General features: G+C 72.2%; 48 protein-coding genes (1 of these 48 running past the window's edge). 20 read left to right on the top strand and 28 right to left on the bottom strand.

The window, feature by feature from the left end; all coding sequences use genetic code 11:
* On the bottom strand, positions 1 to 57 hold the beginning of the coding sequence (prfB, locus tag Cba03nite_RS30195; protein ID WP_275411628.1) for a peptide chain release factor 2. The gene continues 1,059 nt to the left of window position 1, outside the view; only the first 57 of its 1,116 coding nucleotides appear in the window; it begins with the start codon at positions 55 to 57; its stop codon lies off the left edge, out of view.
* A 114-nt stretch (positions 58 to 171) separates the two neighbouring features.
* On the opposite strand from prfB, the gene Cba03nite_RS30190 reads away from it, so the two are divergent.
* The 3 genes from Cba03nite_RS30190 (at position 172) to Cba03nite_RS30180 (ending at position 3,754) form a co-directional block, all read left to right on the top strand.
* Complete coding sequence (locus Cba03nite_RS30190; RefSeq protein ID WP_203753447.1) at positions 172 to 1,365, top strand: ROK family transcriptional regulator; 1,194 nt, start codon at positions 172 to 174, stop codon at positions 1,363 to 1,365.
* Between the two features lie 87 nt (positions 1,366 to 1,452).
* Positions 1,453 to 2,712, top strand: a complete 1,260-nt coding sequence (locus tag Cba03nite_RS30185) for a family 4 glycosyl hydrolase (protein WP_203753445.1) — start codon at positions 1,453 to 1,455, stop codon at positions 2,710 to 2,712.
* A 43-nt stretch (positions 2,713 to 2,755) separates the two neighbouring features.
* A complete protein-coding gene (locus tag Cba03nite_RS30180; RefSeq protein ID WP_203753443.1) occupies positions 2,756 to 3,754 on the top strand; it encodes an N-acetylglucosamine kinase in 999 nt (332 codons plus the stop codon).
* Positions 3,755 to 3,764: 10 nt separating this feature from the next.
* On the opposite strand, the gene Cba03nite_RS30175 is transcribed toward Cba03nite_RS30180, so the two are convergent.
* From Cba03nite_RS30175 to pruA, 3 genes are all read right to left on the bottom strand, one after another.
* Entirely contained in the window at positions 3,765 to 4,280 is a 516-nt protein-coding gene (locus Cba03nite_RS30175; protein ID WP_203753441.1) for a PadR family transcriptional regulator, read from the bottom strand.
* Between the two features lie 335 nt (positions 4,281 to 4,615).
* Positions 4,616 to 5,398 (bottom strand): tryptophan 2,3-dioxygenase, encoded by a 783-nt coding sequence (locus Cba03nite_RS30170; RefSeq protein WP_239126113.1) that lies wholly within the window; start codon positions 5,396 to 5,398, stop codon positions 4,616 to 4,618.
* Between the two features lie 76 nt (positions 5,399 to 5,474).
* Positions 5,475 to 7,121 (bottom strand): L-glutamate gamma-semialdehyde dehydrogenase, encoded by a 1,647-nt coding sequence (pruA, locus tag Cba03nite_RS30165; protein ID WP_203753439.1) that lies wholly within the window; start codon positions 7,119 to 7,121, stop codon positions 5,475 to 5,477.
* A gap of 290 nt (positions 7,122 to 7,411) precedes the next feature.
* Here pruA and Cba03nite_RS30160 point away from each other — a divergent pair, with 290 nt between their 5' ends.
* Positions 7,412 to 8,356: a hypothetical protein gene (locus Cba03nite_RS30160; RefSeq protein WP_203753437.1), complete on the top strand. Its 945-nt coding sequence runs from the start codon at positions 7,412 to 7,414 to the stop codon at positions 8,354 to 8,356.
* 60 nt (positions 8,357 to 8,416) lie between these two features.
* Here Cba03nite_RS30160 and Cba03nite_RS30155 read toward each other — a convergent pair whose 3' ends face one another.
* Positions 8,417 to 8,923, bottom strand: a complete 507-nt coding sequence (locus Cba03nite_RS30155) for a DUF6912 family protein (RefSeq protein ID WP_203753435.1) — start codon at positions 8,921 to 8,923, stop codon at positions 8,417 to 8,419.
* A gap of 144 nt (positions 8,924 to 9,067) precedes the next feature.
* On the opposite strand from Cba03nite_RS30155, the gene Cba03nite_RS30150 reads away from it, so the two are divergent.
* Together Cba03nite_RS30150 and Cba03nite_RS30145 are read left to right on the top strand one after the other, a co-directional pair.
* Complete coding sequence (locus tag Cba03nite_RS30150) at positions 9,068 to 9,301, top strand: helix-turn-helix transcriptional regulator (RefSeq protein ID WP_203753432.1); 234 nt, start codon at positions 9,068 to 9,070, stop codon at positions 9,299 to 9,301.
* 99 nt (positions 9,302 to 9,400) lie between these two features.
* Positions 9,401 to 9,901 carry an Rv3235 family protein gene (locus Cba03nite_RS30145; protein WP_203753429.1) on the top strand — a complete coding sequence of 167 codons (501 nt, stop codon included), beginning with the start codon at positions 9,401 to 9,403 and terminating at the stop codon, positions 9,899 to 9,901.
* A gap of 263 nt (positions 9,902 to 10,164) precedes the next feature.
* On the opposite strand, the gene secA is transcribed toward Cba03nite_RS30145, so the two are convergent.
* Positions 10,165 to 13,005: a preprotein translocase subunit SecA gene (secA, locus tag Cba03nite_RS30140; protein WP_203753426.1), complete on the bottom strand. Its 2,841-nt coding sequence runs from the start codon at positions 13,003 to 13,005 to the stop codon at positions 10,165 to 10,167.
* A 362-nt stretch (positions 13,006 to 13,367) separates the two neighbouring features.
* Between secA and Cba03nite_RS30135 the strand changes: the two genes are divergently transcribed.
* The 3 genes from Cba03nite_RS30135 to Cba03nite_RS30125 are packed head-to-tail and all read left to right on the top strand — an operon-like array spanning position 13,368 to position 16,738.
* Positions 13,368 to 15,002: a BTAD domain-containing putative transcriptional regulator gene (locus Cba03nite_RS30135; RefSeq protein ID WP_203753424.1), complete on the top strand. Its 1,635-nt coding sequence runs from the start codon at positions 13,368 to 13,370 to the stop codon at positions 15,000 to 15,002.
* A 48-nt stretch (positions 15,003 to 15,050) separates the two neighbouring features.
* Positions 15,051 to 15,617: a GNAT family N-acetyltransferase gene (locus Cba03nite_RS30130; protein ID WP_203753421.1), complete on the top strand. Its 567-nt coding sequence runs from the start codon at positions 15,051 to 15,053 to the stop codon at positions 15,615 to 15,617.
* Positions 15,614 to 16,738, top strand: a complete 1,125-nt coding sequence (locus tag Cba03nite_RS30125; RefSeq protein ID WP_239126112.1) for a GNAT family N-acetyltransferase — start codon at positions 15,614 to 15,616, stop codon at positions 16,736 to 16,738. The genes Cba03nite_RS30130 and Cba03nite_RS30125 overlap by 4 nt, the downstream gene beginning before the upstream one ends.
* Positions 16,739 to 16,786: 48 nt before the next feature.
* On the opposite strand, the gene hpf is transcribed toward Cba03nite_RS30125, so the two are convergent.
* The 5 genes from hpf to mtrA form a co-directional block, all read right to left on the bottom strand.
* A complete protein-coding gene (gene hpf / locus Cba03nite_RS30120) occupies positions 16,787 to 17,419 on the bottom strand; it encodes a ribosome hibernation-promoting factor, HPF/YfiA family (RefSeq protein WP_203753419.1) in 633 nt (210 codons plus the stop codon).
* Between the two features lie 253 nt (positions 17,420 to 17,672).
* Positions 17,673 to 18,401, bottom strand: a complete 729-nt coding sequence (locus Cba03nite_RS30115) for a ComF family protein (protein WP_203753417.1) — start codon at positions 18,399 to 18,401, stop codon at positions 17,673 to 17,675.
* Positions 18,402 to 18,404: 3 nt separating this feature from the next.
* Complete coding sequence (locus tag Cba03nite_RS30110; RefSeq protein WP_203753415.1) at positions 18,405 to 20,219, bottom strand: LpqB family beta-propeller domain-containing protein; 1,815 nt, start codon at positions 20,217 to 20,219, stop codon at positions 18,405 to 18,407.
* Positions 20,216 to 21,757 (bottom strand): MtrAB system histidine kinase MtrB, encoded by a 1,542-nt coding sequence (mtrB, locus tag Cba03nite_RS30105; RefSeq protein ID WP_203753628.1) that lies wholly within the window; start codon positions 21,755 to 21,757, stop codon positions 20,216 to 20,218. Before mtrB ends, Cba03nite_RS30110 begins: the two co-directional genes overlap by 4 nt.
* Positions 21,758 to 21,994: 237 nt before the next feature.
* Positions 21,995 to 22,684 carry an MtrAB system response regulator MtrA gene (gene mtrA, locus Cba03nite_RS30100; RefSeq protein WP_120316862.1) on the bottom strand — a complete coding sequence of 230 codons (690 nt, stop codon included), beginning with the start codon at positions 22,682 to 22,684 and terminating at the stop codon, positions 21,995 to 21,997.
* A gap of 229 nt (positions 22,685 to 22,913) precedes the next feature.
* Between mtrA and Cba03nite_RS30095 the strand changes: the two genes are divergently transcribed.
* From Cba03nite_RS30095 to Cba03nite_RS30075, 5 genes are read left to right on the top strand one after another with little or no spacing between them, the layout of a single operon-like run.
* Complete coding sequence (locus tag Cba03nite_RS30095; RefSeq protein WP_203753413.1) at positions 22,914 to 23,762, top strand: hypothetical protein; 849 nt, start codon at positions 22,914 to 22,916, stop codon at positions 23,760 to 23,762.
* Positions 23,762 to 24,322, top strand: coding sequence for a DUF4129 domain-containing protein (locus Cba03nite_RS30090; protein WP_239126111.1), 561 nt, complete (start codon positions 23,762 to 23,764; stop codon positions 24,320 to 24,322). The genes Cba03nite_RS30095 and Cba03nite_RS30090 overlap by 1 nt, the downstream gene beginning before the upstream one ends.
* Positions 24,319 to 25,539, top strand: coding sequence for a DUF4350 domain-containing protein (locus tag Cba03nite_RS30085; protein ID WP_203753412.1), 1,221 nt, complete (start codon positions 24,319 to 24,321; stop codon positions 25,537 to 25,539). Before Cba03nite_RS30090 ends, Cba03nite_RS30085 begins: the two co-directional genes overlap by 4 nt.
* Positions 25,536 to 26,531 (top strand): AAA family ATPase, encoded by a 996-nt coding sequence (locus tag Cba03nite_RS30080; protein ID WP_203753410.1) that lies wholly within the window; start codon positions 25,536 to 25,538, stop codon positions 26,529 to 26,531. Before Cba03nite_RS30085 ends, Cba03nite_RS30080 begins: the two co-directional genes overlap by 4 nt.
* A gap of 5 nt (positions 26,532 to 26,536) precedes the next feature.
* Positions 26,537 to 27,850, top strand: coding sequence for a DUF58 domain-containing protein (locus Cba03nite_RS30075; RefSeq protein ID WP_203753408.1), 1,314 nt, complete (start codon positions 26,537 to 26,539; stop codon positions 27,848 to 27,850).
* Positions 27,851 to 28,153: 303 nt separating this feature from the next.
* On the opposite strand, the gene Cba03nite_RS30070 is transcribed toward Cba03nite_RS30075, so the two are convergent.
* Positions 28,154 to 29,134, bottom strand: coding sequence for a stage II sporulation protein M (locus Cba03nite_RS30070; RefSeq protein WP_203753406.1), 981 nt, complete (start codon positions 29,132 to 29,134; stop codon positions 28,154 to 28,156).
* A gap of 79 nt (positions 29,135 to 29,213) precedes the next feature.
* Here Cba03nite_RS30070 and Cba03nite_RS30065 point away from each other — a divergent pair, with 79 nt between their 5' ends.
* A complete protein-coding gene (locus Cba03nite_RS30065; RefSeq protein WP_203753402.1) occupies positions 29,214 to 30,197 on the top strand; it encodes an RDD family protein in 984 nt (327 codons plus the stop codon).
* 177 nt (positions 30,198 to 30,374) lie between these two features.
* On the opposite strand, the gene ahcY is transcribed toward Cba03nite_RS30065, so the two are convergent.
* The 7 genes from ahcY to Cba03nite_RS30030 all read right to left on the bottom strand — a co-directional run bounded on the left by ahcY (position 30,375) and on the right by Cba03nite_RS30030 (position 38,756).
* Positions 30,375 to 31,826: an adenosylhomocysteinase gene (gene ahcY / locus Cba03nite_RS30060; protein ID WP_203753399.1), complete on the bottom strand. Its 1,452-nt coding sequence runs from the start codon at positions 31,824 to 31,826 to the stop codon at positions 30,375 to 30,377.
* 378 nt (positions 31,827 to 32,204) lie between these two features.
* Positions 32,205 to 33,374, bottom strand: a complete 1,170-nt coding sequence (manA, locus tag Cba03nite_RS30055) for a mannose-6-phosphate isomerase, class I (RefSeq protein ID WP_203753396.1) — start codon at positions 33,372 to 33,374, stop codon at positions 32,205 to 32,207.
* 2 nt (positions 33,375 to 33,376) lie between these two features.
* Complete coding sequence (locus tag Cba03nite_RS30050; RefSeq protein WP_203753393.1) at positions 33,377 to 34,315, bottom strand: cation diffusion facilitator family transporter; 939 nt, start codon at positions 34,313 to 34,315, stop codon at positions 33,377 to 33,379.
* A gap of 43 nt (positions 34,316 to 34,358) precedes the next feature.
* Complete coding sequence (locus Cba03nite_RS30045) at positions 34,359 to 35,561, bottom strand: SIS domain-containing protein (RefSeq protein ID WP_203753390.1); 1,203 nt, start codon at positions 35,559 to 35,561, stop codon at positions 34,359 to 34,361.
* Positions 35,561 to 35,746, bottom strand: coding sequence for a Trm112 family protein (locus Cba03nite_RS30040; RefSeq protein ID WP_203753388.1), 186 nt, complete (start codon positions 35,744 to 35,746; stop codon positions 35,561 to 35,563). The genes Cba03nite_RS30045 and Cba03nite_RS30040 overlap by 1 nt, the downstream gene beginning before the upstream one ends.
* 39 nt (positions 35,747 to 35,785) lie before the next feature.
* Complete coding sequence (locus tag Cba03nite_RS30035; RefSeq protein ID WP_203753386.1) at positions 35,786 to 37,165, bottom strand: phosphomannomutase/phosphoglucomutase; 1,380 nt, start codon at positions 37,163 to 37,165, stop codon at positions 35,786 to 35,788.
* A 157-nt stretch (positions 37,166 to 37,322) separates the two neighbouring features.
* A complete protein-coding gene (locus Cba03nite_RS30030; protein WP_203753383.1) occupies positions 37,323 to 38,756 on the bottom strand; it encodes an aldehyde dehydrogenase family protein in 1,434 nt (477 codons plus the stop codon).
* Positions 38,757 to 38,839: 83 nt separating this feature from the next.
* Here Cba03nite_RS30030 and Cba03nite_RS30025 point away from each other — a divergent pair, with 83 nt between their 5' ends.
* Positions 38,840 to 40,270, top strand: coding sequence for a gamma-aminobutyraldehyde dehydrogenase (locus Cba03nite_RS30025; protein WP_203753622.1), 1,431 nt, complete (start codon positions 38,840 to 38,842; stop codon positions 40,268 to 40,270).
* Positions 40,271 to 40,272: 2 nt separating this feature from the next.
* Positions 40,273 to 41,550: a 4-aminobutyrate--2-oxoglutarate transaminase gene (gabT, locus tag Cba03nite_RS30020; RefSeq protein ID WP_203753380.1), complete on the top strand. Its 1,278-nt coding sequence runs from the start codon at positions 40,273 to 40,275 to the stop codon at positions 41,548 to 41,550.
* 184 nt (positions 41,551 to 41,734) lie between these two features.
* On the opposite strand, the gene Cba03nite_RS30015 is transcribed toward gabT, so the two are convergent.
* From Cba03nite_RS30015 to Cba03nite_RS29980, 8 genes are all read right to left on the bottom strand, one after another.
* Complete coding sequence (locus tag Cba03nite_RS30015; protein ID WP_203753377.1) at positions 41,735 to 43,264, bottom strand: vWA domain-containing protein; 1,530 nt, start codon at positions 43,262 to 43,264, stop codon at positions 41,735 to 41,737.
* A gap of 606 nt (positions 43,265 to 43,870) precedes the next feature.
* The gene (locus Cba03nite_RS30010; protein ID WP_203753374.1) at positions 43,871 to 45,133 is read right to left on the bottom strand and encodes a saccharopine dehydrogenase family protein; all 1,263 of its coding nucleotides are present in this window, start codon (positions 45,131 to 45,133) and stop codon (positions 43,871 to 43,873) included.
* A gap of 98 nt (positions 45,134 to 45,231) precedes the next feature.
* The gene (locus Cba03nite_RS30005) at positions 45,232 to 46,644 is read right to left on the bottom strand and encodes an NAD(P)/FAD-dependent oxidoreductase (protein ID WP_203753371.1); all 1,413 of its coding nucleotides are present in this window, start codon (positions 46,642 to 46,644) and stop codon (positions 45,232 to 45,234) included.
* 156 nt (positions 46,645 to 46,800) lie between these two features.
* Positions 46,801 to 47,634, bottom strand: a complete 834-nt coding sequence (locus Cba03nite_RS30000) for an ABC transporter permease (protein ID WP_203753369.1) — start codon at positions 47,632 to 47,634, stop codon at positions 46,801 to 46,803.
* Positions 47,634 to 48,557, bottom strand: coding sequence for an ABC transporter permease (locus Cba03nite_RS29995; RefSeq protein ID WP_308442771.1), 924 nt, complete (start codon positions 48,555 to 48,557; stop codon positions 47,634 to 47,636). Before Cba03nite_RS29995 ends, Cba03nite_RS30000 begins: the two co-directional genes overlap by 1 nt.
* A 1-nt stretch (position 48,558) precedes the next feature.
* Complete coding sequence (locus Cba03nite_RS29990) at positions 48,559 to 49,644, bottom strand: ABC transporter ATP-binding protein (RefSeq protein WP_203753366.1); 1,086 nt, start codon at positions 49,642 to 49,644, stop codon at positions 48,559 to 48,561.
* 3 nt (positions 49,645 to 49,647) lie between these two features.
* A complete protein-coding gene (locus Cba03nite_RS29985; RefSeq protein WP_203753364.1) occupies positions 49,648 to 50,886 on the bottom strand; it encodes a polyamine ABC transporter substrate-binding protein in 1,239 nt (412 codons plus the stop codon).
* 48 nt (positions 50,887 to 50,934) lie between these two features.
* On the bottom strand, positions 50,935 to 52,419 hold the full coding sequence (locus tag Cba03nite_RS29980) for a gamma-aminobutyraldehyde dehydrogenase (RefSeq protein ID WP_203753360.1): 1,485 nt from the start codon (positions 52,417 to 52,419) through the stop codon (positions 50,935 to 50,937).
* Positions 52,420 to 52,699: 280 nt separating this feature from the next.
* Here Cba03nite_RS29980 and Cba03nite_RS29975 point away from each other — a divergent pair, with 280 nt between their 5' ends.
* Entirely contained in the window at positions 52,700 to 53,194 is a 495-nt protein-coding gene (locus Cba03nite_RS29975) for an Lrp/AsnC family transcriptional regulator (RefSeq protein ID WP_239126118.1), read from the top strand.
* Positions 53,195 to 53,261: 67 nt separating this feature from the next.
* Here Cba03nite_RS29975 and Cba03nite_RS29970 read toward each other — a convergent pair whose 3' ends face one another.
* A complete protein-coding gene (locus tag Cba03nite_RS29970; protein ID WP_239126110.1) occupies positions 53,262 to 54,497 on the bottom strand; it encodes an ABC transporter substrate-binding protein in 1,236 nt (411 codons plus the stop codon).
* A gap of 264 nt (positions 54,498 to 54,761) precedes the next feature.
* On the opposite strand from Cba03nite_RS29970, the gene Cba03nite_RS29965 reads away from it, so the two are divergent.
* Together Cba03nite_RS29965 and Cba03nite_RS29960 are read left to right on the top strand one after the other, a co-directional pair.
* Positions 54,762 to 56,108 carry an aspartate aminotransferase family protein gene (locus Cba03nite_RS29965; RefSeq protein WP_203753354.1) on the top strand — a complete coding sequence of 449 codons (1,347 nt, stop codon included), beginning with the start codon at positions 54,762 to 54,764 and terminating at the stop codon, positions 56,106 to 56,108.
* Positions 56,105 to 57,418: an NAD(P)/FAD-dependent oxidoreductase gene (locus Cba03nite_RS29960; RefSeq protein WP_203753351.1), complete on the top strand. Its 1,314-nt coding sequence runs from the start codon at positions 56,105 to 56,107 to the stop codon at positions 57,416 to 57,418. The genes Cba03nite_RS29965 and Cba03nite_RS29960 overlap by 4 nt, the downstream gene beginning before the upstream one ends.
* The last annotated feature ends 253 nt before the right edge of the window (positions 57,419 to 57,671 follow it).

The following is a 57,671-nucleotide window of genomic DNA, read 5'->3' as shown; positions in this document are numbered from 1 at the left end:
GATGTTGCGCATGGTCGCGTCGAGGGACTTGAGCTGATCGGCGTAGTCGGCAGTCACAGCAACAAGACTAGTGGTTACGGCGACCGACTTACCGCGGGCGGCACCCTGACTTGACAGCCGGGCCGGTCCGCCACAATAGTTAATCTACTTTCCTATTGTGGAGGAGAACGCGTGGCACGGCTCGCCGGATCGTCCAAGCTGCTCCGGGCCATGAACGAGAGCGCGACCATGGCGCTGCTCATCGACCGGGGCACGCTCACCCGCGGGGAACTGCGGGAGCTGACCGGGCTGTCCAAGCCCACGACGTCCGACGTGCTGCGCACGCTGACGGAGGCGGGGCTGGCCACGGTCGTCGGCCACACCAGCGGCGGGCCCGGTCCCAACGCGGAGGTGTACGCGGTCAACCCGGCGGCGGCACTCGTGGTGGCCGTGTCGGTACGGGACGTGTCCGAGACATTACACGCCCCCTTCGACGCCGCCCTGTGCGATCTGACCGGCGCCGTGCTGGCCCGCGCCGAGTATCCGGCCGACCCCGCCGCGGGCGACCCGGTGGCCACCGTGCGCGCGATCATCGCCGACCTGCGCGAGCGCGCCGGCATCCAGGCCGAGCGGCTCACCCACCTGCAGCTCGGCGTGCCCGGCTCGTACGACCCCGGCACCGGCACCATCCGGCACATCGACGTCGCGGGCTGGAGCCGGCCGGGCCTGGTCCCCGAGCTGGCCGCGGCGCTGGACGTCACGGTCGACGCGGACAACGACGTGAACCTGGCCGCCATCGCCGAGCGCCACCGCGGGGTCGCCGCGGGCTCCGGCAGCTTCGCCCTGCTCTGGCTCGGCGCGGGCCTGGGCTGCGCCATCGACCTCGGCAGCTCGCTGCTGCGCGGCGCCACCGGCGGGGCCGGTGAGATCGGCTACGTGCCGGTCGGGCTGGCCGCCCCCGGCCAGCCCCGGGACCTGCAGGGCCTGGCGGGCGGCCCGGCCGTGGCCGCGCTCGCGGCGACGTACGGCTTCCGCGGGGCCACCGCCGAGGAGATGATCACCGAGGCGGTGGCCCGAGCGGGCGATCGGGAGGCGGACGCCTTCCTGAGCGCGCTGGCCGACCGCATCGCCGTGGTGCTGGCCGTGGTGGCCGCGCTGGTCGACCCGCCGCTGGTGGTGCTCGCCGGAGAGCTGGCCCAGGCCGGCGGGCAGGTGCTGCGGGACCTGGTCACCGAGGCCTTCCACCGCAACACGCCGCTGCGCACCCCGGTCGAGGTGACCTCACTCACCGACGACGCGGTGCTGCTCGGAGCCATGGACGCGGGCCTGCGCTCGGTGCGCGAGTCCCTGATCGACTCGCTGCGCTACGCGCTGACCCCCGCCTGACCACCGCGTGATCCCGAGGAGCCCGCCGGAGCAGCCGCGCCGCCGGGCGGGTTCCGCGTACAGAGAGCACCGACAGAAAGAGCACCGATGAAGATCGCAGTCGTGGGTGGCGGTTCCACCTACACCCCCGAGCTGGTGGACGGGTTCGCCCGGCTCGCCGGCAGCCTCGACGTCACCGAGCTGTGCCTGATCGACCCGGCCGGGCCGCGGCTGGACGTGATCGGGCCGTACGCCCGGCGGCTGATGGCGCATCACGGCCACCCCGGCACGCTGACCTGGACCACCGACCTCGACGCGGGGCTGGCCGGCGCGTCCGTGGTGGTGGTGCAGCTGCGCGTCGGCGGCCAGGCGGCCCGGATCAGCGACGAGACGTTCCCGCTGGAGTGCGGCTGCGTGGGGCAGGAGACCACCGGCGCGGGCGGCCTGGCCAAGGCGCTGCGCACGGTGCCGGTGGTGCTGGACGTGGCCGAGCGGGCGGCCCGGCTGGCCGCGCCCGGCGCCTGGATCGTCGACTTCACCAACCCGGTCGGCATCGTCACCCGGGCGCTGCTCGACGCGGGCCACCGCGCGGTCGGCCTGTGCAATGTGGCCATCGGCTTCCAGCGCCGGTTCGCCGCGCTGCTCGGCGTGGACCCCGGCGCGGTCACCCTCGACCACGTCGGGCTGAACCACCTCACCTGGGAGCGCGCCGCGTACGTCGACGGCGTCGACCGGCTGCCCGAGCTGCTCGCCGGGCACCTGGACGCGCTGGCCGGCCAGGTGCAGCTGCCCCGCGAGGTGCTGACCCTGCTCGGCGCGGTCCCGTCCTACTACCTGCGCTACTTCTACTCCCACGACCTGGTGGTGCGCGAGGAGCGCGACGCGCCCACCCGCGGCCAGAAGGTGGCCGAGATCGAGGAGAAGCTGCTGGCGATGTACGCCGACCCGGCCCTGACCACCAAGCCGGAGCTGCTCGGCCAGCGCGGCGGCGCGTTCTACTCCGAGGCGGCGGTCGGGCTGATCACCTCCCTGGTCGCCGGGGACGGCGCGGTGCACGCGGTGAACCTGCGCAACGACGGCCACCTGCCGTTCCTGCCCGACGAGGCGGTGATCGAGGTCAGCGCCCGGGTGGACCGCGACGGCGCGGCGCCGGTCGCGGCCGCGCCGGTCGGCCCGGAGCTGTCCGGCCTGATCGCCGGCGTCGCCGCGTACGAGGAGCTGGCGGTGCGGGCCGCGGTGCACGGCGGGCGCGACCGCGTCTACGCCGCGCTGCTGGCGCACCCGCTGGTCGGCCAGCACGAACACGCTGCCTCGCTCACGGACGGCCTGCTGGCCGCGAACGCCGCGCACCTGCCCTGGGCCCGGTGAGCGGCGTGCGTGACGTGACGGGATCCCGCGGCGAGGAGAAGGCATGAGCCCGGCTGAACTGTTCCTGGCGATCGACGGCGGCAACTCCAAAACCGACGTGGTGCTCGCCGACTCGGCGGGCCGGGTGCACGGGTACGTGCGCGGGCCCGGCTCCTGCCCGCAGGTGATCGGCCTGGACACCGCCGTCGCGCTGCTGGACCGGCTGGTCGGCGCGGCGCTGCGGGCGGCCGAGATGCCCCGGTCCGTGCCGATCGCGCGCGCCGAGGTCTACCTGTCCGGTCTCGACCTGCCCGAGGAGGTCGACGCGGCGGCCGAGGCCGTCGCCGGGACCGGCTGGGCCGAGTCGTACCGGCTCGACAACGACACCTTCGCGCTGCTGCGGGCGGGCACGGACAGCCCCGACGCGGTAGCCGTGGTGTGCGGAGCGGGTATCAACTGCGTGGGCCGCGCCGCCGACGGGCGCACCGCCCGCTTCCCGGCGCTGGGTCCCATCTCCGGGGACTGGGGCGGCGGGCTGCACCTGGCCTCGATGGCGATGTGGCACGCCGCGCGGGCCGAGGACGGCCGCGGCCCGGCCACGGCGCTCGCCCCGGCGGTCGCCGCGCACTTCGGGCAGGCCCGGGTCGCCGACGTGATCACCGGGCTGCACCTGGGCAGCCTGAGCCAGGACCGGATGATCGAGCTGAGCGAGGTGCTGTTCGCCGTCGCCGGGCAGCAGGACGAGGTCGCCCGGCGCGTGGTGGCGCGACAGGCGACCGAGATCACGGCCTTGGTGACGGTCGCCGCGGACCGGCTAGGGCTGAGCGGAACGCCCTATGCCGTGGTCCTCGGCGGTGGTGTGCTGCGCGCCCGGCATCCGCTGCTGGAAGATGCCGTGTACGCGGGGGTGAAGGCCCACTCGTCGAGGGCCCGGCTGACCGTGCTCGCACAGCCGCCGGTGGTGGGAGCGGGCCTGTTCGCACTGGACGCGCTGGGCGCGACGGCTGCCGCCGCGGCCGCGCTGCGTTCCGCGCTGGAGGAGGTGCGACCGCACCTCGCCTAGCGCCGAGCGCTCACTTGGCGATGGCCGTCTTCAGCCAGTTCAGCGCGGCCTTGTGGTAGGCGACGGCGAACTCCAGCCCGGCGGCGGTGAAGTCGTCGCCCTCCTTCTTGGCCTCCTTGGCCTGCTCACGGGCCTCCGCGAGCGCCTCCGAGTGGTGCGAGTTGGCGCTGTTGAGCAAGGTGTCGAACTGGTTGGTCGCGTGCGTGGATCCGAACGCGACGCGCAGCGCGTACGGGTTGCGCACCAGCTCGCGGCCGGGTTCCTCGTTCAGCCAGCGGGCGAAGGCGCGCTTGCCCGACGCGGTGATCGCGTAGGGCTGGCTCGCCCGCGGGCCGGGCTTGCCGAGCTTGACGTAGCCGAGCTCGGCGAGGACCGGCAGTTCGCGGTAGACCTGGGACCGGGTCATCGACCAGTACGGGCTGAGCCGGCGCTCGGCCGCGGCCATCAGCTGACCGCCCGTCATGGGCCCATCGTGCAGCAGACCGAGCACGGCTGCCGCGGTAGCGTTGATTCCTACCTCTGCCATGACTCAACGCTGCCACTTCAACAGCCTTCTGTCCAGGATATCGGCCCATCCACAGTGCACATTCCGCGCCGGACAGTCCGGTCCCGACTGTCTGATCAGACAGGAATATGTCCGTTTCATGCCTGGTAAGGCCCGGGTGACGGGATAACACAAACCGCCCGATATCCCCCTCCCCGGCGTGTCGCCCCATTTCTCCCTTCCCGCGCGACACGATCTTGCGCCGCTCAACACCCCTGGCGGCCGCAAACCGGACAAACGTCGCTGACGCGCGTACGTCATCGGTGTTCCTGTCCGACCGTCGCGTCCAACCACGCCTATCGACATTGAGATCGCGATCACAGCACCGCCCGGAGATGCCACAGCGCCGGGTAGAACCGCGCCTCCAGCCGCGACCGCAGGTACGGGCTGCCCGCGGAGCCGCCGGTGCCGGTCTTGGTGCCGATCTGGCGCTCGGCCATCAGCACGTGCCGGGCCCGCCACAGTGCGCACGCCTGGTCGTGGGCGAGTAGCGCCTCGGCCAGGTCCCACAGCGCGCCGTGCCGCTCCCGGTCGTGCGCGACGGTGACCAGGGAGGCGGTCAGCGCGTCTTCCGGCTCCGTCGCGAAGCCGTGCGCCCGGAGCAGCGCCAGATATCCGTCCCACAGCGTCGGCTCGGCCAGCCGGCGCCGCAGCCGCTGCTCCTCGCCCCGCTCCAGCCCGCGTAGCCGGTCCAGGAAGGCCGGATCCTTGAGCCCCGAGATGAACTCGATCTCCCGGAACTGGGCCGACTGGAAACCCGAGGCCGGCGCCAGCACGGTGCGGAAGGCGAGGAAGTCCTGCGGCGTCATCGTGTCGATCACGTCCACCTGCTGCACCAGCAGCTGCTCCACCACGTGGCACCGCTCCAGCCGGACCCGGGGCAGGTAGCCCTCCCCCGCCAGCATCCGGTCCCGGGCGTCCTCCAGCTCGTGCAGCAGCAGCTTGAACCACAGCTCGTACGCCTGATGGATGGTGATGAACAGCAGCTCGTCGTGCGCCTCCGGCCCGGCCATCCGGACCTGCTGCGCGAGCAGCTGCGGCACCCGCAGGTAGCTGCCGTACGTCAGCCGCCCGCCTTCCTCACCGAAACTGCGCCCCACCCGTACCCCCCGCAAAATGATCTAGGAGTGGCGGCCCGGAAACGGGGCCGTCACTCCTAGACCGAGGCAGGAGGGGCTACGGACGCGGGTGGTCGGTGTCCATGTGCGGGTAGCGGTGGTCCGTCGGCGGGACGAACGTCTCCTTGATGGTGCGCGGCGACATCCAGCGGACGAGGTTGTGCCACGACCCGGCCTTGTCGTTGGTGCCGGAGGCCCGGCCGCCGCCGAAGGGCTGCTGGCCGACGACGGCGCCGGTCGGCTTGTCGTTGAGGTAGAAGTTGCCCGCCGCGAAGCGCAGCCGGTGGCTCATCCACTCCAGCGCCCGCCGGTCCTGCGCGAAGACCGCACCGGTCAGCGCGTACGGCGCGACGCCCTCGGCCTGCTCGACCACGGCCTCGAAGTCGGCGTCGTCGAACACGTGCACGGCCAGCACCGGCCCGAAGTACTCGGTGGTGAAGACCTCGTTGGCCGGGTCCGAGCAGACGATCACGGTCGGCGAGACGAAGAAGCCCTCGCTGTCGTCGACGGTGCCGCCCGCGACGATCTCGCAGGACTCGGACGCCTTCGCCTTCTCGATCGCGGCCGACAGCCGGGCGAACGAGCGGCCGTCGATCACCGCGCCGCCGAAGTTGCGGAAGTCGGTGACGTCGCCGTAGGTCAGCGACTCGGTGTCGGCGACGAGCTGGTCGCGCACGCCCGACTCCCACAGCGAGCGCGGCACGTACGCCCGCGACGCGGCGGAGCACTTCTGCCCCTGGTACTCGAAGGCGCCCCGGACCATCGCGGTGACCAGCGCGGCCGGGTCGGCCGACATGTGCGCCACGATGAAGTCCTTGCCGCCGGTCTCGCCCACGATGCGCGGGTAGGACCGGTAACCGGCGATGTTGTCGCCGACCTGCTTCCACAGGTGCTGGAAGACCTTGGTCGAGCCGGTGAAGTGGATGCCGGCCAGATCCGGGTCGGCCAGGGCGACCTCCGAGACGGCCAGGCCGTCGCCGGTGACCATGTTGATCACACCCGGCGGCAGGCCCGCCTCCTCGAACAGCCGCATCACGAAGTGCGCCGAGAACTGCTGCGTGTGGGCCGGCTTCCAGACCACGGTGTTGCCCATGAGCGCCGGGGTGGCCGGCAGGTTGCCCGCGATCGCGGTGAAGTTGAACGGCGTGATCGCGTAGACGAAGCCCTCCAGCGGGCGGTGGTCGAAGCGGTTCCACACGCCGGGCGACGAGACCGGCTGCTCGGCCAGCAGCCTGCGGCCGAACTGCACGTTGAAGCGCAGGAAGTCGATCAGCTCGCAGGCCGAGTCGATCTCCGCCTGCTGCACCGTCTTGGACTGGCCCAGCATGGTGGCGCCGTTGAGGGTGTCCCGCCACGGCCCGGCGAGCAGATCGGCGGCCTTCAGGAAGATCGCGGCCCGGTCGTCGAACGACATATCACGCCAAAGTGGGGCCGCTTTCTTCGCGGCCGTCACCGCCGCCACCGCATCGGCGTTGGTGGCATTGTGGGTGACTCCCAGCACATGCGAGTGCTTGTGCGGCTGGACGACGTCGATCGCGTCGCCGCCCCCCATACGTTGCTGCCCGTCGATGGTCATCGTCAGGTCGAGGCGGTCGGACGCCAGCTCGCCGAGCCGCTTCTGCAGCCTGGCGCGTTCGGGTGTGCCCGGCGCGTAGGTGTGCACCGGCTCGTTGCGGGGTTCGGGCACCTGGGATACGGCGTCCATCGACGGCTCCTCCGATCGGAAGGTACGGCAACGTTCTTTGTATACAAGTACGCAAAGTACCGCCAGGAGTTCCCCCGGGTCCGGACATGTGATCCGTTCAACCCTCGGCGCGGCACCGGCGGGCCAGTCCCACCGGTCCAGACTACCCACCCTTCCGGCATGGCTAGGCTAGGTCGACCGAGCACCCCGACCGCACCTCGCGAGCCGCTCAGGCCCTCACGACACGGGGCCGTCCCCGCGGTGCGCACCGCACCGCAGGCAGGCCCACTGTCGCCCCACAGGAGACCACGATGACCGAGCCAGCGACCGCCACCTCCGCCCAGCAGCGCGCCGCCGAGCACGGTGCGCCCGACGGAGCGCACCACCCCTCCCCGACCGGCTGGCTCGCCTTCTCGGCGCTCGCCTGGCTGCTGGTCGCCCTGCTCTTCTACCGGACCGCGTTCACCGGCGCCGAGGGCGACTACAACCTGGTGCTGGCGTCGCTGCTGCTGCCCCTGGTGGTGCAGGCCAGCCTGGTCGCCGGGGCGGCCGTCGGGCTGTGGTCGACGCTGGCGCTGGGCCGCCGCAAGGCCTGGGCCGACCATGGCGCCGGGCGCTGGGCGGTCGGCATCGGCGCGGGTCTGCTCACCGGCACCCTGGCCAGCGGCGCGGTGCTGCTGGCATACGGCATGTCGGCGCGGGCGGTGGGCGTCGTCGCCATCGCCATGGGCGCCTCCGGCGCGCTCGGCGGGGCGCTCGGCGCGGTCCGCCCCGCCCGCATCCTCGCCGCCGGGCTGACCGCGGCGCTGGCCGTGCTGGTCTTCCTCAACGTGATGGCGCTGTTCTCCACGCCGCTGCTGGACGCCTTCGGCGGCGGCGACACCGCGGCCGACCGGTACGAGGCCAACGGCCTGCTCGCCGGGTCGCTCGCCGTCATCGCCGGGCTGATCGCCGGGTTCCTCGCGTACACCCGGCTCCGCCGCGCCGCCAAGCGTGCCGGGGACAGCCCGTCCTGGCCGGTCTACCTGGCCGCCGGCGCCGCCGCCGGGATCATGCTGAGCGTGGCGGAGCTCGCCGTGCGTCTCGGCGTCGCCCAGCTGCTCGCCCTGGCCAGCGCCGACATCACCGCCGACGCGGAGATCCTCGACTTCATCGCCGCCTCGCGCCGCAACACCGGCCTGGTGGTGCTGTTCGTCGGTGCGATCACCGCGATCGTCGCGTACGGCCGCACCCTGCCCAAGCCCACGCGCGACTGACCCAAAAAGGAAGGGCACCTTCTTATCGCTTTGCGATGTAGAAGGTGCCCTTCTTAACCGTCACTGTCGCAGGAGGTCGTCCAGCTCTTCGGGCGCGTACCAGAGCAGGTCCAGGTCCTCGGCCGAGTCGACGGTGAACTGCGCGTCCGGGTCGCCGGCGGAGGCCTGCTCGACCACCTCGGCGGCGGCCGCCACCACGGGCTCGCCGTCGGCCTCGTCGACATGGAACGCGGCGATCGCCCGCCGTGGCACCGCGCCGGCCAGCCGCACCGTGCTCGTGCCGAGGTCCCGGTCCTGCACGCTCACCTGCGACGCGGGCACGTCCGCCGAGACGACGACGCGCCGCCGCGGCGCCGCCGGGTCGTCCCGCAGCAGGCGCAGCGCGTCCTGCGCGGCCCGCATGAAGGCGACGTACTCCAGCTCCTCCTCGTCGCCCTCGGCGTACCACTCCCGCAGCGCCGGGGTCACCGCGTGGGCCGTGGCGCCCGCCAGCTCGCCGCCGTCGCGCAACGCCGCCACCAGCGGCACCGTCGCGGGCAGGTACACCCTCACGAGATCGCTCGCCACGTCCCCGTCCTCTCCCGGCGCCGGCTCCGGCCGCCTTGTCGTCAGCTCAGTCTCGCATGTGCCCACCGGGCTCCCGTGACGCACCATCCGGTGGCAAACTGAACCAACCGCAAGCATTCCTCTTGTCACAGGAGAACCGCCGACATGACCCAGGCCCAGCCCCGCTTCCTGACCCTGGACCAGGTTGCCGAAGAACTGAGCACCACCACGGCGCAGATCTACGCCCTGGTGCGCCGGGGCGAGCTGCCCGCCATCAAGCTCGGCGGCCGCGGCCAGTGGCGCATCGAGCGGACCCGGCTGGAGGAGTACATCCAGCAGCTGTACGGCGAGACCGAGCAGTACATCAAGGACAACCCGCTGACCGGCGGGGACGACTGAGATCTTGGGATTGGCATTGACCGATCGATGTCCACGCGCTACAAAGAATCAAACGGAGGCAAACTCAAGCAAACTCAAGATCAAAGGGTGGTGATCCCGATGACGGTCGCACCGGCCGGGTCCGTCCGCATCCATCGCGCGCCGCGGCTCGACCCGCCGTTCGACGACGAGCTGCACCCCACCACCTATCGGCCCGCCCGAGCCGAACCCGCCGAGGCCGTGCCGCCGCAGGCCGTGGCCGGAGCCTCGCCCGAGTGCCACACCGCCGCGCACCGCTTCCTCAACCTCTGCCTGGAGCTGTTCAACGGCTTCCGCGCGCCCAGCCAGCTGCGGCCGCTGCTGCGCGTCACCGAGGCACACGACCTGCTCGAAGAGCTGTCCCGCGCGCTGCGCCGGCTGGCCGTGCTGCACCGGACCGCCCCCGCCGGCACCCAGCGCCGCCCCGTCCGCCGCCGCCAGCTGCGCACCTGCGAGCCGAGACCCGGCGTCGCCGAGGTCGCCGCGGTGCTCAGCGACGGCCGCACGACGTGGTCCGTGGCGTATCGCCTGGAGCGCGACGGCACCGGCTGGCGCTGCACCGCCCTCACCGTCCTCCTCTGACCGGCCCCATCCCACTCCCGGGGCGGGCGCCCGCGAGCCACACCACCGCAACGCCCGTCCCGGGCCCCATCACCCATCCGGACCCGTCCCGTCCCCGGAAAGCCGGCGGCAGTGAAGATCGCGGTCTCGTGTCGGAACCTATGGCTGGGCCCGACTTTTGGACACGAGACGGCGATCATGGCCGCCGGACCGGGGTGGGGCGGAGACGGAGAAGGGGCCGGCCCGTGGACGGGCCGGCCCCTTCTGGTGCTGGTGGGCGCGGGTCAGGCGGCGCCGTGGCAGCGCTTGTACTTCTTGCCCGAGCCGCAGGGGCAGGGCGAGTTGCGGGACGCCGGAGCGGCCACCGCGCCGCGGGCACCGCCGCGCGGGGACGGCTTGCGGTCGCCACCGCCACCGCCGCCGATGCCCAGCGCGGGGGCCTGCTGCACCTGCGGCGACCCGGCGCCTGCGGCGCCGTCGATGGTCGGCGAGGTGTACTGCACCCGCTGCGGCTGCTGGCGCTGGCCGAGGCCCTTGGCACGGACCTCGACGTGCGACTCACCGTCGGGCAGCGGCACGCCGGGGGTGGGCTCGGCCGGCGCGGCCTGCTCGACCTGGACCTCCAGGTTGAACAGGAAGCCGACGGCCTCCTCCTTGATGCCCTCCATCATCTGGGCGAACATGTCGAAGCCCTCGCGCTGGTACTCGACCAGCGGGTCGCGCTGGGCGTACGCGCGCAGGCCGACGCCCTCCTGGAGGTAGTCCATCTCGTAGAGGTGCTCGCGCCACTTGCGGTCGATGACCGCGAGCAGCACCTGGCGCTCCAGCTCACGCATGGCCTCGGACCCGAGCTGCTGCTCGCGGCGGTCGTACGCGTCGTGCGCGTCCTGCTTCATCCGCTCGACGAGGAAGTCGTGGTCGAAGGTGGTGCGCTCGGCGCCGGTCTCCTTCTCCAGCTCCTCGATCGAGATGCCGACCGGGTAGAGCTGCTTGAGGTTGGTCCACAGCTGGTCGAGGTCCCAGTCCTCGGCGTACTCCTTGCCGGTGCCGGTGGTGCCGCCGGTGACGTACGCCGCGACGACGTCGTCGATCATGCCCTCGATCTGCTCGTTCAGGTCCTCGCCGTCGAGCACGCGCTTGCGCTCCGCGTACACGACCTGGCGCTGCTTGTTCATGACCTCGTCGTACTTGAGCACGTTCTTGCGGATCTCGGCGTTCTGGGCCTCGATCTGCGTCTGCGCGCCGCGGATCTGCCGGGTCACCATCTTCGACTCGATCGGCACGTCCTCGGGGATGTTGAAGCGGTCCATGACCGCCTCGACGGCGCCCGAGCGGAAGCGGCGCATCAGGTCGTCCTGCAGCGACAGGTAGAACCGGGACTCGCCCGGGTCGCCCTGACGGCCGGAGCGGCCGCGCAGCTGGTTGTCGATGCGGCGGGACTCGTGGCGCTCGGTGCCCAGCACGTACAGGCCGCCCGCGGCCTGCACCTCCTCGGCCTCGGCCTTGCAGGCCTCCTCCCAGCCGGGGAGGATCTCGTCGAGCGCCTTGTAGTAGTCGTCGCCGTGCTCCTCCTCGGTGAGCCCGCGCTGGCGCAGCTCGGCCGCGGCGAGGAACTCGGGGTTGCCGCCGAGCAGGATGTCGGTGCCTCGACCCGCCATGTTGGTGGCGACGGTGACGCCGCCCTTGCGGCCGGCCTGGGCCACGATCTCGGCCTCGCGCGCGTGGTACTTCGCGTTGAGGACCGAGTGCGGGATGCCCTTGCGGCGCAGCAGCTGGGACAGGATCTCGGAGTTCTCCACGGAGACCGTGCCGACGAGCACCGGCTGGCCGGTGGCGTGCCGCTCGGCGATGTCCTCGACGACCGCCTGGAACTTGGCCTTCTCGGTCTTGTAGATCACGTCCGACTTGTCCTGGCGGACCATCGGCCGGTGCGTCGGGATGCTCACCACGCCGACGTTGTAGACCTTGTTGAACTCGCCCGCCTCGGTCTGCGCCGTGCCGGTCATGCCGGACAGCTTCTCGTACATGCGGAAGTAGTTCTGCAGGGTGACCGTGGCGAGGGTCTGGTTCTCCTGCTTGATCTCGACGCCTTCCTTGGCCTCGATCGCCTGGTGCATACCCTCGTTGTACCGGCGGCCGTGCAGGATGCGGCCGGTGAACTCGTCGACGATCAGGACCTCGCCGTCGGAGACGATGTAGTCCTTGTCGCGCTTGAACAGCTCCTTGGCCTTGATGGCGTTGTTCAGGTAGCCGACCAGCGGGGTGTTGACCGACTCGTACAGGTTGTCGATGCCCAGCCGGTCCTCGACCCGGGAGACGCCGCGCTCGGTGACGGCGATGGTCCGCTTCGACTCGTCGACCTCGTAGTCGCCGGAGCCGTCCTTGCCGCGCTCCAGGCGGGCCACGACCGCCGCGAACTCGCCGTACCAGCGCTGCGACTGCTCGGCCGGGCCGGAGATGATCAGCGGGGTCCGCGCCTCGTCGATGAGGATCGAGTCCACCTCGTCGACGATCGCGAAGTTGTGCCCGCGCTGCACCATGTCGCCGGCGGACCAGGCCATGTTGTCGCGCAGATAGTCGAAGCCGAACTCGTTGTTCGTGCCGTACGTGATGTCGCAGGCGTAGGCCGCGCGGTGCTCGTCGGAGGGCCGGTTGGGCAGCACCACGCCGACGGTCAGGCCGAGGAAGCGGTGCACCCGCCCCATCCACTCGGCGTCACGCTGGGCCAGGTAGTCGTTCACGGTGATCACGTGCACGCCGTTGCCCGACAGCGCGTTGAGGTAGGCCGGCAGGGTAGACACGAGGGTCTTGCCCTCACCGGTCTTCATCTCGGCGATGTTGCCGAAGTGCAGCGCCGCGCCGCCCATGATCTGCACGTCGTAGTGCCGCTTGTGCAGCACCCGCTTGGCGGCCTCGCGCACCGTGGCGAACGCCTCCGGAAGCAGGTCGTCCAGGGTCTCCCCGTCGGCGAGACGCTCACGGTACTGGTCAGTCAGCGCCCGCAGCTCGGCATCGCTGAGATCGACGTAGTTCTCCTCGATGGAGTTGACGGCGTCGGCGATGGCCTTGAGCCGACGGAGCATCCGCCCCTCACCGGCACGGAGGATCTTCTCGAAAATCGACACGGGTGTTCATCGCTCCCTAGACAGTCTGCCGACCCATCGTAGGCGCATCGGACGGCGAATCGTCACCCCCGGGGAAGTGACCCAGCAGAATCGGTCAACAAGTCACATACCTCCAACCATTCCCGGGTCGTCGAGCGTCGATGACACGGCCGCCCGCCGCAGGGGAGACGGCCGCCGCGCCGCAGCGCGCCGGCCGCCCCCGTACCCCCTGACAACGGGCCGGGCCGCTCACCCGGTGACCATGGTCAGCACCCCTGCTGCCGCCCCGCTGCCGATATGCTGCCGACTGCTGCGCTCCGGCTGACCCTGCGCGTCCACGCCGCTCAGCCGCGCGAGCAGCCACCCCGACCAGGAGGACCCCCGTGACCGACAGGCCGCTGCGCTTCGAGCTGCTGGGCCCGCTGCGGGCGTGGCACGGCGGCCGGGAGCTCGACCTCGGCCCCGGCAAACAGCGGGCGGTGCTGGCGATGCTGGTGCTCAACGCCAACCGGCCGGTGTCCCCCGCCGCCATCATCGACGCGGTATGGCAGCAGGAGCCGCCTGAGAACGGCCCGAACGTGGTGCAGAAGTACGTGGCCGGGCTGCGCCGCGCGCTCGACCCGGAGCACTCGCCGCGTACGCCGGGGCAGCTGATCACGCTGACCCCGGCCGGCTACGTGCTCACCGTGCCGGAGGGCAGCCTCGACACCGAGCGCTTCGCCCGCGAGGTCGCCCGCGCCCACGGCCTGCGCACCGAGCGGCGGCTGCTGGAGGCGGCCTCGGTGCTGCGCGAGGCGGCGGGCGGCTGGCGGGCCGAGCCGCTGGCCGGGCTTACCGGCCCGGTGTTCGAGGCGGCCCGGGAGCGCCTGGTGGAGGGCCGGGCCGCCGCCCTGGAGGCGATGGTCGAGCTGGAGCTGGAGCTGGGGCGGCACGTGGACGCCGCGCCCCGCCTGGTGGAGCTGGTGGCCGAGTTCCCGCTCCGGGAGGGCCTGCGCTACCTGCTGATCCTGGCGCTGTACCGGTGCGGCCGGCAGGCCGAGGCGCTGGCGGCGTACCGGGACGCGCGGGCCCTGCTGGCGGAGGAGTTCGGCGTGGAGCCGGGCGAGCGGCTGCAGCAGCTGCACCGCGCCATCCTGCAGGGCGACCCGGCGCTGCAGGCTCCCCCGCCGCCGGTGCCGAGCCAGTCCTCGCCCGCGCCGATGCACCAGCCGGTGGCCACGGCCGTGGCGACGGTGCTCGCCGGCCCGTACCCGGTGCCCGCGCCGCACGCCCCGCTGCCGGGCGGGGCGGGGGTGCCGCCCGGCTGGGCGCCGTACCCGGTGGTGCCCGGGTGGCCGGGGTATCCCGCGCCGCCGCCCCCGCCGCCGGTCTCGCCCGAGGACACCGCACGCACCCAGCGCATCATCCTGGCCGCCGTGGGCGGGGCGGTGCCGCTGCTGTCGTGCGGCTTCGCCAGCTTCGCCACCATGGGCTTCTTCGCCGCGTACCGCCGCAGCTGGTGGGTTGCCGTGTCGGCGGTCGGCTACCTGGCCCTGAACGTCTTCGCCTGGACGATCATGACCAACGGCGAGACCGAGGAGGTGACCCTGCGCGACAACCTGGCGATGATGTCGATCCTGGTCACCTGGGTCGGCGGCATCGCACAGGGCCTGTTCCTGGGCCTGGACAAGCCCTCCCGCACCCCGTCGGCCGCCGTGGTGCGGGCCATCGAGCTGCGGGTACGCCGGGAGCAGGCGCGCCACCTGCTGGCCCGGCACCCGGACATCGCCAAGCGGCTGCACATCGGCCGGCCCGACCTGGCCCCGGCCTTCGACGACGGCGGCCTGGTCGACGTCAACAGCGCCCCGGCGGAGGTGCTGGCCGCGGTGCCCGGCATCAGCGCGGAGCAGGCGCGGCACATCGTCGCGCACCGCGCCGAGCACGGCCCGCTGCTGACCGTCGACCACCTGGCCCATCACCGGCTGCTGCCCGCGCAGGTCGTCGACGACCACCGCGACGTGCTGGTGGCGCTGGCCTGAGCCGATAACGGGTACGCCCCCGGCGGCGCGATGTGCCAGGGTGGGGCCATGAGCAACCCGTACGACCACCCCCAGCCCGTGCTGCGCACCGTCACCGCGCGCGGGGAGGCGCTGACCCTGCGCCTGCCGGAGCCCGGCGACGCCCCGGGCATCCTGGCCGCCTGCACCGACCCGGAAACCCTGCGCTGGACCACGGTGCCGCTGGACTACGACCACGAGCGGGCGCTGGGCTTCGTGCACGACTACGCGCCGGGCTGGTGGCAGCGGCGCGAGGGCGCGGCGTTCGTGCTCGCCGACGCCGAGGGCTACGCCGGCCAGATCGACCTGCGGGTCGGCAAGGACCCCGAGGTCGCCGACGTGGGCTTCCTGACCGCGCCCCGGGCGCGCGGCCGCGGCTACATGAGCGCCGCGCTGCGCACGGTGGCCGAGTGGGGCATCCGAGAGCTGGGCCTGGCCAGGGTGGAGTGGAAGGCCCACGTGGGCAACGACGGCTCCCGCAGGGTGGCCGAGCAGGCCGGTTTCACGTACGAGGGCGTGCAGCGCAACGGCTGCGCGCACCGCGGCGAGCGTCGGGACGCCTGGACCGCCGCGCTGGTCCGCGAGGACCTGCCGTGACCGAGCCGGTGATCCTGGAGGGTGCCGGGGTGCGGCTGCGGCCGTTCGCGGCCCAGGACGCGCCGCGCGTGCGCGAGGCGTGCAACGATCCGCTGATCACGCACTTCATGGCGCAGATGCCGAGCCCGTACACCGAGGCCGACGCCGACTGGTGGATCGGCGAGGGCGCCCCGGCGGCCTGGCGCAAGGGCGGTGCCGCCTGGGCGGTGGTCGATCCGGACACCGGCGACCTGCTCGGCGGCGCGGGCATGGGCCAGGTCCTGCCCGAGCGGGCGCAGGCCGAGGTCGGCTACTGGGTGGCCCCGTGGGCACGCCGGCGGGGGGTGGCCACCGCGGCCACCCGGGCGATCACGGACTGGGCGTTCGCCGAGCGCGGCGTCGCGCGGATGGAGCTGGTCACCGCGCCGGGCAACGCGGCCAGCCAGCGGGTGGCCCTGGCCGCGGGCTTCACCCGCGAGGGGGTACGCCGCGGCGGCGCCACCCTGCGTGACGGATCCCGTGCGGACTACATCGTGTTCACCAGGCTGGCGACGGACCCGCCCGGCCCGGTCGCCCCCGGCCTGCCCGACTTCCCCGGCGGCAAGCTGACCGACGGCGCGGTTCGGCTGCGCCGGCTCGGCCCCGGTGACGCGGAGGCGCTGTTCGCGCTGTCGCAGCTGCCCGAGGTGCGGCGCAGCAACATCGGCGGGCCGAGCACGCTGGACGGCGTACGCGAGCGCTGCGCGCTGGCCGAATCGGAGTGGCTCGCCGGGACCCGCGCCGTCTGCGCCATCGTGGACGCGGCCACCGGCGAGTTCGCGGGTGACATCGGCCTGTTCTACCAGGAGCCGTTCCTGCGGCAGGCGATCCTGGGCTACAGCCTGCGCCCGGAGTTCCGCGGCCGGGGCCTGGCCTCCCGGGCGGCCCGGCTGTTCAGCGACTGGGCCATGGCGGACGCGGGCGTGATCCGGGTGGTGGCCGGCACCTTCCCGTACAACGACGCGTCGCGCCGGGTGCTGGAGCGGGCCGGCTTCGAGCGGGAGGGCTACCTCGCCGCCCGGCTGCCCGGACCGGACGGCACCCGCGTCGACGACATCCAGTACGTGCGCATCGCCCCGCACCGCAAATCCCCGGACCAATGAGAATCGGCCTGTCCCGCCGTCGTGACGGGACAGGCCGAAATGGTCAGCTCACCAGGCGAGCGTCAGCAGGCCGTAGTCGTACGCCTTGCGGCGGTAGACCACGCACGGCCGTCCGCTGTCCTTGTCGTGGAACAGGTAGAAGTCGTGCCCGACCAGCTCCATCTGGTACAGCGCGTCGTCCACCGTCATCGGCTCGCCGGAGAACTCCTTCTCGCGCACGATGTGCCACGGCTGGTCCGCGTCCTCCAGCGCGTCCACCGCGCCGCCGGCGCCGTTGGCCGAGCGGATCATGGTGGCGGTCGATCCCGCGGCCGGGGGTTGGAACGCGGCCAGGCCCGCGGTCGCTTCGGCGACGGAGACCGGAGCGCGGCGTCCGCGGTGGACGCGGCGGCGGTCGGCGGCCTTGCGCAGGCGGCGGTCGAGGCGGTCCACGGCCTCGTCGAGGGCGGTGTAGAAGTCGCCGGCGGCACCGGTGGCGCGGATGACGGGGCCGCGGGTGACGCAGGTGATCTCGATGTGCTGGCAGGAATCAGCCTGACGCGGGTTGCGCTCGTGGATTAGCTCGACGTCGATTTCAATGATCTTCTGGTCGTAACGCTCAACCTTCGCCAGCTTGTCTGCCACGTGTACCCGGAAGTGATCCGGGACCTCGACATTACGACCCTTGACCTCGATGTCCACGCCTGACCTCCCACGGTCTGTCCGAGTGCGGAAACACCCCGGCGACTGTGTCCGGGGCGCACTTGTGTAAGCCCCTTCCGACGCTCCTGTCACTGCCGAGGCGGTGACTCCATCAGGTGGTTGGCTTCTGACGCTAGCCGCTCGTCAGCCCCTCGTCATCCCTTGTACCAAGACTGTTTTGACGAGATTCGCCCTTTCGGTACCACGCGTCATGGAGCCGTCACGGAGCACCGATCACGTCATTATCCGAAGATTACGACCATATTGCGCGCTGTGGCGGAATACGGCGTGTCGCCGCGAGGACGACGCAGCCGTGAACGCGGACGCCCGCGCCCGCCAGCAGCTCCGACGCGGCCGCGAGGGTGGATCCGGTGGTCACGATGTCGTCCAGCAACAGCGTCACGGATCCGGGCGCGGCGCGCCGTACGTCGGCCATACCCCTTGATCGCATGGCGAAACCCGCGGCCGCGGCCGCCGCCCGCTGCGCCGAGGAAAGGTGCGCGGAGTCGGCCTTGGGCAGCGCGCGCAGCGGCGCGGCCACCGCCACCACACGGCCGGCCTCGCGCAGCCGGTCCGCCGCCGCGCGGGTCAGCGCCCGCAGGTGGTCGCCGTGCCGGGCGCGGGCCGCGGCGGTGGTGTCCGGGACGTACAGCAGCAGCACCGGCGCGCTCGGCGGCACGGTCGCGGCGACCGCCTCGGCCAGCAGCGCGCCCAGCGGGCGGGCCAGCCGGTGCCGGCCGCGCTCCTTGAACGACAGGATCAGCTCGCGCAGCTCAGCGGCGTAGTCGCCGAGCGCCACACAGGGCGGCAGGCCGGGCGGCGGCGGATCGGGCCGGGTGGGGGCGGCTCGCAGCGCCTGGACCGCGGCGGCGCAGTCGCCGCACACCTCCAGCCGCAGCGGCTGCCCCTCACGGCTGCAGCCAGCGCAGGACGCGGGCAGCACCAGATCGGCCAGCGCCTGCCAGAGCGTCGCGGCCGGCACGGCTCAGCCCTCGAAGCAGGCGGCCGACAGCACCGGCTCGATCGGCGGGGCCGGGCTCGCGGAGGCGGACGGCGACGTCGACGGCGACGGCTCGGGCGACTTCGGCGGCACCACCGGCATGGTCTGTCCGCCGACCCGCTGCAGCGAGCCCTCGAACGCCAGGTGCGCCTCACCGTCGAGGTCTAGCAGCACGGAGCCGGTGGTCACCGACCGGCCCGCGTTGGCCACGTACGCGGTGAGATTGGTGACGACGCCGCGCTGGTTGGTCGGGAACACCTGCTCGATCGCGCCGTCGATGGTGACCTGTGCCAGCGACACCTTGTCGCCCGAGCTGGACACCACGAGCGTGTCCTCCTGCATGAAGGCCACCTCCTGCAGCTGCCCGTCGAGGCTGGTCGGCACCCTGCGCAGGTCGCCCATGGCGAATGAGCTCAGCTTCGTGCCCTGCCGCTTCAGCGCGGCGACGTAGAGATTCCCTTCCCGCACCAGCGCCATCCGGCGGCCGTCCGGCGCCACGGTCAGCCCGGTGAACGTCTTGCCGACGGCGGCGCCGCGCACCTCCTCGGCCTTACGGTCCCGCGCGCTCACCACCCACGGCCTGCCGTCGGCGAGCACGAGCACGGTGCTGGCTGCCCGGTCGAGCCAGATCGGGCGGGAGATGCTCGCGGCGCGCAGTCCCGGCACCTCGGCGATCTGGTCGCGGGCCGAGCCGATGAAGAGCCGCTGGCCTCCCCCGACGTTGCGGACCAGCGCGAACGCGGCCTCATCCCGGGCCACGGCGGCGCTCACCACGTTGCGGTTCACGGCATCGTCGAGCTGCAGCACGCCGCGGTGATCGTTGCCCCACCGCAGCCGGCGGAGCACCCCGTCGACCACGGCGTACCGGCCGGGGTCGGTCCCGCGTGCCGCCACGGCGAGGTTCTTCTCCGGGAAGCGGTAGTCGGTGGCGACGTCGCGGCCATCCATCTGCAACTGCAGCCGTTGCTCGCCCTCGGGCCAGAGCGTCCAGTACAGCTGCGCGGCGAGCGTGTCCCGCGGCGTCTGGTCGACCAGCGCGCCCAGGTTGACCGTCAGCTGGTGAGCGTCCTCGACGATGCTGCCTACGCGCTGGGTGTCCTTGGGCACCGGCTTCACCGCGCCCTCGAGCCACGCCGAGCTGCCATTGTTCAGCCAGTCGAACAGGCGGTTGTTGCGCTGCTCCTCCGCCACGGCGGTCGGCATGTAACGCACGTCCGGCACCAGCGCGGTGTCGTCGCTGTTCCAGAAGTAGATGGGCAGCTTCGCGTAGTACTTGGTCAGGCTGTCCACGTCGAGCATGAGCTGCTCGTCGGGCCGTTCCGCCAGCACCAGGCCCGGCCCGCCGGGCTTCTGCACGAACTTGAAGCGGTATCGCTTCTCGGTGGGGTTCTGGCTGGGAATGACCTCACCGTCGACGGTCAGCGTGCCGAGGTGGCGCAAGGTCACGTCCGCCGTGTTGCCCCGGGGGCTCGGCTCGTCGACCACCCGGACCAGGGTCAGGTTGCCGCCAGGCTCCCAGCCCTCGCCATCGGCGAGGAACTTCCGCACCTCGTTCATGATCGCCGTGTGCCCGTTCACGTGGTCACCGGCCGGGGCCTGCAGGAAGTCCATCACCAGCTGACGGGGGTCCAGGTTGTTCGGCGACCACTTCGGCGGCGTCTCGTTCTCCGGGGAGGCCAGCCCAGGGCCCGCCGACGGGCCGGGTCCGTCGTGCACGACGCCCTCGGGCACGCCGATGCCGCATCCCGCCAGCGCGACCACGGTGACCCCGGCGAGCAGCAGGCTCATCGCGCGCCTCATGCCGTCACCACCGTCGGGCCGGGCTTCGGCCGGGCGGTCGCGTGGTCCTCGGGCACCAGCGGCAGCGGGGAGCCGGACAGCCGCCCGCCCGCGCGGACCGGCAGCGTCAGCCGGAACTGCGCGCCGTGCCCCGGAGCGCCCCACGCCTCCAGCCAGCCGCCGTGCAGGCGGGCGTCCTCAAGGCTGATGGACAGGCCCAGGCCCGTCCCGCCGGTCTGCCGCGCCCGGGACGGGTCGGCCCGCCAGAACCGGTTGAACACGAGCTTCTCCTCGCCGGGCTTCAGACCCACCCCGTGGTCGCGTACGGTGATCGCCACCGCGCGCTTGTCCAGGCCCAGGGTGACCACCACCGGCCGCCCCTCGCCGTGGTCCACGGCGTTGCCGACCAGGTTGCGCAGGATGCGCTCCACCCTGCGCGGATCGATCTCGGCGATGACCGGCGGGTCCGGCGCGACCAGCTCCAGCTCGACGCCCACCCGCTCGGCGACCGGCGCGAGCCGCTCGGTCACCCGCTGCACGACGGTGACCAGGTCGGTCGGCTCGGCGTCCAGCATCGCGAAGCCCGCGTCGAAACGGCTGATCTCCAGCAGGTCGGTGAGCAGCTCCTCGAACCGGTCCAGCTCGGCCTGCAGCAGCTCGGCGCTGCGCGCCGAGGCCGGGTCGAAGCTGTCCCGCTCGGAGTAGAGCAGGTCGGCGGCCATCCGTACGGTGGTCAGCGGGGTGCGCAGCTCGTGGGAGACGTCCGAGGTGAAGCGCCGCTGCAGCCGGGACATCTCCTCCAGCCGCACGATCTGCCGCTGCAGGTTGGCGGCCATCTGGTTGAACGCGTCGGCGAGCAGCGCCATCTCGTCCTCGCCCTTGACCACCATGCGCTGGTCGAGCAGGCCGGCCGAGAGGCGCTGAGCAGTCCGCGCGGCGACCCGCACCGGGCTCACGGTGGCCCGGGTGACCAGCGCGGTGACCATGCCGAGCAGCAGGATCAGCGCGACGCCGACGAAGCTGATCGTCGACTGGACGTCGCGGGCGACGTTCAGCTCGGTGTCCACGGGGAGGATGTAGTAGAGCTCCACCGAGCCGCCCCGCCATTTCGGGACGGGCACCGGCGAGCCGTAGACCAGGTACGTGTGCTTGCCGTCGCCGATGTCGGCCTCGATGTACTCGTGCGCCTTCCGGTTGGCGAGGATCTCCTGCTCCAGGCCATCGGTGATCACCGGCGCCAGGGTGAGACCCTGCGGCCAGGCCAGGCCCTGCGAGCTCAGCGAGGGCACGGTCTCCCGGGAGAAGCGCATCGTCGCCACGAGGCCGTCCTGGCCGCTGGTCAGCGAGCTGAGCAGCCGGATGACCTGGCCGTTCATGTCCGGGCTCTCCGCGCTGGGGATGGCGCTGAGCTGCTGGATCGCGGTCTTCACACCGTTGTCGAAGCGGCGCTCGGCGTCCTCTTGAGCCCCTGCCAGCAGCCGCTCCGTGCTGCTGTCGGCGATCAGGTAGCCGAAGCCGCCGACCAGCGCGCTGGAGCAGAGCAGGGTGATGGTGACCATCCGCAGCTGGAGCGAGCGCCGCCAGATCCGCTGCGCCTGCCGCACGGGCGGGGCCAGCTTCCGGGCCGCCGGGCGCAGCGCGGGCACCTTGGCCGCTCGCTTCACGAAGCGCTTGACGGCGACGGTGGCCCGCTCGGCGGCGCCGGGCACGGCCGCAGGCTGCCCGGACGACTCCGCCGGGCGGGGTCTGGGCAGCTCAGTGGGGGTAGGGGTGGGGGTGGTCACGGCAGGGCAAGGTTAGCTGGTGCCGGCCTTGTAGCCCACTCCGCGCACGGTCAAGATGATCTCCGGACGCTCCGGGTCCGGCTCGATCTTGGCGCGCAGCCGCTGCACGTGCACGTTCACCAGGCGGGTGTCCGCCGAGTGCCGGTAGCCCCAGACCTGCTCCAGCAGCACCTCGCGGGTGAAGACCTGGCGCGGCTTGCGGGCCAGCGCGACCAGCAGGTCGAACTCCAGCGGGGTCAGCTTCACCTCGGCGCCGTTGCGGGTCACCGTGTGCGCCGGCACGTCGATGATGATCTGGTTGTCCGGCGGGCCGATGGTCAGCAGCTCGGGGGTGACGTCCTCGCCCCGGCGCAGCCGTGCCCGCACCCGGGCCACCAGCTCCTTCGGCTTGAACGGCTTCACCACGTAGTCGTCGGCGCCGGACTCCAGGCCCAGCACCACGTCCACGGTGTCGCTCTTCGCCGTGAGCATCACGATGGGCACGCCGGACTCGGCCCGGATGGCCCGGCACACGTCCAGCCCGCTCATCCCGGGCAGCATCAGGTCCAGCAGGACCACGTCCGGGCGCGCCTCACGGAACGCGGCGAGCGCCCGCTCGCCGTCGGCGACGAAGGCCGGCACGAACCCCTCGCTGCGCAGCACGATGCCCAGCATCTCGGCGAGCGCGGGATCGTCGTCCACCACCAGGACGCGGGCCCTCATGCGGCATGCCTCGGCATCATCGGAGCGCTCATGCCGTCCAATATCCCATCCCATACGCCGAGACACGAACCGGCTTCGCTGATCTCGTCCGATCGGCCAGGGTAGGGACCGCGCATCGGGCCACGCCGTGCCACTATGGCGGCGACCCGTCCCCGGCGCGCCGTGACGCGTGGCGGGCCGCCCCTAGACTCCCCCACGTCCCGCCCGCACACCCCCCTCGGAGCGACGATTGGACCGCGCCGCGCCCTCGGCCGCCCGCCGGCCGCGCGACCAGGCGCTGCCGCTGCGCCCGCTAACCCTCGGCGAGCTGCTCGACGCCGCCGCCGAACTGGTCCGCCGCCGGGCCGGGGTGCTGCCGGCCGCCGCCGCGGTGCTCGCCCTGGCCGAGCAGGCCGTGCTGGTGCCCGGCCGCGACACCGTGGGTGTCGTCCTCAGCGCCGGGCTGCCCGAGCTGAGCAGCGGTTACTGGCAGCTGCTCGCGCTGGGCGCGGGGTTCGAAGCACTGATCATCGTGTGGCTGGGCCTGCTCACCGGGCGTGGTGTGGCCACGGCGCTCACCAGCCAGGTGCCCCGCAAGGGGCTGCGGGAGCGGCTGCGCGGCGCCGAGGCGGTCGCCGTCGGCGGCCTGATCGCCGCCGTCCCCGCCGCGCTGGGCGCCTTCCTCGGGCCGCTGTGGCTGCTCGGATACCCCCTGTTCGGGCTGGTCGGGGTCGTGGTCGCGGTGGAGCGCCGGGGCGCTTTCGGCGCGCTGGGCCGGGCCGCGTCGGTCGCCTTCCGGGGCGGCATGCGGGTGGCCGCGATCCGGGTGCTGGGTTACGCGTCGTGGCTGCTGCTGCGGTTCGCGTTCTACCTGGGCGCGCTGGCGGGGCTGGAGTTCCTGCCGGTCGGCCCGGAGCTGGCGGAGTGGCTGCTGGTGCCGGTGTTCGTGGTCGCCAACACGCTGGCGTACGCGACGCTGGCCGCGCTCGACGCCGCGCTGCTGATCGAGTCCCGGATCCGGCTGGAGGGCCTGGACCTGTGGCTCGACCGTGCGTCGCGGCGCCGCGAGCCGACCCCCGAGATGCTGGCGGTCCGCTGATGAGGTGGTGGAACGAGGCGGCCGCGGCCTGGGACGACGTGTTCGGCATCGGTTTCAGCACGCTCGTGCTGCTGTTGCTGGCGGTCGTGGTCGCGGTGCTCTGGTACACGTACCCGGCCTGGCTGCCGTCCCGCTGGAAGCTGCGCCGGGCCGCCCGCCGCGCCAAGCGCGGCCAGGACGTCGATGAGGTGACCGGTGAGCCGGCCGACGGCGAGGAGGACGCCGAGGAGCTGCTCGAGCAGCCCGCCGAGGTCTTCCACGAGCTGGCCGACCGGTACGCCGCCGAGGGCCGCTGGGCCGAGGCGGTGCGCGAGCGCCTGCGCGCCATCGTGCGCGAGCTGGCCGAGCGCGGCGTGATCGAGCACGTGCCCGGCTGGACGGTGACCGAGCTGGCCCGCGCCGCCGTCACCGCCCGCCCGGCGCTGGGCCCCGCGCTGGGCGACGCCGCCGCGGTGTTCTCCGGCATCTGGTACGCCCAGCGCCCGGCGTCCGCCGGGGACGACGAACGGATGCGGGGCCACCTGGCCACCGTGCGCGAACTGGTGCGAGGTGGCCGATGAGTTCCCGGGCCGACCGGCGCCGCCGGTGGCGCCTGCTGGTGCCGTTCCTGCCGGTGCTCGCGCTGCTGGCGGTCACCCTGACCGCGCACGCCGTCGAGGAGCCCGAGCCGGACGAGCCCGCGTACCTGTCCCCCACCGGCGACGGCCCGGACGGGGCGCGGCGCCTCGCCGAGCTGCTCGCGGCCGAGGGCGTCACCATCCGCACGGTCACCGCCAGCGCGGACGCGGTGCGGGCGGTCGGCGACACGGCTCACCCGGTCACCCTGTTCGTGCCCGCCCCGCAGTTCCTGCACCGCACCCGGCTGAGCACGCTGGCGGAGCTGCCCGAGGGCACCCGGGTGGTGCTGGTGGAGCCGGGCGGCACCGAGGTCTCCGCCGCGCTCGACTCGGTCGGGCTGGTACGGCGGCGCTGGGCGGCGGCGGTCCGGCAGCGCGGCGCCGACTGCGCCCTCACCACGGCCGACCGGGCCGCCGCGCTGCGCAACGTGTACGCCGAGGTGTACGGCGCGCCCGCGCCCGTGCAGCTCTGCTTCGATGGCGGCCTGGCCCGAGTGCGCGAATCCGGCGGGCCCGAGTTCGTGCTGGTGGGCAGCGCCGACCCGTTCCGCGCGGCGCGCATCGACGAGCACGGCAACGCGCGGCTCGCCGTCGACCTGCTCAGCACCCATCGCACCCTGATCTGGCTGGACCTGCACCAGGCGGAGCCGCCGCCGCCCCGGCCGCGCACCCCCAGCGGCGAGCGGCCTCGGCAGTCCGAACCCGACCGCGAGCCCGGCCCCAGCCCGTACCCGGACTGGCTGTTCTGGGTGGTGCTGACGCTGCTGGCGGCGACGCTGACGGTGGCGCTGGCCAAGGGCCGGCGGCTGGGCCCGCCCGCCGTGGAGGCCCTGCCGGTCGAGGTGCCGGGTGCGGAGACCGCGCTCGGGCGCGGGCGGCTCTACCGCCGGGCGAAGGCGCGCGGGCCCGCGCTGGAGACGCTGCGCGCCGACGCCCGCCGACGGGTCGCGGCCGCCGTCGGCCTGCCGCCCGCCACGGGTCCCGACGAGCTGCTGCCGGCGCTGCACGCCCGGACCGGCCTCGACCCGGCGCTGGCGGGCGGCCTGCTGTTCGGCCCCGAGCCGCAGACCGACGAGGAACTTCACCAGTGGGCCGGGCAGCTCCGGCTGCTGGTCGAGCGGGTGACCGCAGGAACCGTGAACGAAGGAGAGCACCGGTGACCGAGCCGTTGACAACCGAGCCGCCGACGACCGCACCCGCCGCCGAGCCCGCGCGCGAGGCCCTCGGCCGGCTGCGCGCCGAGGTGGCCAAGGCGGTCGTGGGCCAGGACGGCGTGGTCGCCGGGCTGCTCATCGCGCTGCTCTGCCGCGGCCACGTGCTGCTGGAGGGCCCGCCCGGGGTGGCCAAGACGCTGCTCGTACGCAGCCTCGGCGCGGCGCTGGAGCTGGAGATGAAGCGCATCCAGTTCACCCCCGACCTGATGCCCGGCGACGTGACCGGCTCGGTGATCTACGACCCGCGCAGCGCCGACTTCCAGTTCCGCCCCGGACCGGTCTTCACCAACCTGCTGCTCGCCGACGAGATCAACCGGACGCCGCCGAAGACGCAGTCCGCGCTGCTGGAGGTCATGGAGGAGCGGCAGGTGTCGGCCGACGGGGTGACCCGGGCGCTGCCCGAGCCGTTCCTGGTCGCCGCGACGCAGAACCCGATCGAGCACGAGGGCACCTACCCGCTGCCCGAGGCGCAGGTGGACCGGTTCCTGCTGAAGCTCACCGTGCCGCTGCCCGGCCGGGACGAGGAGCTGGGGGTGCTGCGCGCCCACCACGGCGGCTTCGACCCGCGCGACCTCGGCGCGGTCGGCATCAAGGCGGTCGCCGGGGCGGCCGACCTGGCCGCCGCCCGTGCCGCCGTCGGCCGGATCACGGTCACCGAGCCGGTGCTCGGCTACATCGTGGACCTCTGCCGGGCCACCCGCGCCACACCCTCGGTCGAGCTGGGCGCCTCGCCCCGCGGCGCGACGTCGCTGCTGGCCACGGCCAAGGCGTGGGCCTGGCTGAGCGGCCGGGACCACGTCACCCCCGACGACGTGAAGGTGATGGCCCGGCCCACGCTGCGGCACCGGCTGCGCCTCACCCCGGAGGCCGAGCTGGAGAACGTGACCGCCGAATCGGTGCTGGACGCGGTGCTCGCCTCCGTGCCCACCCCGCGGTAGCCGCCGTGCCCACCGTCCGCGCCGCGATCCTGGTCGCGCTGTGCGCGCCGGTCGTCGGCGTGCTCTCGGCGCTGTTCGCGATCCCGCCGTGGGCACTTGCCGCGGGCCTGCTCGGCCTGGTCGCGGCCGCGGTGCTGGCCGACTGGGCGGTCACCGCCGACCCGCGCCGGCTCACCGTGCGCCGCGATGGCACGGGGGCCGTGGTGCGGCTCGGCGAGCAGGCGAGCACCACGCTCACCGTCACCAACCGCACCGGCGCCGACGCGCGGCTGCTGGTGCGCGACGCCTGGGCGCCGTCGGCGGGCGCGGCGCCGTACGCCCACCGGGTCGCCCTGCCCACCGGCACCGCGGCCACGCTGACCACCACGCTGACCCCGACCCGGCGCGGCGACCGGCCCGCCGAGCGGGTCACCGTACGCAGCCTCGGCCCGCTCGGGCTGGCCTTCCGGCAGGCCGACCACCGGCCGCGGTGGAACCTGCGGGTGCTGCCGCCGTTCACCTCGCGCCGCCACCTGCCCGAGAAGCTGGCCCGGCTGCGCACCGTCGAGGGCGCCACCGCGATCCGGGGCCGGGGCCAGGGCACCGAGTTCGACGTGCTGCGCGAGTACGTGCCCGGCGACGACGTGCGCTCCATCGACTGGCGGGCCACCGCCCGGCGGCGGGACGTCATGGTGCGCACCTGGCGGCCGGAGCGCTCCCGCCGGGTGGTGTGCGTGCTCGACACGGGCCGCACCAGCGCGGTACGCGTCGGCGACGAGCCCCGCCTCGACGCCGCCATGGACGCGGCGCTGCTGCTCGCCGCCGTCGCGCAGGAGGCCGGGGACCAGGTCGACCTCATCGCGGCCGACCACCGGGTGCGGGCCGTGGTCGCCGGGGCGCACGGCCGGGGCACCCTGCCCCGCCTGATCAACGCCGTGGCCCCGCTGCACCCGGCCATGGTCGAGACCGACTTCGAGCTGATCACCAGCGAGGTGCTGCGGCGGGAGCGCAAGCGCTCGCTGGTGGTGGTGTTCACCGCGCTGGAGCCCGGCGCGCTGGGCGAGGGCCTGCTGCCGGTGCTGCCGCGGCTGGCCGCCCGGCACCGGGTGCTGATCGCCACCGTGCACGACCCCGCGCTGGTCGAGCTGGCCGCGACCCCGCTGCACGGCCCGAACGAGGTGTACGCCGCCGCCGCGGGCACCCGTGCCCTCGCCGACCGGGAACGCCTCAGCACCGCCCTGACCAGGCACGGCGTGGAGGTCCTCGACTTCCCCGCCGACATCTTCGCCAGCCGCATCACCGACGCCTACCTGGCCTTGAAAGCCGCCGGAAAGCTCTGACCCGTCCGTCGCAGGCGGCGACCGCCAAGGGGCGACCACCAAGATCGGCGTCTCGTGTCAAAAAGTGCGCTCAGACCGCACTTTTCGACACGAACTCGCGATCATCGCCAGCCGGGCCGCCCGGCACCAGTAGGAAGATCGCTACCTTGTGTCAGAAAGTGCGGTTCTAGCGCACTTTCTGACACGAAACGCCGATCTTGCCCGGCGTGGCGCGGCGCGGCCAAGCGCGGCGCGGCCCAGCGCGGCGCGGCCCAGCGCGGCGCGGCCCAGCGCGGCGCGGCCCAGCGCGGCGCGGCCGCCGGGTCAGGGCCGGGTCGGGAGGGCGGTGTCCAGGACCAGGTCGCTGCGCTCGGCGCGACGGCCGAGCACCAGCACGTACGCGAGGAACGCGCCCCACACGAGCACCCCGATCGCGTCCTTCACCAGCAGCGGCAGGAACGACGGCGTCACGAACGCCTCCAGGACGCCCGCGACCGCGAACACCCCCACCAGGCCGAGCGCGGCGTGCATACCCTGGCGCATGGCGGCGGCCAGCGACTGACCCCTGGTCAGCACCGGCCCCGGCACCACCCAGGCCCAGCCGATCCGCAGGCCCACCCCGGCTGCCACGAAGATCCCCGTCAGCTCCAGCAGCCCGTGCGGAGCGATGAGCCCGAAGAAGACGTCCGCCCGGCCGTGCCCCACCATCAGCCCGCCGACCAGTCCCACGTTGAGCGCGTTCTGCCACAGGAACCAGGCCACCGGCACCAGCAGCACCCCGGAGGCCAGGCACTGGGCCGCGATCCAGGCGTTGTTCGTCCACACCATGAGCCCGAAGCTGGGCGCGGTGTGCTCGCTGTAGTACGCCTCGAACTCGAACTCGACCAGCCGCTCGATGTCGGCCGCGCTCATGCCGAACGACTCCGCGACCCCCGGGTCGCTGTCGACCCACAGCCCCACGGCGACCGCGGCGAGCACGAAGCAGATCGTGGTCCCGTACCACCAGCGGCGCGCCCGGTAGAGCGACAGCGGCAGGTCGTACGCGAGGAAGCGCGGCACCCGCCGCCAGTCCACGGGCGCGGCCCCGGTGATCGTCGCGCGGGCGGTCAGCACGAGCCGGGACAGCTCGGCGACCAGCGCCGGGTCGGGCGTGCGGCTGCGCACCACGGACAGGTGGGTGGCCACCCGCTGGTAGAGCAGCACCAGCTCGTCCGCCTCGGCCGCGGTGGGCTTGCGGCGCCGGCTGAGCATCTCCAGCCGCCGCCACTCGCCCCGGTGCTCGGCGACGTACGCGTCCAGGTCCACCGCTCGTTCCTCCCCGGGTTGTCCGGCAGCAGCCTAGCGGGACCCGTCACGCGGTGCGGGCCTGTGATTCACTGTGCCGATGCGGCAGGGGCGTGAGGCGGCGGAGGGCACCGCCACGGGGCTGGTCAGCGGCGAGGCCGTGCACCTGGAGGTGCGCCTGGCCCGCGCCGGGTCGCGCACGCTGGCCCTGATGCTCGACGTCCTCGCCCAGGTCATGGTGGCGATGCTGCTGCTCCCGTTACTGACCGTCGGCTTGATGCTGGTGCTGGGCCCGGACACGGCCAACGTGACGTCCGCGTACATCCTGACGATCGTGCTGGTCGCGGTGGGTTACCCGACGCTGCTGCTGGCGCTGACGCGCGGGCGCACGCTGGGCAAGCTGGCGATGGGCCTGCGGGTGGTGCGCGACGACGGCGGCCCGATCACGCTGCGCCAGTCGTTCACCCGGGCGCTGGTCGGCGCGACGCTGGAGTGGCCGGGCCTGCTGCTGGCGGTGGGCTGGGTGGCGAGCCTGGCCGTGCTGACGGGCTCGCCGCGCGGCAAGCGGCTGGCCGACATGGCGGCGGGCACCCTCGTGGTGCACGACCGTACGCCGGAGAGCTGGGGCTGGGTGCCGAGCATCCCTCCGCCGCTGGCGCAGTGGGCGACGACGCTGGACCTGACCGGGCTCGACGACGAGCTGGCGCTGGCCGCCCGCCACTTCCTGGCCCGCAGCCGCGGCCTGCGCGACCCGCACCGCACCCGGCTGGGCCACGCCCTGGCCACCGAGATCGCCGCCTGCACCACGCCCGCCCCGCCGCAGGACACGCCGGGCTGGGCATACCTGGCCGCGGTCGTCGGTGAGCGGCACCGCCGCGCGGCGGCCCGCCTGACCCGGGACCGAGCGAGCCACGCGCTGCTGTGGCCGGAGCTGTTCACCCCCGCGCAGACGGTCCCGCAGGCCGGGCAGCCTGCCGCCCTGCCCGGCATCCCCGCGCAGCTCGGCTCACCGCCGGTGGCCGCGCCCGGCGCGCCATCGGCAGCTGCCGACGCGGCGCCGCTGCGTTCGGCCGCTCCTCGCTGAGCACGGTTCCGCGCCTGGCCGTACCTGGCCGAGCGGCGTCCACCGAGCCCGCCCGCTTTGCTCTGCTTACCAATACGCAGCGGTTGCGTATTGGTAAGCAGAGCAAAGGCAAAGCCGAAGCTCCCGCCCAGCTGTCAGAACAGCGTGACGGGAGCTTCGGTACGGCAGCTTTCAGGATCAGTACCGGTAGTGGTCCGCCTTGTACGGGCCCTCGACCGGCACGCCGAGGTACTCGGCCTGCGACTTGGTCAGCTCGGTGAGGCGCACGCCGAGCGCGGCCAGGTGCAGCCGGGCCACCTTCTCGTCCAGGTGCTTGGCCAGCGTGTAGACGCCGATCGGGTACTGGTCGAGCTTGGTGAACAGCTCGATCTGCGCGATCACCTGGTTGGTGAAGCTGTTGCTCATCACGAACGACGGGTGGCCGGTCGCGTTGCCGAGGTTCAGCAGGCGGCCCTCGGACAGCACGATGATCGAGTGGCCGTCGGCGAAGCGCCACTCGTCCACCTGCGGCTTGATGTTGATCCGCTCGACGCCGGGGGTCTTCTGCAGCCCGGCCATGTCGATCTCGTTGTCGAAGTGGCCGATGTTGCCGACGATCGCCTGGTGCTTCATCCGGCTCATGTGGTCGGCCGTGATGACGTCCTTGCAGCCGGTCGAGGTGACGAAGATGTCGGCGGTCTCGACCACGTCCTCCATGGTGGCGACCTGGTAGCCGTCCATCGCCGCCTGCAGCGCGCAGATCGGGTCGATCTCGGTGACGATCACCCGGGCGCCCTGGCCGCGCAGCGACTCGGCGCAGCCCTTGCCCACGTCGCCGTAGCCCGCGACGACCGCGACCTTGCCGCCGATCAGCACGTCGGTGGCGCGGTTGATGCCGTCGATGAGCGAGTGGCGGCAGCCGTACTTGTTGTCGAACTTGCTCTTGGTGACCGAGTCGTTGACGTTGATCGCCGGGAAGAGCAGCGTGCCGGCCTGCTGCATCTCGTACAGGCGGTGCACGCCGGTGGTGGTCTCCTCGGTCACGCCCTTGATGCCGGCCGAGATGGTCGTCCAGCGCTTGGCGTCCTCGGACAGGGAGCGCTGCAGCACGCCGAGGATGATGGCGTACTCCTCGGAGTCGGCGCTCTCCGGCGACGGGACCGCGCCGGCCGCCTCGAACTCGACGCCCTTGTGCACCAGCAGCGTGGCGTCACCGCCGTCGTCGAGGATCATGTTCGGGCCCTCGCTGCCCGGCCAGCGCAGGATCTGCTCGGTGCACCACCAGTACTCCTCCAGCGTCTCGCCCTTCCAGGCGAAGACCGGCACGCCGGCGGGCGCGTCCACGGTGCCCTCGGGGCCGACCGCGATCGCGGCGGCGGCGTGGTCCTGCGTGGAGAAGATGTTGCAGCTGGCCCAGCGCACGTCGGCGCCCAGCGCGACCAGCGTCTCGATAAGCACCGCGGTCTGCACGGTCATGTGCAGCGATCCGGCGATGCGTGCCCCCGCCAGCGGCTGCGCGGACGCGTACTCGCGGCGTACCGCCATCAGGCCGGGCATCTCGTGCTCGGCGAGCTGGATCTCCTTGCGGCCGAACGCCGCGAGGGACAGGTCGGCGACCTTGAAGTCGCCGGGGGCAAGGGTGCGGGCCATAGATGAACTCCCAATCGGTCGGCTGACCAGTGCGAGCTACAGCCTACGCCGGGGGGTCCGCGGGGATGGCCACCGCCTGTCCCGGTGGGTCGGCCGTCTCATACGTGTGGCCCGGTTCCCGGGCGGACCCTCCGCAGCGGGAACCGGGCCACACTCCCCCCGGTTTGGTTCCTCCGCGCGCGCTCGGCTGTGTTGATCCCGATAACGCTGCGTGGTTAAAAGGCTACACTCCGCGTTTCCGGTGTCAAGCAGAACCGTCGAGTCGTACGGCGCGCCGCGGCGCGACACGTCCGGGGGCACGGGAAAACGGCCCGCCGGTTGAGAAACGGGATTCGTTTTCAACCAGGCGGACCGTCGTCCGTTGTGGAACAGGGCCGCTCAGAGCGAGGCCAGATACGCCTCGCCCGCGCCCGAGAAGATCATCTTGCCGCCGTCCGCGGCGCCGAACGCCGCCTCGCCGCCGCCCAGCCGGGCCGCGCCCGCACCGTCGGCCACGGTCATCTCGCCCGCGACGCAGAACGCGGTCCGCGGACCCGCCGGGTCCAGCCGCGCCTCGCCCACCGCGCCGTCCAGCCGCACCCGGTGCAGCCGGAAGTCGTCGACCGGCACCGACCAGGTCACCACGCCCGGGGCCACCGGCTCCGGGTCGCGGACCGGGGCGTGCAGCGGCTCGAAGCGCAGCACCCGCAGCAGCTCCGGCACGTTCACATGCTTGGGGGTCAGGCCGCCGCGCAGCACGTTGTCGCTGGCCGCCATGATCTCGACGCCGGCCCCGCGCAGGTAGCCGTGCAGGTTGCCCGCGGGCATCCAGATGCCCTGGCCGGGCGCCAGCACCACGTGGTTGAGCAGCAGTGACACGAGCACGCCCACGTCACCCGGGTAGTCCGAGGCGAGCAGCCGCACCAGGCCGCGCGGCCCGCCGCCGGCCGGCCCGTCCGGCAGCTCCCCGGACGCCGCGACGGCCTCCTCGACCAGGTCGGCGCGGGTGTGCGCGGGCCAGGACAGCAGCGCGCGCACCGCCTCGCGCAGATCGCCCACGGCCAGCGCGCCGACCACCGGCTTGAGCGCCATGACGCCCAGCGCGTCCAGCAGCTCGGCCGACTCCTCCGCCGGCCGGAACCCGCACAGCGCCTCGAACTCGGTGTACGCCACCAGCAGCTCGGGCTTGTGGTTGCCGTCGACGTAGCTGCGGTGGGCGGCGTCACGCGGCACGCCCGCGGCGTCCTCGGCCGCGTAGCCGTCGGCCGCCTGGCGCGCGTCGGGGTGCGCCTGCAACGACAGCGAGCGCTCCGCCGCCAGCAGCTTGAGCAGGTACGGCAGGCGCGCGCCGAAGCGGCCGAGCGCTTCGGCGCCGAGCAGGTCACCCGGCGCCGAAGCGATCACGTCGGCCAGCGGCTCGCCGTCGACCAGTGACGAGCAGTCGGGATGTGCGCCGACCCACAGCTCGGCCTCGGGTCCCTCGCTGGGCACGGGGCGGCCCTGGACCCGCGCGATGACCTCGCGCGAGCCCCATGCGTAGGGCCGGATCCGGTTGTGGAGTCGGCGCACACTCAGCCCTTCTGGTAGTAGATGTCCGGCTCTAGGTAGATCACCCGGGCGATCGGCACGGCCGCCCGGATCCGGGCCTCCGCCGCGTCGATGCCCTTGGCCACCTCGTCCGCGGTCTCGTCGTGCCGGACCGCGATCTTGGCAGCGACCAGCAGCTCCTCCGGGCCGAGGTGCAGGGTGCGCATGTGGATCACGCGCTCCACCTCCGGGCCGTCCACGATCGCCGCGGCGATCGCCTTGACGTCCTCGTCGGTCGCCGACTCGCCGAGCAGCAGGCTCTTCGTCTCGATCGCCAGGATGATCGCGATGACCACCAGGAGCAGGCCGATCATCATAGTGCCCGCGGCGTCCCAGAGACCGTTGCCGGTGATGAGGGTCATCGACACGCCGATCAGGGCGAAGATCAGGCCCACCAGCGCGCCGAGGTCCTCCAGGAGGATCACCGGCAGCTCCGGTGCCTTGGCCCGGCGGACGAACTCCTTCCACGACGCCTTGCCGCGGATGGCGTTCGACTCGACGATCGCGGTCCGGAAGGAGAACGACTCCAGGATGATCGCGACGACGAGCACGGTCACCGGCAGCCACTGCCAGCTGGTGATCGCGCCCTTGGTCGGCGAGTGGATCGCCTCCTCGTACTTGTGCACCGCCTCGTAGATCGCGAACAGACCGCCCACGCTGAACAGGACGATCGAAACGATGAAGGCGTAGATGTAACGCTCCCGGCCGTAGCCGAACGGGTGCAGCGGCGTCGCCGCCCGCTGGGCCCGGCGGCCGCCGAACAGCAGCAGCACCTGGTTGCCCGAGTCGGCGACCGAGTGGATCGCCTCCGCCAGCATCGACGACGAGCCGGACAGGGCCCACGCGATGAACTTCGTGATCGCGATGCCCAGGTTGGCCAGCAGCGCCGCGACGATCGCCTTGGTCCCGCCGCCCGCGCTCACGCCCGCGCTCCGTACATGTAGTTGTTGAGCTCGCCTCGCCTGCTCACTTGCGCAACTGCTCCTTCAGCTCCGTGACGGCCGGCACCGCCATCGGATCCAGGCCATGCCCGAGGCCGAGGTAGACCGAGGCGAAGTCAGTCGCCGCGACCAGTGAGGCGAACCGCTCCAGCGCCGATCCGCCCTCGGCGGTGAGCACGTCCACCTCGATCCCGCGCCTCGCCGCGATGTCCTGCACCACCTCGGCTCGCCGGTCCGTCGTCTGCGCCGCACTGTTCTCGTCGGCGAGACCACCGTCGCACAGCAGCACCACGCGCAGACGCGAGGGGTCCTCGGTCACGCCGTCAAGGTCAGGATCAGCGAAGATGTCCCGCTCGGCCGCCGCCAGCGCGCCGAACACGCCGTCGAGCAGGCCCACCCGGCCGCGCCCGGCCTCGCCGAGCGCGTCGGTCACGATGGGATAACGGGCGTTGGCGGACAGCATGTCGCCGAAGCGCACCGCCGCCACCGCCGCCAGCGGCGAGTCGCCCCAGATCACCGGCACCGAGCCGGCCAGGTTCAGGGCCAGCGTCTTGGCCCGGTTGACGAACGTCTCGGCGGTCGGGCGGCAGCGGTCGGCCTCCTGGTCCAGCCGGGTCGCGCTCTCCGCCAGGTCCGCCTCGTTGACCTTGACCAGGCCCAGGGCACGCGCGGTGAGCAGCACCGGGACCGTCAGTCCCCACAGGTTCGCCCGCGCCGCGCCGCGCCGCGGCACGGGGATGAACGGCGCGCGGTAGCGCTCGGCCACCGACTGCAGCGGCGAGCCGGGCGCGCCGATGCCGATCAGCCGGGCCCCACGGCGGCCCGCCGCCTCGGCCACGGCCAGCGCCTCCGGCGAGCGGCCCGACGCCGACACGGCCAGCACCACGTCGGCCGCGCCGATCCAGCCCGGCACGTCCACGCTGCGGTGGGTCAGCACCGGGACCAGGCAGCGCGGTCCCGCGATGGTGGTCAGGATGTCGCCGGTACGCGCAGCGGTGCCCGCGCCGACCACGACCACGGCCCGCGGCCTGCCCTCGTCGGCCAGGTGCGTCAGGTCCACCTCGGCGGTCAGCGAGGTCGCCTCGCGCACCTGCGCCCCGGCAGACGCGATCGCCCGGAGCATCCCCCCGGGGTCGCGCGCGGCCAGGGCCGGTGCGTTGTCCAGCAGCGCCTCGTCGAAGAAGCGGTTGCCGCGTACGCCCGCGGCGCCGTCGATCGGAGCGCCCATCACTCACCCGCCGCCGGGGCGTCGAGCACCTCGTCGAGCAGCAGCACCGGCAGGCCGTCCCGGACCGGGTACACCCGGCCGCAGGAGGTGCAGGTCAGCGTCTGCGCGTCGGGGTCGTGCCGCAGCGGGGCGTGGTCCTCCGCCGGGCAGGCGAGCACTTCGAGCAGTTGCGGGGCGAGCGACACGTCAGGCTCCTTCAGATCGCCGGCTGAGCGAGGAACAGCCTACCCACGGACCAGCTTCAGCACCTCGTCGCGCAGCTGCGACATCCGCTCCTGCGTCGGGGCCTCGACGTTCAGCCGCAGCAGGGGCTCGGTGTTCGACGCGCGCAGGTTCACCCAGGCGCCGTCGGCGAAGGAGACCGTCAGCCCGTCCAGCTCGTCCTGCTGCTCCCCGGCGAAGTGCGAGCGCACCTGGGCCAGCTTCGCGCCCTGGTCGGCCACCACCGAGTTGATCTCGCCGGAGGAGAGGTAGCGCTCGTAGCGCCGCCCCAGCTCCGACAGCGGGCCGTCCTGCTCGCCCAGCGCCGCCAGCACGTGCATCGCGGCCAGCATGCCGGTGTCGGCGCCCCAGAAGTCGCGGAAGTAGTAGTGCGCCGAGTGCTCGCCGCCGAACACCGCGCCGGTGCTCGCCATCTCCGCCTTGATGAAGGAGTGGCCCACCCGCGTACGCACCGGGACGCCGCCCTGCTCGCGCACGATCTCCGGCACCGCCGCCGAGGTGATCAGGTTGTGGATGATCGTGGCACCCGGGTACTTGGCCAGCTCGCGGGTCGCGACCAGCGCGGTCACCGCGGACGGGGACACCGGCGCGCCCTCGGCGTCCACCACGAAGCAGCGGTCGGCGTCGCCGTCGAAGGCCAGTCCCAGGTCGGCGCCGTGCTCACGCACCGCCGCCTGCAGGTCGACCAGGTTCGCCGGCTCCAGCGGGTTGGCCTCGTGGTTGGGGAACGAGCCGTCCAGCTCGAAGTACAGCGGCACGATGTCCAGCGGCAGCGCGGGCAGCACCGCGTCGCCCAGCACCGCGGGGACGGTGTACCCGCCCATGCCGTTGCCGGCGTCGACGACCACCTTCAGCGGCCGGATCCCGCTCAGGTCCACCAGCGTGCGCAGGTGCGCCGCGTAGTCGGCCAGCATCTCGCGCGACTCGATCGTGCCGCTCGGCGCGGGCAGCGCCTCGCCCGAGTCGAGCAGCCGCTGCGCCCGCTCGCGGATCGCGGACAGGCCGCTGGCCTGGCCCACCGGCTTGGCTCCGGCGAAGCACAGCTTGATGCCGTTGTACTGGGCCGGGTTGTGGCTCGCGGTGAACATGGCGCCGGGCAGGTCGAGGATGCCCGAGGCGTAGTACAGCAGGTCAGTCGAGCCGAGACCGGCGTTGACCACGTTGACGCCTTCGGCGCGTACCCCGTCGGTGAAGGCCTTCACCAGCGCGGGGCCGGACTCGCGCATGTCGTGCGCGACGACGACGGTGCCGCGGTCCTCGCCCAGGTCCTTGAGCGTCTGCGCGAACGCCCGGCCCAGCGCGCCGGCCACCGGCTCGTTCAGCTGGTCCGGCACGGTGCCGCGGACGTCGTACGCCTTGACGATCTGGGACAGGTCAGACACGGCTTCTCCTCAATCTCGACCAAACGCCTCACCCTAACCACCGCACGTTACGTACCCAGGATCGGCGCGCGCGCCACCCGACACGCGAAACGCCGCCCCCGCGCCGTCGTCGCAGCACGGGGGCGGCAGCCTGGGAGAACTGTCGCGATGTGGGCGGTCAGAGCTGGAGGCCCGTGAGCACCATCACTCGGGGGTCGGTGTAGTCGTCCATGGCGCTGCGCAGGCCCTCGCGGCCGGTGCCGGAGCCCTTCACCCCGCCGTACGGCATCTGGTCGGCACGGAACGACGGCACGTCACCCACGATCACCCCGCCCACCTGCAACGTCGCGTGCGCCGCGAACGCCGTCTGCAGGTCGGACGTGAACACGCCCGCCTGCAATCCGTAGGCGGAGTCGTTGACGGCCGCGAACGCGGCCTCGTCGGAGTCGACGACGGACACCACCAGCACCGGCCCGAACACCTCGTCGCAGGCGACCTTCGCGTCGGCGGGCACGTCGGCCAGCACCGTCGGGGCGTAGTTCGCGCCGTCGCGGGTGCCGCCCACGAGCACCCGTGCCCCGGCGGCCACCGCCTCGCCGACCCAGCTCTCGACCCGCTCCGCCGCCGCCTCGTTGATCAGCGGCCCGACCTGGGTGTCGGCCGCGGCGGGGTCGCCGGTCTTCAGCCCGCGCACCGCCTCGACCAGCTTCGGCACGAACGCCTCCGCCTGGTCGCGGTGCACGATGACGCGCTGCACCGCGATGCAGCTCTGCCCCGCCTGGTAGTTGCTGAACAGCGCGATGCGCTGCGCTGCCCAGGACAGGTCGCGGTAGTCGCCGCAGACCACGGCCGCGGCGTTGCCGCCCAGCTCCAGCGTGACGTGCTTGTGCGGGACGGCCGCCTGGATCGCCGCGCCGACCGGCCCCGACCCGGTGAAGGAGACCACCGGCAGCCGCGGGTCGGCGGCCAGCGCCGCCGCCCGGTCGTTGGGCAGCGGGATGAAGGAGAACATGCCCGGGGGCAGGTCCGTCTCGGCCAGCAGCTCGCCGAGCAGCAGCGCGGACAGCGGGGTGGCCGGGGCGGGCTTGACCACGATCGGGGCGCCGACCGCGATCGCCGGGGCGACCTTGTGCGCGACCAGGTTCAGCGGGAAGTTGAACGGGCTGATGCCCAGCACCGGGCCCTTCGGGAAGCGGCGCACCACCGCCATCCGCCCGGCGGCCGCCGGGTCGGTGTCCAGCCGCATCAGCTCGCCGGAGAAGCGGCGCGCCTCCTCGGCGGCCCAGCGGAAGGTGGACGCGGCCCGGCCCAGCTCGGCCTTGGCCCACATCAGCGGCTTGCCGTTCTCGCCGGAGATCAGCGCGGCGATCTCGTCGCCCCGCTCGGTCAGGCGGCGGCTCACGTGGTCGAGGGCGGCGGCGCGGGCGGCGGCGGGCAGCCGGGCGCCTTCCGGCGCGGCCTTGGCCGCTGCGGCGACCGCGGTTTCGACCTGCGCAGGCGTAGCGTTGGCGGTCTGACCGACCACCCGCCCGTCGTAGGGGTTACGGATGACGACGGTGTCGTCGCTCGACTCCGGGGAGCCCGCGATCCAGTACGGGGTCTGATCGGCCATATGCCCACCCTACTGCACGAAAACAGTTGCTCAAGACCCTTGCTGGTTGCGGATTTCGTCGCGAGGATAGCGCTATGCCACCGATGACAGAGAAACTGGCCAACTTCATCAACGGAAAGTACGTGGCCCCCGTGGATGGCGGCTACGCCGACCTGGTCGACCCGTGCACCGGCGAGGTGCTCGCGAGCGCGCCCGTCTCCGGCAAGCAGGACGTCGAGGACGCCATGGCCGCCGCGGCCGCCGCCTTTGAGAGCTGGCGGGACACCACGCCGAGCGAGCGCCAGAAGGCCCTGCTGAAGATCGCCGACGCCGTCGAGGCGCGGGCGGACGAGCTGGTCGCGCTGGAGAGCCGCAACACCGGCAAGCCGCTGCACCTGACCGCGAGCGAGGAGCTGCCGCCCGCGATCGACCAGCTGCGCTTCTTCGCCGGGGCCGCCCGGCTGCTGGAGGGCCGCTCCGCCGGGGAGTACATGGCCGGCCTGACCAGCTACGTGCGCCGCGAGCCGATCGGCGTGGTCGCGCAGGTCACGCCGTGGAACTACCCGCTGATGATGGCCGTGTGGAAGTTCGCCCCGGCGATCGCGGCGGGCAACACGGTGGTGCTCAAGCCGTCCGACACGACGCCGATGTCGACACTGCTGCTGGCCGAGATCGCCGCCGAGTTCCTGCCGCCGGGCGTACTCAACGTCGTCTGCGGCGACCGGGACACCGGCCGCGCCCTGGTCGCGCACCCGACCCCGGCGCTGGTCTCCATCACCGGCTCCACCCGCGCCGGCTCCGAGGTCGCCGCCTCGGCCGCGCCCGCGCTCAAGCGCACCCACCTGGAGCTGGGCGGCAAGGCCCCGGTCCTGGTGTTCGACGACGCCGACGTGGCCGCCGCGGCCGAGGGCATCGCCATCGCCGGGTTCTTCAACGCGGGCCAGGACTGCACCGCCGCCACCCGGGTGCTGGTCACCGAGGGGGCGTACGACGCCTTCGTCGACGCGCTCACCGAGCAGGCCCGCAACCTCAAGACCGGCGCGCCCGACGACGAGGACGTGCTCTACGGCCCGCTGAACAACGTCAACCAGCTCGCCCGGGTCACCGGCTTCATCGAGCGGCTGCCCGCGCACGCCCGGGTCACCACCGGCGGCGAGCGGGTCGGCGACCGGGGCTTCTACTTCGCCCCGACCGTCGTGGCAGACCTGCTCCAGGGCGACGAGATCGTCACCGACGAGGTGTTCGGCCCGGTCATCACCGTGCAGAAGGTCGCCGACGAGGCCGAGGCGCTGCGCTACGCCAACGACTGCCGCTACGGCCTGGCCTCCAGCGTGTGGACGGCCGACCACGGCCGCGCGATGCGCCTGAGCAGGCGGCTGGACTTCGGCTGTGTCTGGGTGAACACGCACATCCCGCTGGTGGCAGAGATGCCGCACGGCGGCTTCAAGCAGTCCGGGTACGGCAAGGACCTGTCGGCCTACGGGCTGGAGGACTACACCCGGATCAAGCACGTCATGCACAGCATCGGGGAATGATCGTGAGCACATCCTCCGAGATCCACGCCCGGCGCACCGGAGCCGTCGCCCGCGGCGTCGGCTCCGTGCTGTCCTCCTACGTGGACCGCGCCTCCGGCGGGACGCTGACCGACGTCGACGGGCGCGAGTGGATCGACTTCGCGGCCGGGATCGCCGTCACCAACGTGGGCAACAGCGCCCCGGCGGTCGTCGCGGCGGTACGCGAGCAGGTCGAGCGCTTCACGCACACCTGCTTCATGGTGACGCCGTACGAGTCGTACGTGGCGGTGTGCGAGCAGCTCAACTCGCTCACGCCGGGCGGCTTCGAGAAGCGCTCCGCGCTGTTCAACTCCGGTGCGGAGGCCGTCGAGAACGCCGTGAAGATCGCCCGGTACGCCACCGGGCGGCAGGCGGTGATCGTGTTCGAGCACGGCTACCACGGCCGGACGAACCTGACCATGGCGCTGACCGCGAAGAACATGCCGTACAAGCACGGGTTCGGCCCGTTCGCGCCGGAGGTGTACCGCGCGCCGATGTCGTACCCGCTGCGTGACGGCCTCACCGGCGAGCAGGCCGCCGCCCGCGCCATCGACGTGATCACGACGCAGGTCGGGGCGCAGAACGTGGCCGCGATCGTGATCGAGCCGATCCAGGGCGAGGGCGGTTTCGTCGTCCCCGCGCCCGGCTTCCTGCCCGCGCTCGCATCCTGGGCCTCGGCCAACGGTGCGCTGTTCGTCGCCGACGAGATCCAGACCGGGTTCTGCCGTACGGGCGACTGGTTCGCCAGCGAGCACGAGCAGGTGGTGCCCGATCTGATCACCACGGCGAAGGGCATCGCGGGCGGCCTGCCGCTCGCGGCGGTGACCGGCCGCGCGGAGGTGATGGACGCGGTGCACGTCGGCGGGCTCGGTGGCACGTACGGCGGCAACCCCATCGCCTGCGCCGCCGCCCTGGCCTCCATCGAGACCATGCGCGAGCTGGACCTGGCCGCCGCGGCCCGCCGCATCGGCGGGGTGCTCACCGAGCGCCTGACCACGCTGGCCGACAAGTACCCGCAGATCGCGCAGGTACGCGGCCGCGGCGCGATGATCGCCATCGAGCTGACCAAGCCCGGCACGCTCGACCCCGACCCGATCCTGACCGGCGCGGTCAACAAGGTCTGCCACGCCGCCGGCCTGCTCACCCTGACCTGCGGCACCTGGGGGAACGTCTTCCGCTTCCTCCCGCCGCTCGTCATCTCCGACGACGAACTCGACCGCGGCCTCACCATCCTCGACCAGGCCCTCGCCACCACCGCCTAAAAGGAAGAGCCGCCGGGTCAAGATCGCCGTCTCGTGTCAGAAAGCGCAAGTCAAGCCACGTATTTGGACACGAACCAGCGATCATGCGCTCTGCGGCAGCCCTCCGGAAGCGCCACGGCGGATGCGGAGGTTAAGAAGGGCACCTTCTACTACGCATAGCGTTAAGAAGGTGCCCTTCCTTTCCTCAGAAGGGCCAGGTGGCCGACTCGCCGGACTCGATCAGGCCGATCATGGTGAAGGCGGCGTCGGTGAGGCCGCCGAAGGTGTAGCGGCGGCCCGCGACGGGGGTGTGGCCGAGGCGGTAGCCGGCGAGGTTCCAGGTGTAGACCGGGACCGTCGCGGGCACCGAGGCGGCCACGTCGGCGGCGCCGCCCCAGTGGGCCTGCTCGTCGGTGAGGATCACGACGCGGTCGTGGCGCGCGTAGTGCTTGCGCACCGCGTGCTCGGTCGACGTGCCGCCGCCGAAGAACCAGCCGCCGTCCTTGAACCGCTTCACCGCCGACAGCACCGACTCCCCCGCACGCAGGTCGAAGACCTTCGTGTCGTTGGAGAACGACACCACCGTCGCGTCCTTCGCCCGTGCCGCGAGCGCCAGCCCGAACATGGTGGCCGCGTCCCAGCAGCGCAGCGAGCCGTCACGGCTGAAGGTGCTGTTCATCGACCCCGAGGTGTCGATGAGGATCAGCGTGCGGCCGTCCAGCCGAGGCACGTTGCCCAGCGCGAACTGCAGCGCCTTCTCCAGCGGGTACGCCCAGCGCAGGCTCGGCGCCGCGTTGTACGCCGACAGGAAGCGCATCGGCAGCACCCGCGACCGGTCCACCTCGTCCGGATCGGACAGCTTCGCCGCCACGGCCTCCGCGACCTCGTCACCCACCCCGGCCTGGTCGAAGTTGCGCAGGTTGCGCAGCAGCGCCAGATAGCCCATGGACGGGATCATCGCCGACCACGCCGCCGCGTCCAGCGGCCCCTGCCGCCAGCCGGCCAGCGCCTCCCAGGTCATCCCGGCAGCCGCCAGCACCCGCGGGTCGAGCACGGCCGCGCGCTCCGCCACCGGCAGCGCCATCAGCTCGGCCCGGGCCCGCAGCACGCCCAGCGCCTCCGGGATCGGGTTGTCCCGCTGGTGGCGCCGGTCCAGCGCGTGCCGGAACAGCTCACCCTGCGCCGCGTCGCGCGCCGTGGGGTGGGTCAGCTCCAGCACGTCACCGAAGCGCAGCGCGTGGCTGTCGGAGTCGTACTTGAGCAGGCTGCGCTCGTGGTACAGGCGCACGGCCGCGTCGGCTACACCGCGCTTCACCGGCTTGGGCAGCGCCCGGCCGTACGTGGACAGCCAGTACGCCAGCGCCTCGCCGGGCTCGTCGGCCCGCTGCAGTGCGGCGTCGACCATCGCCCGCGAACCGGGGATGCCGGCCGCGACCTGTGCCTTCGCACCCTCCAGCGCGGCCACCACGGAGGCGCTGCGCAGGTTGGCGCCCAGCCGCAGCCAAGGCACGAAGCGCGCGAACCAGGCCGGGTCGGCCACAGCCACCTTCGCGATCAGCTCGCGGAAGCGGGTGTCGCGGTCACCGGCGTGCTCGTAGAACGTCTGCTCGCCGACCATGTTCGAGACCGCCAGCAGGAACAGCTCCAGCCTCGGCTCGCGGTCGTAGCCGGGCGCGCCTTCGGCGGTCTTGCCGGCCGGGCGCTTCACCAGCGTCGCGAGGTTGAACTTTGCCATGTCCCCTCCCCCAAGGGGTTCGGCGGGCGCGCGAAACCCACCCATGGGGTACGGGAAGGGAGACGCGCCTCCCGAGATCAGGTCGGCGGCGGTCTTGCCGGGATCGAACCGGCTTCACCCAAAGAAGTAACCGCTGCCAGCGCACCGGGAGGTGCGGAGATGAATCTAGGTCCGGCCCCGTTGCGCGGCAACGCATTTAGCCCGGCGGCGCTGCGGAGACGTGACACGGCCGACGCGAGATCGAGGTGGCGACGGTGCCCGTCACCGGGTCACTTCACAGGCCGCACAGGCGGCCTCCATGGTGTAACCGTCACCGGCGCACCGCGTCGGCCGTGTGAGCGTCTTCCGAGATCGAAGTCGGCTGCGGCACAGTCGGCTGCTCTGCCAGCTGAGCTACCGGACCCGAAGGGCCCGAGCGGGATTCGAACCCGCGACCCGCTGATCAGGAAGAAGTATCCGCTGCCTGCGCACCGGAAGACGCGACAATCAGGCTAGGTCGCCGCCCGCTGTCCGGCAACGGAATTGTCAACCGGCCCGACCCGCTTTGCTCTGCACACAAATACGCACTGATGCGTATTTGTGTGCAGAGCAAAGTCACTCGGCCGGTCAGGCCGCGATCTGCTCCCGGGCGGGCTGGGGCAGCGCCCGGAACGGCTGCTGGTCGCGCATGCCCCAGGGCGAGCCGTACGCCGTCAGCAGGTCCAGGAACGGCACGGGGTCCAGCGCCTCGGGGCCGAGCACGCCGGTGCCCTGCCACGCGCCGCCGGCCAGCAGCTCCAGCGCCACCACGGGGTTGACCGCGGTCTGCCACACCACGGCCTGGTGGCCGTACTCGCGCATGGACCACTCGTTGTCGACGACGTGGTAGAGGTACAGCTCCCGGGCCTTGCCGTCCAGGCCCTTGCCCTTGACCCAGGTCCCGGCGCAGGTCTTGCCCTTCATGCGGGAGCCCAGCGTGGCCGGGTCGGGCAGCTGCGCGGCCAGCACGTCCCGCGGCGACACCATGACCTGCGTCTTGCCGCCGCCGATGGCGATCGGCCGGGTGGAGTCGAGGCCGAGCTTGTGCACCGTCTTCAGGATCTCGATGAACTCGGTGCCGAGGCCGTACTTGAAGGTGACCCGCCGCGCGTCGACCCAGCGCGGGATGAGCAGCACCTCCTCGTGCTCCACGTTGACGCACTCGACCGGCCCGATGCCCTCCGGGAAGTCGAACACCTCGGGCTCGCTGAACGGGGCGGTGGTGAACCAGCCGCGCTCGCGCTCCCAGACGATCGGGGGGTTGAGGCACTCCTCGATGGTGGTCCAGATGGAGAACGACGGCGCGAAGTCGAACCCGTCCACGGTGATGTTGGAACCGTCCCGCACCCCGATCTCGTCGATCTCGGAGAACAGGTGGTCGGCGGCGTAGCGGGCGAAGACGTCGGACAGGCCGGGTTCCACACCGATGCCGACCAGGGCGAGCCGCTCGGCCGCCTCCCACGCGACGGCCTTGCCGAACTGCTCGTCGCCGAGCATCACGCCGGTCTTGGCGTACGGCTCGACGGGGTGCGGGCGGGACAGCGACATGGCCATGTCGAGGTAGTCCGCGCCGGCCTCGAAGGCGCCGTCGAAGATCGGCATCACGAACCGAGGGTCGACCGCGTTCAGCACGTGCGTGATGCCGTGGGTGCGGCACAGCTCGGCCACGTCGCCGGCCTGCGACGCGTCGATCCGGGCCGCCACGAAGCGGTCGTCGAGCCCGGAGACGGCGCGCTGGGCCCGCTCCAGGGAGTAGTCCGCCACGACCATGAGCTGGAAGAAGTCACGGCGAGCGGCGATGGCGGCTGCTGCACTGCCGACGCCACCAGCGCCGACCAGCAGGATACGCATAAAAGTCCCTTCAACGTCGTGGCGGACATTTGCCACGAAAGGTGCGTCATTCAGTTGTGTTTCTCCCGCGTCCCCACGGAGGGACGCGGGACGGGGGGTCAGGAGTCGAAGCCGAGCCCGGCGTGGTCCAGCGTGCGCAGCCAGAGGTTGCGCCGTCCCTGGTGCTCGTCGGCGCGCGCCAGCGACCAGCGGGTGAGCTGGATGCCGAGCGAGCGCAGCGGCTCCGGGGGCAGCGGCCAGGGTTTGGACCGGACGAAGTCCAGCTCCGTCCGCGCCGTGGCCGCACCGCTGAGGTGGTCGAGCATCACCTGCGCGCCGAAGCGGGTCGCCCCGACGCCCAGCCCGGTGTAGCCGGCCGCGTAGGCCAGCCGCCCGCCGAAGGCCGTGCCGAAGAAGGCGCAGAACCGGGTGCAGGTGTCGATCACCCCGCCCCAGCTGTGGGTGAAGCGAAGCCCCTCCAGCTGTGGGAACGTGGTGAAGAAGTGCTCGGCCAGCCGGTCGAAGGTGGCTTCTCGCTGTTCGAGGGTGGGCGCGATGCGGTTGCCGAAGTGGTAGATCGCGTCGTAGCCGCCGAACAGGATCCGGTTGTCCGCGGTGAGCCGGTAGTAGTGGAACTGGTTGGCGGAGTCGCCCAGCCCCTGCCGGTTGGCCCAGCCCAGGTCACCGAGTTGCGCCGGGGACAGCGGCTCGGTCATCAGGGCGTAGTCGTACACCGGGATCAGGTAGCGCTTGAGCTTGCGCAGCAGCGGCCCGAAGGCGCTGGTCGCCAGCGCGACCTTCGCCGCGCGCACCTCGCCGTGCGGCGTGCGCAGGGTGAGCCCGTCGCGCCCGCTGCTCAGCCCGAGGACGGGGGTGCCCTCGTAGATGCGCACGCCCAGCGACAGGCACGCCTGGCGCAGGCCCCAGGCCAGCTTCGCCGGGTCGACCATGGCCACCCGGTCGCGATCCCACCAGCCGCCCAGGTAGGTGGGCGAGTCGACCTGCGCCCGCACCTGGTCGCGGTCGAACACCTCGGCCCGGTAACCCATCGACCGGGTCAGCTCCGCCGACTCGTGCAGCCAGTCCAGCTGGTACGCGGAGGTGGCCACCTCCAGCTCACCGGTGCGCTCGAAGTCGCAGTCGATGGCGTACCGGCCCAGCGTGTCCTCGATCTGGTCGAGGTTCTCCCGGCCGAGCCGTTCCAGCTCGGTGATCTCGTCCGGGAAGCGGTCCACCCCGTTGGCGAGCCCGTGGGTCAGGCTCGCGGAGCAGAAGCCGCCGTTGCGGCCGGAGGCGGCGTGGCCGCACACCCCCGATTCGAGCAGGACCACGTCGGCCGACGGGTCGCGCTCCTTGGCCAGCAGGGCCGTCCACAGGCCGCTGTAGCCGCCCCCGATCACCGCCAGCTGCGCGGTGGTCGCGCTGGTCAGCGGGGGCACGGGTGCCGGCCGCTCGGGCCGGTCCGTCCAGTACGGCGTCGGCGACGCATCCGCAAGCGCCGACGCCCACAGTTTTGATCCTTTGGCCCGCATGAGCCGATCTCCTCCTTCTATTACCCGGGAGCGGGTGACGCTCCTTTTTCCTGATTAATCCCCTGATAAACGGAATGTCCGGGGATGCCAAACGGCCGCCGAGCCGGCACCTCCACGAATCAGGCGTGGAGGCCGGGTCGGCGGCCGTTCAGAGACTTAGGAAGTCGCCGCGCGGCGGGCGGAGCGGCGGCGGTTGCGCAGCTGGCCCGCGATGACGAACGCGAACGAGATCAGGAACATGGCACTGGCGATGGCGTTGACCTGCGGCGGGATGCCGCGCAGGTTGGACCCCCAGATGAACATCGGGAAGGTCTCGTAGCCGCTGGTGCCGGTCACGAAGTTCGTGATGATGAAGTCGTCGAAGCTGAGCGAGAACGCCAGCAGCGAGGCGGCCACGATGCCGGGCAGCACGAGCGGCAGGATGACCAGACGGAACGCCTGCCACGGCGTCGCGTACAGGTCCATCGCCGCCTCCTGCAGCCTCGGATCGAGCCCGGCCAGCCGTGCCTTCACGGTGACCACCACAAACGATATGCAGAACATGACATGCGCGATGAGGATCGTCAAGAAGCCCAGCGGCACCTGCCACCCTATGAACAGGGTCAACAACGAGGTGCCCATCACGATTTCCGGCGTGGCCATCGGCAGGAAGATCAGGGTGTTCGTGCCCGAACGCCCGAAGAAGCGATACCTGACCAGCGCGAATGAGATGAGCGTGCCCAGGATCGTGGAGATCAGCGTCGCCCCGAACCCGATGTAGATGCTGCGCAGCAGCGCGTCGCAGATCCCGGCCGCGCCGCACATGTCGGTCCAGTTGTTCCAGGTGAAGTCGAACGTCTGGAGGTCGAGCACGTAGGTCGTGTTGCGGCTGCCGGGCTGGTTGAACGACAGCAGGAAGATCACCGCGATGGGGACGAACAGGTACAGCAGGATCAGCAGGCCGACCAGGAGCACCCACTTGTCGGCGAGCCAGCGCCACAGCGCGTGCATCAGACCACCTCGTCCGTGCCGGCGGTGCTGACGTAGACCGTCACCAGCACCAGGATCGTCACCATCAGCATCACCGACAGCGCCGACGCGATCGGGTAGTCGTTGACCACCAGGAACCGCGACTGGATCACGCTGCCGATCATCTGCGTGTTCGGCCCGCCCAGCAGGTTGGCGTTGACGTAGTCGCCGGCCGACGGGATGAACGTCAGCAGCGTGCCCGCCACCACGCCCGGCAGCGACAGCGGCAGCGTCACGCGCAGGAAGCTGCGCACCGGCCCGTGGTAGAGGTCGCGCGCCGCCTCCAGCAGCCGTACGTCCAGCTTGTCCAGGCTGGCGTAGAGCGGCAGCACCATGAACGGCAGGAAGTTGTAGACCAGGCCCGCGATCACCGCGAACTCGGTCGCCAGCAGCCGTCCGTCCGGCCCGAGCAGGTGGGCCCACTTGAGGAAGTCGACCACCGGCCCGCTGTCGGACAGGATCGCCTTCCACGAGTAGGTGCGCACCAGGTAGCTGGTGAAGAACGGCGCGATCACGCCGACCAGCATGAGGTTCTTCCAGCGCCCGCCCTTGATCGCGATGGCGTACGCGAGCGGGTAGCCCAGGGCCAGGCAGATCACCGTGGTGATCAGCGCATACCAGAGCGAGCGCAGGAACTGGACGTGGAACATCTCCCACGCGTCGGCGTAGTTGCTCCACGACCAGTCGAACACGTAGCCGGTCTCGATCGACCCGGCAGGGTTCCACAGGCTCGCCATGAACAGCTGGACCACGGGGTAGACGAAGAACACCGCGAGCCACAGCATGCCCGGGGCGAGCAGCGCGTACGGGATCCAGCGCCGCCGCCGCATCCCGGCCGGCGGCTCGACCGGGACCTCGGCGGACACGGCGCCGCCGGCCGACGCGGTGGGGAGGAGGGCCGCCACGTCAGCTCCCCACGAGGAAGGAGTGCGCGGGCAGCCAGTGCACCGCCACCTCGGCGCCCGGCGCGGCCGGGGAGGCCAGGCCCGAGTTCGGCACGAACACGGTCAGCTCGCTGCCCCACGGCGCCCGCACCAGGTACTGCGTCGAGACGCCGGTGAACGACGTGTCGGTGATGACGCCCCGCACCGCGGCATGGCCCGAGGGCACCGCGTCCAGCCCGTCGCACAGGTGCAGCTTCTCCGGGCGTACGCCGAGCAGCGCGCTGCCGGAGGTGACCCGGCAGCGGGCCGCGGGCAGCGCCAGGCGGTTGCCGTGCGCGTCGACCGTGACGTCGCCGTCGGCGTGCCCGGTCACCTCGGCCGGGATCAGGTTGGACTGGCCGAGGAAGTTGGCCACGAACGCCGAGGCGGGGAACTCGTACATCTCGGCGGGCGCGCCCAGCTGCTCGATGCGCCCGGCCTGCATCACCGCGACCGTGTCGGCCATGGTCATGGCCTCCTCCTGGTCGTGCGTGACGTGCACGAAGGTGATGCCGACCTCGGTCTGGATGCGCTTGAGCTCGATCTGCATCTGCCGGCGCAGCTTCAGGTCGAGCGCGCCCAGCGGCTCGTCCAGCAGCAGCACCTCGGGGCTGTTGACCAGGGCGCGGGCCAGCGCCACCCGCTGCTGCTGCCCACCGGACAGCTGCGCCGGGCGGCGCGGCCCGTAGCCGCCGAGCTGGACCAGGTCGAGCATCTCCGCGACCTTGCGGTCGGCGTCCTTCCTGCCCACCCCCTTGCGCCGCAGCCCGAACGCCACGTTGTCCGCGACGCTCAGGTGCGGGAACAGCGCGTAGCTCTGGAACACGGTGTTGACCGGCCGCTTGTAGGGGCGCGTCCGGGTGATGTCCGTCCCGCCGAGCGTGATCCGCCCGGCGGTCGGCTCCTCCAGACCCGCCACCATGCGCAGCGTGGTGGTCTTGCCGCACCCGGAGGCGCCCAGCAGCGCGAAGAACGAGCCGTCCGGAATGGTCAGGGTGAGGTCGTCGACGGCCGTGAAGCCGCCGAACGTCTTGGTGACGTTCTCAATGCGGAGATCCTGGTCCGACACCTGTCACGCCCCGATCGCTGCCTGGAACTTGCCCTGGTACTCCTTCTCCTGCGCCTCGGTCAGCGGCATGAAGATCTTGGTCTTCGCCTGCATCGCGGCGTCGGGGAAGATGAGCGGGTTCTCGGCGAGCTCGGGGTCGATGTCCTTCATCGCCTCCTGCGCGCCGGCCACCGGGCACACGTAGTTGACGTACGCGGCCAGCTCGGCGGCGACCTTCGGGTCGTAGTAGTAGTCGATCAGCGCCTGGGCGTTGCTCGCGTGCGTCGCGGTGACCGGGATCAGCATGTTGTCGGACCAGAGCATCATGCCCTCGTCCGGCGTGATCAGCTTGATCTTCGGGTTGTCGAAGCCGAGCTGGATCACGTCGCCGGACCACGCGATGCACGCCGCGATGTCGCCCTTGGCCAGGTCCTGCACGTAGTCGTTGCCGGTGAAGCGGCGGATCTGGCCGGAGCTGACGCCGCCCTTCAGCTTCTCCAGCGCCGCGTCGAAGTCGGCGGCGGTGAAGTTGCCCGGGTCCTTGCCGATCGACAGCAGCATGAAGCCCATGGTGTCGTGCATCTCGGTCAGGAAGGTGACCTTGCCCTTGAGGTCCGGGCGGGTCAGCAGCTCGTCGACCGTACGCACCTCCTTGGTCACGCCGGTGTTCACGCCGATGCCCGTCAGGCCGGACTGCCACGGCGCGGCGTACTCGGTGTTGGGGTCGAACTGGCGGCCGCGCAGCGACGGGGCCAGGTTCTTGGCGAACGTGGCCACCTTGTCGGGGCTGAACTTCTGGGCGAAGCCGTTGCGGATGAACGTCGCCGCCATCCAGTCGGTGAACACCACGATGTCGCGGTTGATCGTCTGACAGGCCGCGAGCTGCTGGCGGATCTTGCCGTAGAAGTCGTTGTTGTCGTTGATGTCGGCCGTGTACTCGACGTCGATGCCGGTCTTCGCCTTGAACGCGACCAGCGTGGGCCGGATCTCCGCGTTCTTCTCGTCCTCGTCGATGTATTCCGGCCAGTTGGAGAAGAGCACCTTGCGCTCGGTCGCCGACAGGTCCTGGGTGGTGCATCGCGGGCCCTCGGACTGCGCACCGGTGGCGTTGCCGTTGGTGCCCTTGGTGCCGCAGGCGGCCAGCGCCCCGCCCGCCACCGCGAAGGCGCCGGCGGCGAGGGATCCGCGCAGCACGTTGCGGCGGGACGGCATCGCCGACAGCACGGCCTGGGCCTGCGGGGAGAGTGGTATGCGACGAGGCATCGGAAGTTCCTTCACTGCTGGAGGGGTTACAGGCGCGGTATCACTTGCTCACTGGCTGAAGACGGTGCGGTGCCACGGTTTGGCGGCCACCGCCGTACGGTCGTACATGACGTGTTTGAGCTGGGTGTACTCCTCGAAGGAGTACGTGGACATGTCCTTGCCGAAGCCGGAGCGACGGTAACCCCCGTGCGGCATCTCGCTGATGATCGGGATGTGGTCGTTGACCCACACGCACCCGGCGCGCAGCTCGCGCGTGCCCCGCAGGGAGCGGTGCACGTCGCGCGTCCACACGCTCGCCGCCAGGCCGTACGGCGTGTCGTTGGCCAGGGCCACACCCTCGTCGTCGGCGTCGAACGGCAGCACGACCAGCACCGGGCCGAATACCTCCTGCCGCACGATCTCGCTGTCCTGGGCGGCGTCCACGACCAGGGTCGGCGCGTAGAACGCACCGTGCCCGAGGCCCTCGGGCACCCGCCCGCCGGTCACGATCTTGGCACCCGCGGCGCGGGCCCGGTCCACGAACCCCGCCACCCGGTCGCGCTGGGCGACGCTGATCAGCGGGCCGATGTCGGTCGCCGGGTCGAGCGGGTCGCCGGGGCGTACCCCCTCGAACAGCTCGGCGACCCGCGCGACGAAGCGGTCGTAGAGCGGGCGCTGCACGTAGGCGCGGGTGGCCGCGGTGCAGTCCTGCCCGCTGTTGATCAGCGATCCGGCGACCGCGCCCTGCGCGGCGGCCTCCACGTCGGCGTCGTCGAAGACCAGGAACGGGGCCTTGCCGCCCAGCTCCAGGTGGATCCGCTTCACGGCGCCCGCGGCGGTCGCGCCGACCTGGCGGCCCACCGCGGTCGAGCCGGTGAAGCTGACCATGTCCACCTCGGGATGGCCGACCAGGGCCGCGCCCGCCACGGCGCCGCGGCCGGTGACCACGTTGACCACGCCCGGCGGGATGCCCGCGTCCAGGCACGCCTGCGCGAACATCACGCTGGTCAGCGGGGTCAGCTCGGCGGGCTTGAGCACGATGGTGTTGCCCGCGGCGATCGCGGGCAGGATCTTCCAGGCGGCCATCTGCAGCGGGTAGTTCCACGGCGAGATCGAGCCCACCACGCCGATCGCCTCGCGGCGCACGTAGCTGGTGTGGTCGGCCGAGTACTCCCCCGCGGCCTTGCCCGCCAGATCACGTGCCGCACCGGCGAAGAAGGCGGTGTTGTCGACGGTGCCGGGCACGTCGAACTCCGCCGCGAGCCGCACCGGCTTGCCGGTCTGCGACACCTCGGCCGCCACGAAATCCGCGGCGCGGTCGGCGAGGATCCCGGCGAGGCGGTGCAGCGCGCCGGAGCGCTCCCCCGGAGTCGCGCCCGACCAGCCGCCGAACGCGGCGCGGGCCGCGGCCACCGCGGCATCGACGTCTTCCTGACCAGCGAGTACATACTCGGCGACGGTGCTACCGTCGGCGGGGTTGACCACGGCGAACGGCTCACCCGAGCTTCCGTCGGCCAGACGGTCACCGATGACGTTCGGCGAGAAGCCTGCCATATCGCCCCCTTTGTCGGCTGGTTGACAACCTGCGGCGCGACGATCCTGACATGACCTGCGCCACATGACAAGGGATTCCGTGGCGAATACGGGGGGCGGCTACGAATTCCGACATCCCATGTCGCGTGCACATGACGTTTCCGTTACGCGAACGTCCGCCAAGTGTCGGAATCGTCTGCCACGTAGCGATACGATGCCCGGGTCGGATCCCCACCCCTGGTCGATCCCCCTATCTGACACGCCTCAGGAGGCCTCATTGCCGACGCCCGCCGAACCGGCCGTGCCGCGCGCCGTCATCCGCCGTCACCCTCAACTGAACCATGCCAACCACGCGCTGCTCGACGACATCGCCAAGCAGATCATCGAGCAACTGCAGGAAGACGGCAGACGGCCGTACGCGACCATCGGCCGGGCGGTCGGCCTCAGCGAGGCGGCGGTACGCCAGCGCGTACAGCGGCTCATCGACGCGGGCGTCATGCAGATCGTGGCGGTCACCGACCCGCTCCAGCTCGGCCTCGGCCGGCAGGCCATGATCGGCGTCCGGACCACGGGTGACCTGGAGGGCATCGCCGACCGGATCACCGCGATCGGCGAGGTCGACTACGTCGTGATCACCGCGGGCTCGTACGACCTGCTATGCGAGGTGGTCTGCCGCAACGACGACCACCTGCTGGAGATCCTGCACGAGGTGCGCGCCGTGGACGGCGTCGTGGCCGCCGAGGTCTTCGTCTACCTCAAGCTCCGCAAGCAGACGTACTCCTGGGGCACCGCCTAGCCCCCGCACGGCGAAGCTCCCGCCATGCTGTCCGGCAGCACGACGGGAGCTTTGCCCATCAGGTGGTTCAGACGCCCATGACGGCGGAGAACTTCGCCTGGTACTCGCGCTCCTCGGACTCGCTGAGCGGGGCGAATGCCTTCACGTTCGCCAGCATCGCCGCGTCCGGGAAGATCAGCTTGCTCTCGGCCAGCTCCGGGTCGATCTTGACCATCTCCTCCTGGGCGCCGGCCACCGGGCACACGTAGTTGACCCAGGCGGCCAGCTCCGCGGCGACCTTCGGGTCGTAGTAGTGGTCCAGCAGCGTCATGGCGTTGCCGGCGTGCTTCGCGGTCACCGGGATCACCGCCGCGTCCGACCAGATCAGCAGGCCCTCCTCCGGCGTGACGAACTTGATCTTCTCGTCGTTGAAGCCGAGCTGGATCGCGTCGCCGGACCAGGCCACCGCCGCCGCGACGTCGCCCTTGGCCAGGTCCTGCACGTACTCGTTGCCGGTGAAGCGGCGGATCTGGCCGGACTCGACGGCCTTGCGCAGCTTCTCCAGCGCCGCGTCGAAGTCCTCGGGCGTGAAGTCCGCCGGGTTCTTGCCGAGCGAGGCGATGAGCAGGCCCATGGTGTCGGGCATCTCCATCGGCACGGTCACCCGGCCCTTGAGGTCCGGGCGGGTGAGCAGCTCGTCCATGCTGCGCACCTCCTTGGCCACCCGGGTGTTGACCGCGATCCCGGTCAGGCCGGACTGCCACGGGACCGCGTAGCGCAGCTCGGTGTCGTACGGCCGCGCCTTCAGCGAGGGCAGCAGGTTGCGGTGGTAGTTGCCCATCTTCGCCGCGTCGAGCGGCTGCGCGAACCCGTGCCGCAGGAACTTGTTGACCATCCAGTCGGAGAACACCACGATGTCGCGGTCGATGGTCTGGCAGCCGGCGAGCTGCGTGCGGATCTTGCCGAAGAACTCGTTGTTGTCGTTGATGTCCTCGGTATACGACACCTTCAGCCCGGTCTTCGCCTGGAACGCGGCCAGCGTGGGGTGGCGCGAGGAGTCGTTCTCGTCGACGTCGAGGTACTGCGTCCAGTTGGAGAACGCCACCGTGCGCTCGGTGGCGGACACGTCCGGGGTGACGCAGGCGGCGGCGCTGGTGGCGACGGTGCCGGGCACGCCGCGGGTGCCGCAGGCGGCCATCGCCGCGCCGGTCGCGGCGATCGCGCCGCCGGCCAGGGCGCCCTTGAGCAGGCGGCGCCGCGACGGCGTGGCCTGGGCGGCGGCGAGCAGGGCACGGGCCGGGGTCGACAGGGAACGAGCACGCAATCGAGGCACCTCTCGGCGGGCGGGGCGGCGATGCCCCGCAGGTGGGCGACCCGCAATTGTGCCCAAACCACCCCGCGCCGTGCCCGGTCCGGTGGGACGGCTCACAAACCGCCCGCCGGGCGCGGACGGGCGCGAACCTCACCGACATGACCACGAAATCCGTAGGTCATGTGCGAAAATACTACGGAGAGGGTTGCCGTATCTCGAAGACGTATGCGATAACCGTAGGCACTGCCGCAACGTACGGATGAGTGAGGCCTCACGATGGGCAAGGAAACCGACCACCTCTGGATGCACTTCACCCGCATGGCCGCCTACCGCGACGGCGACGTGCCGACGATCGTGCGAGGTGAGGGCGCGTACGTCTGGGACAGCAAGGGTCGGCGCTACCTCGACGGCCTCGCCGGCCTGTTCACCGTCAACGCCGGGCACGGCCGCTCTGAGCTCGCCGAGGCCGCCGCCAAGCAGGCGCACGAGCTGGCGTACTTCCCGCTGTGGTCGTACGCCCACCCGAAGGCGGTCGAGCTGGCGGACCGGATCGCGGGCCTGACCCCCGGCGACCTCAACCGGGTCTTCTTCACCACCGGCGGCTCCGAGGCGGTCGAGAGCGCCTGGAAGCTGGCCCGCTCCTACTTCAAGAAGATCGGCCAGCCGCTGCGGCACAAGGTGGTCAGCCGCTACCTGGCCTACCACGGCACCTCGCTGGGCGCCCTGTCGATCACGGGCGTGCCCGCGTTCCGGGCCGAGTTCGAGCCGCTGGTGCCCGGCGGCATCAAAGCGCCGAACACGAACTTCTACCGCGCCCCCGAGCACGGCGACGACTACGAGGCGTTCGGCGTGTGGGCGGCCGACGAGATCGCCCGCGCCATCGAGCGCGAGGGGCCGGAGACGGTCGCCGCGGTCTTCCTGGAGCCGGTGCAGAACGCGGGCGGCTGCTTCCCCGCGCCGCCCGGCTACTTCCAGCGGGTACGCGAGATCTGCGACCGCTACGGCGTGCTGCTGGTGTCCGACGAGGTCATCTGCTCCTGGGGCCGGCTCGGCGAGTACTTCGGCGCCCAGTACTACGGCTACCAGCCCGACATCATCACCACCGCCAAGGGCATGACCTCGGGATACTCGCCGCTCGGCGCGATGATCGCGAGCGAGCGGCTGATCGAGCCGTTCCTGGCCGACGGGCAGATGTTCGCCCACGGCATCACCTTCGGCGGCCACCCGGTCAGCTGCGCGGTCGGCCTGGCCAACCTGGACATCTTCGAACGCGAGGACCTGACCGGCCACGTACGCGCCAACGCGCCCGCGTTCCGGGCCACCCTGGAGAAGCTGTACGACCTGCCGATCGTCGGCGACGTGCGGGGCGAGGGCTTCTTCTACGGCATCGAGCTGGTCAAGGACAAGGCGACCCGGGAGACGTTCAACGCCGAGGAGTCGGAGAAGCTGATCCGCGGCTTCCTGTCCGGTGCGCTGTTCGAGGCGGGCCTCTACTGCCGCGCCGACGACCGGGGCGACCCGGTCATCCAGCTCTCCCCCGCGCTGACCTGCACCCAGCAGCAGTTCGACGAGATGGAGCAGATCCTGCGCGACGTGCTCACCCGGGCCGCGACGCTGCTGTGACCAGCCTCTGGTCCGACACCGCGGGCGGGGCCGGCGCGCCCCGCCCGCCCCTGCCCGGCGACGTGGACGCCGACGTGGCGATCGTGGGCGCGGGCTACACGGGCCTGTGGACGGCGTACTACCTGCGCCGGGCCGACCCGGGCCTGCGGATCGCGATCGTCGAGGCCGCGCACGCCGGGTTCGGCGCGTCCGGGCGCAACGGCGGCTGGTGCTCCGGGCTGCTGCCCACCCCGCTGCCGAAGCTGGAGCGGATGCACGGCCGGGCGGCCGCGATCGCGTTCCAGCAGGCGATGATCGACACGGTGGACGAGGTGGGCGCGGTCGCGGCCGCCGAGGGCATCGACTGCGACTGGGCCAAGGGCGGCACGCTGGACCTGGCCCGCAGCGCGGCGCAGTGGCGCGCGGCGCGGGCGGAGGCGGCGCTGGCCGCGTCCTACGGCTTCGACCTGCACCTGCTCGGCCGCGCCGAGGCGCTGGACCGCTGCGGCGCGACGTCGGTGTACGGCGCGACCTGGTCCGAGCACTGCGCGGCGGTGCACCCGCTGCGCCTGGCCCGCGGGCTGGCCGCGACCGTCGAGCGGCAGGGCACGGTGATCTACGAGGGGACCCGGGCGCTGGAGCTGGCGCCGGGGCGCGTGCGCACCACGTACGGCACCGTGCGGGCCCCGTACGTGGTCCGGGCCACCGAGGGGTACACGCCCGACCTGCCCGGTCACCGGCGCGACGTGGTGCCGGTGTACTCCCTCATGATCGCGACCGAGCCGCTGCCGAAGGCATTCTGGGACGAGGCCGGGCTCGACCGCCGCGAAACTTTCACCGACCACCGGCGGCTGGTGATCTACGGCCAGCGCACCGCCGACGACCGGCTCGCCTTCGGCGGGCGCGGCGCCCCGTACCACTTCGGCTCGGCGGTCCGCCCGTCCTACGACAGCGTCCCGGCCGTGCACCTGGCCCTGCGGAACACCCTGACCAGCCTGTTTCCGGCCCTGGACGGCGCGCGGCTCACCCACGCCTGGGGCGGCCCGCTCGGCATCGCCCGCGACTGGCACCCGTCCGCCGGCCTCGACCGCGCCACCGGCCTGGCCTGGGCCGGCGGCTACGTCGGCGACGGCGTCGCCGCCAGCAACCTGGCCGGCCGCACCCTCGCCGACCTCATCACCGGCCACGAGACCCCGCTGACCGTCCTCCCCTGGGTCAACCACCGCTCCCCCCGCTGGGAGCCCGAACCCCTCCGCTGGCTGGGCATCAACACCGCCCTCCACGCCGTAGCCACCCTCGACCGCCTGACAAAAGGAAGGGCACCTTCTTAACGCTATGCGTAGAGGAAGGGCACCTTCTTAACGTCGCCGGTGCGGCAGGCCGGGCGTCCGGCCCCGGTCCAGCCGGTGCGGCAGGCCGGGCGTCCGACCCTGGTGGGGCCGGTGCGGCAGGCGGGTTGTCCGGGCCGGAGCAGCCGGACTGGTCGATGATCGCTGTCTCGTGTCACAACCTGGGCTCTGACCGCAGGTTCTGACACGAACCACCGATCTTGGCCAACACCAAGCCCGCCCCGTCGGCGGCGCA

Source organism: Catellatospora bangladeshensis (genome assembly GCF_016862575.1).
Classification (GTDB): domain Bacteria; phylum Actinomycetota; class Actinomycetes; order Mycobacteriales; family Micromonosporaceae; genus Catellatospora; species Catellatospora bangladeshensis.
This window is presented reverse-complemented; position numbering and strand designations above follow the sequence as displayed.

Coding starts and splice junctions, on each gene's coding strand:
- Cba03nite_RS29985 (WP_203753364.1), bottom strand. CDS start 50,886: ATGCCTCGTCGCATACCACTCTCCCCGCAGGCCCAGGCCGTGCTGTCG.
- Cba03nite_RS30160 (WP_203753437.1), top strand. CDS start 7,412: ATGACCGAGCCAGCGACCGCCACCTCCGCCCAGCAGCGCGCCGCCGAG.
- Cba03nite_RS30015 (WP_203753377.1), bottom strand. CDS start 43,264: ATGGCAAAGTTCAACCTCGCGACGCTGGTGAAGCGCCCGGCCGGCAAG.
- Cba03nite_RS30150 (WP_203753432.1), top strand. CDS start 9,068: ATGACCCAGGCCCAGCCCCGCTTCCTGACCCTGGACCAGGTTGCCGAA.
- Cba03nite_RS29965 (WP_203753354.1), top strand. CDS start 54,762: ATGGGCAAGGAAACCGACCACCTCTGGATGCACTTCACCCGCATGGCC.
- Cba03nite_RS30010 (WP_203753374.1), bottom strand. CDS start 45,133: ATGCGTATCCTGCTGGTCGGCGCTGGTGGCGTCGGCAGTGCAGCAGCC.
- mtrA (WP_120316862.1), bottom strand. CDS start 22,684: ATGAGGGCCCGCGTCCTGGTGGTGGACGACGATCCCGCGCTCGCCGAG.
- Cba03nite_RS30175 (WP_203753441.1), bottom strand. CDS start 4,280: ATGGCAGAGGTAGGAATCAACGCTACCGCGGCAGCCGTGCTCGGTCTG.
- Cba03nite_RS29980 (WP_203753360.1), bottom strand. CDS start 52,419: ATGGCAGGCTTCTCGCCGAACGTCATCGGTGACCGTCTGGCCGACGGA.
- Cba03nite_RS30130 (WP_203753421.1), top strand. CDS start 15,051: ATGAGCAACCCGTACGACCACCCCCAGCCCGTGCTGCGCACCGTCACC.
- Cba03nite_RS30110 (WP_203753415.1), bottom strand. CDS start 20,219: ATGAGGCGCGCGATGAGCCTGCTGCTCGCCGGGGTCACCGTGGTCGCG.
- Cba03nite_RS30145 (WP_203753429.1), top strand. CDS start 9,401: ATGACGGTCGCACCGGCCGGGTCCGTCCGCATCCATCGCGCGCCGCGG.
- Cba03nite_RS30005 (WP_203753371.1), bottom strand. CDS start 46,644: ATGCGGGCCAAAGGATCAAAACTGTGGGCGTCGGCGCTTGCGGATGCG.
- Cba03nite_RS30065 (WP_203753402.1), top strand. CDS start 29,214: ATGCGGCAGGGGCGTGAGGCGGCGGAGGGCACCGCCACGGGGCTGGTC.
- Cba03nite_RS30045 (WP_203753390.1), bottom strand. CDS start 35,561: ATGGGCGCTCCGATCGACGGCGCCGCGGGCGTACGCGGCAACCGCTTC.
- Cba03nite_RS30025 (WP_203753622.1), top strand. CDS start 38,840: ATGACAGAGAAACTGGCCAACTTCATCAACGGAAAGTACGTGGCCCCC.
- mtrB (WP_203753628.1), bottom strand. CDS start 21,757: ATGGTCACCATCACCCTGCTCTGCTCCAGCGCGCTGGTCGGCGGCTTC.
- Cba03nite_RS30185 (WP_203753445.1), top strand. CDS start 1,453: ATGAAGATCGCAGTCGTGGGTGGCGGTTCCACCTACACCCCCGAGCTG.
- Cba03nite_RS30030 (WP_203753383.1), bottom strand. CDS start 38,756: ATGGCCGATCAGACCCCGTACTGGATCGCGGGCTCCCCGGAGTCGAGC.
- Cba03nite_RS30000 (WP_203753369.1), bottom strand. CDS start 47,634: ATGCACGCGCTGTGGCGCTGGCTCGCCGACAAGTGGGTGCTCCTGGTC.
- Cba03nite_RS30180 (WP_203753443.1), top strand. CDS start 2,756: ATGAGCCCGGCTGAACTGTTCCTGGCGATCGACGGCGGCAACTCCAAA.
- Cba03nite_RS30090 (WP_239126111.1), top strand. CDS start 23,762: ATGAGGTGGTGGAACGAGGCGGCCGCGGCCTGGGACGACGTGTTCGGC.
- Cba03nite_RS30085 (WP_203753412.1), top strand. CDS start 24,319: ATGAGTTCCCGGGCCGACCGGCGCCGCCGGTGGCGCCTGCTGGTGCCG.
- pruA (WP_203753439.1), bottom strand. CDS start 7,121: ATGGACGCCGTATCCCAGGTGCCCGAACCCCGCAACGAGCCGGTGCAC.
- ahcY (WP_203753399.1), bottom strand. CDS start 31,826: ATGGCCCGCACCCTTGCCCCCGGCGACTTCAAGGTCGCCGACCTGTCC.